Source organism: Williamsia sp. R60 (assembly GCF_054063855.1).
On record NZ_JBSSGR010000002.1, the window covers coordinates 1,078,877 to 1,134,912 of the forward strand.

58 protein-coding genes, 1 tRNA gene and 1 pseudogene (2 of these 60 running past the window's edge) are annotated in these 56,036 nt (G+C 65.3%); 32 read left to right on the forward strand and 28 right to left on the reverse strand.

Features of this window, described 5'->3' with window-relative positions; all coding sequences use genetic code 11:
* From ACVWY6_RS11930 to ACVWY6_RS11975, 10 genes are all read left to right on the forward strand, one after another.
* On the forward strand, window positions 1-468 hold the 3' portion of the coding sequence (locus ACVWY6_RS11930) for a transglycosylase family protein (RefSeq protein WP_457538219.1). It extends 654 nt beyond the left edge of the window; 468 of the gene's 1,122 nt are visible here — the last part of the coding sequence; its start codon lies off the left edge, out of view; its stop codon occupies window positions 466-468.
* A 31-nt stretch (window positions 469-499) separates the two neighbouring features.
* Window positions 500-1,363: a 16S rRNA (adenine(1518)-N(6)/adenine(1519)-N(6))-dimethyltransferase RsmA gene (gene rsmA, locus ACVWY6_RS11935; protein ID WP_031333552.1), complete on the forward strand. Its 864-nt coding sequence runs from the start codon at window positions 500-502 to the stop codon at window positions 1,361-1,363.
* A gap of 24 nt (window positions 1,364-1,387) precedes the next feature.
* A complete protein-coding gene (locus ACVWY6_RS11940; RefSeq protein WP_457538221.1) occupies window positions 1,388-2,326 on the forward strand; it encodes a 4-(cytidine 5'-diphospho)-2-C-methyl-D-erythritol kinase in 939 nt (312 codons plus the stop codon).
* Window positions 2,323-4,137, forward strand: coding sequence for an ABC-F family ATP-binding cassette domain-containing protein (locus tag ACVWY6_RS11945; RefSeq protein WP_062800548.1), 1,815 nt, complete (start codon window positions 2,323-2,325; stop codon window positions 4,135-4,137). The genes ACVWY6_RS11940 and ACVWY6_RS11945 overlap by 4 nt, the downstream gene beginning before the upstream one ends.
* A 13-nt stretch (window positions 4,138-4,150) precedes the next feature.
* The gene (locus ACVWY6_RS11950; protein WP_457538222.1) at window positions 4,151-5,152 is read left to right on the forward strand and encodes an enoyl-CoA hydratase/isomerase family protein; all 1,002 of its coding nucleotides are present in this window, start codon (window positions 4,151-4,153) and stop codon (window positions 5,150-5,152) included.
* A gap of 178 nt (window positions 5,153-5,330) precedes the next feature.
* Complete coding sequence (locus ACVWY6_RS11955; RefSeq protein WP_457538224.1) at window positions 5,331-5,999, forward strand: TetR/AcrR family transcriptional regulator; 669 nt, start codon at window positions 5,331-5,333, stop codon at window positions 5,997-5,999.
* Window positions 5,996-7,249, forward strand: a complete 1,254-nt coding sequence (locus ACVWY6_RS11960; RefSeq protein ID WP_457538226.1) for an MFS transporter — start codon at window positions 5,996-5,998, stop codon at window positions 7,247-7,249. The genes ACVWY6_RS11955 and ACVWY6_RS11960 overlap by 4 nt, the downstream gene beginning before the upstream one ends.
* Window positions 7,246-8,505: an alanine racemase gene (locus tag ACVWY6_RS11965; RefSeq protein WP_457538227.1), complete on the forward strand. Its 1,260-nt coding sequence runs from the start codon at window positions 7,246-7,248 to the stop codon at window positions 8,503-8,505. The genes ACVWY6_RS11960 and ACVWY6_RS11965 overlap by 4 nt, the downstream gene beginning before the upstream one ends.
* Complete coding sequence (locus ACVWY6_RS11970; RefSeq protein WP_457538229.1) at window positions 8,493-9,803, forward strand: D-arabinono-1,4-lactone oxidase; 1,311 nt, start codon at window positions 8,493-8,495, stop codon at window positions 9,801-9,803. The genes ACVWY6_RS11965 and ACVWY6_RS11970 overlap by 13 nt, the downstream gene beginning before the upstream one ends.
* Window positions 9,804-9,821: 18 nt before the next feature.
* The gene (locus ACVWY6_RS11975) at window positions 9,822-11,867 is read left to right on the forward strand and encodes a neutral/alkaline ceramidase (RefSeq protein WP_457538231.1); all 2,046 of its coding nucleotides are present in this window, start codon (window positions 9,822-9,824) and stop codon (window positions 11,865-11,867) included.
* On the opposite strand, the gene ACVWY6_RS11980 is transcribed toward ACVWY6_RS11975, so the two are convergent.
* From ACVWY6_RS11980 to ACVWY6_RS12000, 5 genes are all read right to left on the reverse strand, one after another.
* Entirely contained in the window at window positions 11,864-12,415 is a 552-nt protein-coding gene (locus tag ACVWY6_RS11980) for a hypothetical protein (protein WP_457538232.1), read from the reverse strand. The two genes, ACVWY6_RS11975 and ACVWY6_RS11980, sit on opposite strands and share 4 nt — an antisense overlap.
* Window positions 12,416-12,510: 95 nt before the next feature.
* On the reverse strand, window positions 12,511-14,112 hold the full coding sequence (locus ACVWY6_RS11985) for a peptide chain release factor 3 (RefSeq protein WP_033335613.1): 1,602 nt from the start codon (window positions 14,110-14,112) through the stop codon (window positions 12,511-12,513).
* Window positions 14,113-14,240: 128 nt separating this feature from the next.
* Window positions 14,241-15,257, reverse strand: coding sequence for a beta-ketoacyl-ACP synthase III (locus ACVWY6_RS11990; protein ID WP_023962911.1), 1,017 nt, complete (start codon window positions 15,255-15,257; stop codon window positions 14,241-14,243).
* A gap of 119 nt (window positions 15,258-15,376) precedes the next feature.
* Window positions 15,377-15,967, reverse strand: a complete 591-nt coding sequence (pth, locus tag ACVWY6_RS11995; protein WP_030170753.1) for an aminoacyl-tRNA hydrolase — start codon at window positions 15,965-15,967, stop codon at window positions 15,377-15,379.
* Between the two features lie 25 nt (window positions 15,968-15,992).
* Complete coding sequence (locus ACVWY6_RS12000) at window positions 15,993-16,598, reverse strand: TetR/AcrR family transcriptional regulator (protein WP_062800561.1); 606 nt, start codon at window positions 16,596-16,598, stop codon at window positions 15,993-15,995.
* Window positions 16,599-16,662: 64 nt separating this feature from the next.
* On the opposite strand from ACVWY6_RS12000, the gene ACVWY6_RS12005 reads away from it, so the two are divergent.
* On the forward strand, window positions 16,663-17,601 hold the full coding sequence (locus tag ACVWY6_RS12005; RefSeq protein ID WP_457538235.1) for a DMT family transporter: 939 nt from the start codon (window positions 16,663-16,665) through the stop codon (window positions 17,599-17,601).
* On the opposite strand, the gene ACVWY6_RS12010 is transcribed toward ACVWY6_RS12005, so the two are convergent.
* Window positions 17,602-18,237 (reverse strand): 50S ribosomal protein L25/general stress protein Ctc, encoded by a 636-nt coding sequence (locus ACVWY6_RS12010; RefSeq protein WP_457538237.1) that lies wholly within the window; start codon window positions 18,235-18,237, stop codon window positions 17,602-17,604.
* A 255-nt stretch (window positions 18,238-18,492) separates the two neighbouring features.
* Here ACVWY6_RS12010 and ACVWY6_RS12015 point away from each other — a divergent pair, with 255 nt between their 5' ends.
* Complete coding sequence (locus ACVWY6_RS12015; RefSeq protein WP_457538239.1) at window positions 18,493-18,972, forward strand: limonene-1,2-epoxide hydrolase family protein; 480 nt, start codon at window positions 18,493-18,495, stop codon at window positions 18,970-18,972.
* A 16-nt stretch (window positions 18,973-18,988) separates the two neighbouring features.
* Here the strand turns inward: ACVWY6_RS12015 and arsC are convergent, their stop codons facing one another.
* Genes arsC through glmU form a run of 3 tightly spaced genes read right to left on the reverse strand, consistent with a single transcriptional unit; the run spans window position 18,989 to window position 21,815 of the window.
* On the reverse strand, window positions 18,989-19,327 hold the full coding sequence (gene arsC / locus ACVWY6_RS12020; RefSeq protein WP_062800567.1) for an arsenate reductase (glutaredoxin): 339 nt from the start codon (window positions 19,325-19,327) through the stop codon (window positions 18,989-18,991).
* 8 nt (window positions 19,328-19,335) lie between these two features.
* On the reverse strand, window positions 19,336-20,316 hold the full coding sequence (locus tag ACVWY6_RS12025) for a ribose-phosphate diphosphokinase (protein WP_023962927.1): 981 nt from the start codon (window positions 20,314-20,316) through the stop codon (window positions 19,336-19,338).
* A complete protein-coding gene (gene glmU, locus ACVWY6_RS12030) occupies window positions 20,313-21,815 on the reverse strand; it encodes a bifunctional UDP-N-acetylglucosamine diphosphorylase/glucosamine-1-phosphate N-acetyltransferase GlmU (protein ID WP_457538241.1) in 1,503 nt (500 codons plus the stop codon). Before glmU ends, ACVWY6_RS12025 begins: the two co-directional genes overlap by 4 nt.
* 100 nt (window positions 21,816-21,915) lie before the next feature.
* On the opposite strand from glmU, the gene ACVWY6_RS12035 reads away from it, so the two are divergent.
* The 3 genes from ACVWY6_RS12035 (at window position 21,916) to ACVWY6_RS12045 (ending at window position 23,556) form a co-directional block, all read left to right on the forward strand.
* On the forward strand, window positions 21,916-22,725 hold the full coding sequence (locus ACVWY6_RS12035; RefSeq protein ID WP_457538598.1) for an SDR family oxidoreductase: 810 nt from the start codon (window positions 21,916-21,918) through the stop codon (window positions 22,723-22,725).
* A 63-nt stretch (window positions 22,726-22,788) separates the two neighbouring features.
* A tRNA-Gln gene (locus ACVWY6_RS12040) sits at window positions 22,789-22,860 on the forward strand.
* Window positions 22,861-22,884: 24 nt separating this feature from the next.
* Window positions 22,885-23,556: a TetR family transcriptional regulator gene (locus ACVWY6_RS12045; protein WP_457538600.1), complete on the forward strand. Its 672-nt coding sequence runs from the start codon at window positions 22,885-22,887 to the stop codon at window positions 23,554-23,556.
* A gap of 28 nt (window positions 23,557-23,584) precedes the next feature.
* Here ACVWY6_RS12045 and ACVWY6_RS12050 read toward each other — a convergent pair whose 3' ends face one another.
* From ACVWY6_RS12050 to ACVWY6_RS12060, 3 genes are read right to left on the reverse strand one after another with little or no spacing between them, the layout of a single operon-like run.
* Window positions 23,585-24,367, reverse strand: coding sequence for a dioxygenase family protein (locus tag ACVWY6_RS12050; protein ID WP_317713105.1), 783 nt, complete (start codon window positions 24,365-24,367; stop codon window positions 23,585-23,587).
* A gap of 48 nt (window positions 24,368-24,415) precedes the next feature.
* A complete protein-coding gene (locus tag ACVWY6_RS12055; protein WP_116915877.1) occupies window positions 24,416-24,940 on the reverse strand; it encodes a GNAT family N-acetyltransferase in 525 nt (174 codons plus the stop codon).
* Window positions 24,937-25,830, reverse strand: coding sequence for an oxidoreductase (locus ACVWY6_RS12060; protein ID WP_317713103.1), 894 nt, complete (start codon window positions 25,828-25,830; stop codon window positions 24,937-24,939). Before ACVWY6_RS12060 ends, ACVWY6_RS12055 begins: the two co-directional genes overlap by 4 nt.
* 181 nt (window positions 25,831-26,011) lie before the next feature.
* Here ACVWY6_RS12060 and mfd point away from each other — a divergent pair, with 181 nt between their 5' ends.
* On the forward strand, window positions 26,012-29,605 hold the full coding sequence (gene mfd, locus ACVWY6_RS12065; protein WP_457538602.1) for a transcription-repair coupling factor: 3,594 nt from the start codon (window positions 26,012-26,014) through the stop codon (window positions 29,603-29,605).
* On the forward strand, window positions 29,602-30,252 hold the full coding sequence (locus ACVWY6_RS12070; protein WP_457538242.1) for a MazG family protein: 651 nt from the start codon (window positions 29,602-29,604) through the stop codon (window positions 30,250-30,252). Before mfd ends, ACVWY6_RS12070 begins: the two co-directional genes overlap by 4 nt.
* Window positions 30,253-30,328: 76 nt before the next feature.
* Here ACVWY6_RS12070 and efeB read toward each other — a convergent pair whose 3' ends face one another.
* The 3 genes from efeB to efeU form a co-directional block, all read right to left on the reverse strand.
* Window positions 30,329-31,675 carry an iron uptake transporter deferrochelatase/peroxidase subunit gene (gene efeB / locus ACVWY6_RS12075; protein ID WP_457538243.1) on the reverse strand — a complete coding sequence of 449 codons (1,347 nt, stop codon included), beginning with the start codon at window positions 31,673-31,675 and terminating at the stop codon, window positions 30,329-30,331.
* On the reverse strand, window positions 31,675-32,856 hold the full coding sequence (gene efeO / locus ACVWY6_RS12080; RefSeq protein ID WP_023962951.1) for an iron uptake system protein EfeO: 1,182 nt from the start codon (window positions 32,854-32,856) through the stop codon (window positions 31,675-31,677). The genes efeB and efeO overlap by 1 nt, the downstream gene beginning before the upstream one ends.
* Before the next feature lie 84 nt (window positions 32,857-32,940).
* Window positions 32,941-33,834 carry an iron uptake transporter permease EfeU gene (efeU, locus tag ACVWY6_RS12085; RefSeq protein ID WP_116915874.1) on the reverse strand — a complete coding sequence of 298 codons (894 nt, stop codon included), beginning with the start codon at window positions 33,832-33,834 and terminating at the stop codon, window positions 32,941-32,943.
* Between the two features lie 351 nt (window positions 33,835-34,185).
* Here efeU and ACVWY6_RS12090 point away from each other — a divergent pair, with 351 nt between their 5' ends.
* The 5 genes from ACVWY6_RS12090 (at window position 34,186) to ACVWY6_RS12110 (ending at window position 38,430) form a co-directional block, all read left to right on the forward strand.
* Window positions 34,186-34,875 carry a lytic transglycosylase domain-containing protein gene (locus ACVWY6_RS12090; protein WP_235189686.1) on the forward strand — a complete coding sequence of 230 codons (690 nt, stop codon included), beginning with the start codon at window positions 34,186-34,188 and terminating at the stop codon, window positions 34,873-34,875.
* Between the two features lie 153 nt (window positions 34,876-35,028).
* Window positions 35,029-36,315, forward strand: a complete 1,287-nt coding sequence (gene eno / locus ACVWY6_RS12095) for a phosphopyruvate hydratase (protein WP_457538245.1) — start codon at window positions 35,029-35,031, stop codon at window positions 36,313-36,315.
* A gap of 107 nt (window positions 36,316-36,422) precedes the next feature.
* Window positions 36,423-36,929 carry an FtsB family cell division protein gene (locus ACVWY6_RS12100; RefSeq protein ID WP_457538247.1) on the forward strand — a complete coding sequence of 169 codons (507 nt, stop codon included), beginning with the start codon at window positions 36,423-36,425 and terminating at the stop codon, window positions 36,927-36,929.
* Window positions 36,929-37,480, forward strand: a complete 552-nt coding sequence (locus ACVWY6_RS12105; protein WP_457538249.1) for a DUF501 domain-containing protein — start codon at window positions 36,929-36,931, stop codon at window positions 37,478-37,480. Before ACVWY6_RS12100 ends, ACVWY6_RS12105 begins: the two co-directional genes overlap by 1 nt.
* Window positions 37,477-38,430, forward strand: a complete 954-nt coding sequence (locus ACVWY6_RS12110) for a Ppx/GppA phosphatase family protein (RefSeq protein ID WP_457538251.1) — start codon at window positions 37,477-37,479, stop codon at window positions 38,428-38,430. The genes ACVWY6_RS12105 and ACVWY6_RS12110 overlap by 4 nt, the downstream gene beginning before the upstream one ends.
* Here the strand turns inward: ACVWY6_RS12110 and ACVWY6_RS12115 are convergent.
* From ACVWY6_RS12115 to ACVWY6_RS12135, 5 genes are all read right to left on the reverse strand, one after another.
* Complete coding sequence (locus tag ACVWY6_RS12115) at window positions 38,420-38,914, reverse strand: DUF4395 domain-containing protein (protein WP_457538253.1); 495 nt, start codon at window positions 38,912-38,914, stop codon at window positions 38,420-38,422. The two genes, ACVWY6_RS12110 and ACVWY6_RS12115, sit on opposite strands and share 11 nt — an antisense overlap.
* Window positions 38,915-39,036: 122 nt before the next feature.
* Window positions 39,037-40,506 carry an MFS transporter gene (locus ACVWY6_RS12120; RefSeq protein WP_062800593.1) on the reverse strand — a complete coding sequence of 490 codons (1,470 nt, stop codon included), beginning with the start codon at window positions 40,504-40,506 and terminating at the stop codon, window positions 39,037-39,039.
* Window positions 40,487-40,684: a hypothetical protein gene (locus ACVWY6_RS12125; protein ID WP_023962967.1), complete on the reverse strand. Its 198-nt coding sequence runs from the start codon at window positions 40,682-40,684 to the stop codon at window positions 40,487-40,489. Before ACVWY6_RS12125 ends, ACVWY6_RS12120 begins: the two co-directional genes overlap by 20 nt.
* 51 nt (window positions 40,685-40,735) lie before the next feature.
* Entirely contained in the window at window positions 40,736-41,851 is a 1,116-nt protein-coding gene (locus ACVWY6_RS12130) for a fatty acid desaturase family protein (RefSeq protein ID WP_033335513.1), read from the reverse strand.
* A 42-nt stretch (window positions 41,852-41,893) separates the two neighbouring features.
* Window positions 41,894-42,988 (reverse strand): ferredoxin reductase, encoded by a 1,095-nt coding sequence (locus tag ACVWY6_RS12135; protein ID WP_457538257.1) that lies wholly within the window; start codon window positions 42,986-42,988, stop codon window positions 41,894-41,896.
* 170 nt (window positions 42,989-43,158) lie between these two features.
* On the opposite strand from ACVWY6_RS12135, the gene ACVWY6_RS12140 reads away from it, so the two are divergent.
* The 4 genes and pseudogenes from ACVWY6_RS12140 (at window position 43,159) to ACVWY6_RS12155 (ending at window position 45,467) form a co-directional block, all read left to right on the forward strand.
* Complete coding sequence (locus ACVWY6_RS12140; RefSeq protein WP_457538259.1) at window positions 43,159-43,971, forward strand: TetR family transcriptional regulator; 813 nt, start codon at window positions 43,159-43,161, stop codon at window positions 43,969-43,971.
* A 139-nt stretch (window positions 43,972-44,110) separates the two neighbouring features.
* Window positions 44,111-44,476 (forward strand): annotated as a pseudogene (locus ACVWY6_RS12145) (protein kinase domain-containing protein); the annotation flags it as partial.
* Between the two features lie 38 nt (window positions 44,477-44,514).
* On the forward strand, window positions 44,515-44,751 hold the full coding sequence (locus tag ACVWY6_RS12150) for a hypothetical protein (RefSeq protein WP_457538261.1): 237 nt from the start codon (window positions 44,515-44,517) through the stop codon (window positions 44,749-44,751).
* Window positions 44,730-45,467 carry an SIMPL domain-containing protein gene (locus tag ACVWY6_RS12155; protein WP_457538263.1) on the forward strand — a complete coding sequence of 246 codons (738 nt, stop codon included), beginning with the start codon at window positions 44,730-44,732 and terminating at the stop codon, window positions 45,465-45,467. The genes ACVWY6_RS12150 and ACVWY6_RS12155 overlap by 22 nt, the downstream gene beginning before the upstream one ends.
* Window positions 45,468-45,486: 19 nt before the next feature.
* Here the strand turns inward: ACVWY6_RS12155 and ACVWY6_RS12160 are convergent, their stop codons facing one another.
* The 5 genes from ACVWY6_RS12160 to ACVWY6_RS12180 form a co-directional block, all read right to left on the reverse strand.
* Window positions 45,487-46,896 carry a carotenoid oxygenase family protein gene (locus ACVWY6_RS12160; protein ID WP_457538265.1) on the reverse strand — a complete coding sequence of 470 codons (1,410 nt, stop codon included), beginning with the start codon at window positions 46,894-46,896 and terminating at the stop codon, window positions 45,487-45,489.
* Entirely contained in the window at window positions 46,893-47,201 is a 309-nt protein-coding gene (locus ACVWY6_RS12165) for a hypothetical protein (protein ID WP_400726098.1), read from the reverse strand. The genes ACVWY6_RS12160 and ACVWY6_RS12165 overlap by 4 nt, the downstream gene beginning before the upstream one ends.
* Before the next feature lie 129 nt (window positions 47,202-47,330).
* Window positions 47,331-47,753: an organic hydroperoxide resistance protein gene (locus ACVWY6_RS12170; RefSeq protein WP_023962981.1), complete on the reverse strand. Its 423-nt coding sequence runs from the start codon at window positions 47,751-47,753 to the stop codon at window positions 47,331-47,333.
* A complete protein-coding gene (locus tag ACVWY6_RS12175; RefSeq protein WP_400726101.1) occupies window positions 47,750-48,229 on the reverse strand; it encodes a MarR family winged helix-turn-helix transcriptional regulator in 480 nt (159 codons plus the stop codon). Before ACVWY6_RS12175 ends, ACVWY6_RS12170 begins: the two co-directional genes overlap by 4 nt.
* Window positions 48,230-48,274: 45 nt before the next feature.
* Entirely contained in the window at window positions 48,275-48,793 is a 519-nt protein-coding gene (locus ACVWY6_RS12180; RefSeq protein ID WP_031333571.1) for a mycothiol transferase, read from the reverse strand.
* A gap of 131 nt (window positions 48,794-48,924) precedes the next feature.
* Here ACVWY6_RS12180 and ACVWY6_RS12185 point away from each other — a divergent pair, with 131 nt between their 5' ends.
* Together ACVWY6_RS12185 and ACVWY6_RS12190 are read left to right on the forward strand one after the other, a co-directional pair.
* Window positions 48,925-50,607: a DUF7800 domain-containing protein gene (locus tag ACVWY6_RS12185; protein WP_457538268.1), complete on the forward strand. Its 1,683-nt coding sequence runs from the start codon at window positions 48,925-48,927 to the stop codon at window positions 50,605-50,607.
* A gap of 53 nt (window positions 50,608-50,660) precedes the next feature.
* The gene (locus tag ACVWY6_RS12190; RefSeq protein ID WP_116915863.1) at window positions 50,661-50,864 is read left to right on the forward strand and encodes a hypervirulence associated TUDOR domain-containing protein; all 204 of its coding nucleotides are present in this window, start codon (window positions 50,661-50,663) and stop codon (window positions 50,862-50,864) included.
* Window positions 50,865-51,026: 162 nt separating this feature from the next.
* On the opposite strand, the gene ACVWY6_RS12195 is transcribed toward ACVWY6_RS12190, so the two are convergent.
* The 3 genes from ACVWY6_RS12195 to ACVWY6_RS12205 all read right to left on the reverse strand — a co-directional run bounded on the left by ACVWY6_RS12195 (window position 51,027) and on the right by ACVWY6_RS12205 (window position 52,148).
* On the reverse strand, window positions 51,027-51,230 hold the full coding sequence (locus tag ACVWY6_RS12195; protein ID WP_020108824.1) for a cold-shock protein: 204 nt from the start codon (window positions 51,228-51,230) through the stop codon (window positions 51,027-51,029).
* A gap of 156 nt (window positions 51,231-51,386) precedes the next feature.
* Complete coding sequence (locus ACVWY6_RS12200) at window positions 51,387-51,590, reverse strand: DUF3072 domain-containing protein (RefSeq protein WP_030170844.1); 204 nt, start codon at window positions 51,588-51,590, stop codon at window positions 51,387-51,389.
* A 78-nt stretch (window positions 51,591-51,668) separates the two neighbouring features.
* Window positions 51,669-52,148: a carboxymuconolactone decarboxylase family protein gene (locus ACVWY6_RS12205; protein WP_457538270.1), complete on the reverse strand. Its 480-nt coding sequence runs from the start codon at window positions 52,146-52,148 to the stop codon at window positions 51,669-51,671.
* A gap of 340 nt (window positions 52,149-52,488) precedes the next feature.
* Between ACVWY6_RS12205 and ACVWY6_RS12210 the strand changes: the two genes are divergently transcribed.
* The 4 genes in view from ACVWY6_RS12210 to ACVWY6_RS12225 are tightly spaced (at most 47 nt apart) and all read left to right on the forward strand, a layout consistent with a single transcriptional unit that may run on beyond the window.
* Window positions 52,489-53,136 (forward strand): ABC transporter permease, encoded by a 648-nt coding sequence (locus tag ACVWY6_RS12210; RefSeq protein WP_023962993.1) that lies wholly within the window; start codon window positions 52,489-52,491, stop codon window positions 53,134-53,136.
* A 47-nt stretch (window positions 53,137-53,183) separates the two neighbouring features.
* The gene (locus tag ACVWY6_RS12215; RefSeq protein ID WP_457538604.1) at window positions 53,184-54,386 is read left to right on the forward strand and encodes an ABC transporter ATP-binding protein; all 1,203 of its coding nucleotides are present in this window, start codon (window positions 53,184-53,186) and stop codon (window positions 54,384-54,386) included.
* Window positions 54,383-55,153, forward strand: coding sequence for an ABC transporter permease (locus ACVWY6_RS12220; RefSeq protein ID WP_023962997.1), 771 nt, complete (start codon window positions 54,383-54,385; stop codon window positions 55,151-55,153). The genes ACVWY6_RS12215 and ACVWY6_RS12220 overlap by 4 nt, the downstream gene beginning before the upstream one ends.
* On the forward strand, window positions 55,150-56,036 hold the 5' portion of the coding sequence (locus tag ACVWY6_RS12225; protein ID WP_457538272.1) for a glycine betaine ABC transporter substrate-binding protein. 121 nt of this gene lie beyond the right edge of the window; 887 of the gene's 1,008 nt are visible here — the first part of the coding sequence; the start codon lies at window positions 55,150-55,152; its stop codon lies beyond the right edge, outside the window. The genes ACVWY6_RS12220 and ACVWY6_RS12225 overlap by 4 nt, the downstream gene beginning before the upstream one ends.

The window sequence follows — 56,036 nt, forward strand, 5'->3', positions numbered from 1 at the left end:
GTCGCGCCGCCCGAGAACAAGGTCGACGACCCGAACCTCGTCAAGGACCGCAAGGTCGTGAAGAAGCCGGGTACCCCCGGTTCGCAAGAGGTCACCTATGAGGTGACGACGGTCAACGGCAAGGAGACCGCGAAGAAGCAGGTCGATGCCGAGGTCAAGGTCGAACCGGTTGCCGCAGAAGTTGCCGTGGGCACCAAACCGGGTGCGCCGTACGTGCCGCCGGGCTCGGTGTGGGATGCGTTGGCGCAGTGCGAGGCCACCGGTAACTGGGCGATCAACACCGGCAACGGCTTTTACGGTGGCGTGCAGTTCGACCAGAACACCTGGGACCGCTGGGGTGGCCAGGAATACGCCCCACGTGCCGACCTCGCGACCCGTGAAGAACAGATCGCAATTGCCACCAAGACCCAGGCCGCGCAAGGATGGGGCGCGTGGCCCTCTTGTTCCTCGAAACTCGGCTTGCGCTGACCGCGCATGCACCCGTTGATCGGGCAGCGCTCTGACGAACTCGCCCGCGTTGCTCGGCCCCGTCGAAATTCGGGAACTCGCAGCCGCTCTCGACATCCGGCCCACCAAGACGCTGGGGCAGAACTTCGTTCACGACGCGAACACCGTGCGGCGGATCGTCGCGGCGTCAGGAGTCGGAGGCGATGACGTCGCCCTGGAGGTCGGCCCGGGGCTCGGCTCGCTGACCCTGGGGTTGCTCGGCGCGGCACGATCGGTGCTCGCCGTCGAGATCGACCCTCGCCTTGCCGGTCGTCTGCCCGGCACTGTTGCCGACCGCGCGCCCGATCAGGCAGGTGAACTCACCGTTGTCACCGCCGACGCACTGCGGGTCACGGCAGCCGATCTCCCGCAGGCGCCCACCGCGCTGGTCGCCAACCTCCCGTACAACGTCGCGGTGCCGGTTCTGCTGCACCTGATGTCGGAGTTCCCGAGCATCACCTCGGCCCTGGTGATGGTGCAACTCGAAGTGGCCCAACGTCTCGCCGCGGGGCCAGGCGGCCGCGTCTACGGGGTCCCCAGCGTCAAGGCGCGCTTCTTCGGAGAGGTCGGGCAGGCCGGAACCGTGGGGCGCAGCGTGTTCTGGCCCGAACCCAAGGTGGAATCGGGACTCGTGCGGATCCGCCGATACGCCCAGGCGCCGTGGCCGATCGACGAAGTACATCGACGTCGGGTGTTCTCGGTGATCGATGCGGCTTTCGCCCAGCGACGCAAGACATTACGTGCCGCCCTCTCGGGACTCGCCGGCTCTGCCGCACAGGCAGAGAGCATGCTGGTCGCCGCCGGGATCGACCCAGGTCTGCGCGGTGAGCGGCTGGCCATCGAGGACTACGTCGCGCTCGCCGCGCAACTCGATTAGTAGGGCCGCATAGACTTGAACACCGTGTTGTCTGTCGTCCCACGCCCCGTCACCGTTCGGGTGCCTGCCAAGGTGAATCTGCACCTGGGGGTGGGTTTGCCGCGTCGTGACGGCTATCACGAATTGACCACCGTCTTCCAGGCGCTGTCGCTGTCGGACACCATCTCGGTGGTCCCGGCCGACGACCTGGCGATCACCGTCACCGGCGACAGCGCCGGCGCGGTACCGCTCGATGCAACCAATCTCGCCTGGCGCGCGGCGGAGCTGATGGCCCGGGTGGCCGGTCGCGAGCCCGCTGTCGCCATCAGCATCACCAAGGGGATTCCCGTCGCCGGCGGGATGGCCGGGGGAAGCGCCGATGCCGCCGGGACACTGGTGGCCTTGGCACGGTTGTGGCGACTGGACATCGGTCGCGACAAGATGCGCGACCTCGCGGCCGAACTGGGCAGCGACGTCCCGTTTGCGGTGCGGGGCGGTACCGCGCTCGGCACGGGGCGTGGCGAGAAATTGACCACCGTGCTCTCACGCGGCGAGTACCACTGGGTGCTGGCCGTGGCCAAGGAAGGACTCAGTACCGCCGCCGTGTACCGCGAACTCGATCAACTCCGAAAGTCGTATTCCTCAGAAGAGGACACCGGCACCTACACCGAATCGCCCGACGAACTCTTGCAGGCGCTGGCGTCGGGAGACCCCGTGCGCGTGGCAGCCTTGCTGCACAACGACATGCAACCGGCCGCGCTGTCGATGCGACCGGCGCTACGCAGGACACTGCGCGCTGGCGTCGACGCCGGGGCGCTGGCCGGGATCGTGTCCGGGTCCGGACCGACCTGCGCGTTCCTGTGTACCGATGAGACGTCCGCCGTGACCACCGCCGCCGAGTTGTCGGGAGCCGGGGTGTGCCGCGCAGTCCGGACCGCATCCGGACCGGTTGCCGGCGCCCGCCTGATCGAAGGGGCCGCATGACCACCGCAGCACGAAAGACGAACGGCGCGAACCTCATCAGCGTCGAGAACATCAGCAAGTCGTTCGGGGTGAAGCCGCTGCTCGAGAAGGTGAGCCTCGGTGTGCAGGAAGGCGACCGGATCGGGGTCGTCGGCCTCAACGGTGGTGGCAAGACCACGATGTTGGAGATCCTGGCCGGTATCGAACCCCCCGACGAAGGCCGTGTCGCCAGGGGTACCGGTCTGCGGATGGCGGTGGTGACCCAGCGCGGACATCTGCCGCCGGAGGAAACCATCGGCCAGGTTGTGCTCGGACCCCTCGATGTGGCCGAACACGAATGGGCCGGCGACGCCCGGATCCGTTCGGTGCTGGCCGGAATCGGCATCGGCGCACTGGGTCTGGACACTCTGGTGACCGACCTCTCGGGTGGACAGCGGCGCCGGGTCGCGCTGGCAGCCGCACTGGTCCAGGACCTCGACCTGTTGATCCTCGACGAGCCCACCAACCACCTCGACCTCGAGGGCATTGCCTGGCTCGCAGACCATCTGGTCTCGCGGCGCAGTGCACTCGTGGTGGTCACGCACGATAGGTGGTTCCTCGACCGCGTCGCCACCCAGACATGGGAGGTGCAGAACGGCAACGTCGAGAGTTACGAAGGCGGTTACAACGACTGGGTGTATGCCCGCGCGGAACGGTCGCGGTTGTCCGACGCTGCCGAGGAACGCCGGCAGAACCTGGCCCGGAAAGAACTCGCCTGGCTGCGGCGCGGCCCCCCGGCTCGCACGTCGAAGCCGAAGTATCGGATCCAGGCCGCGGAAAAGCTGATCGCCGATGTGCCGCCACCGCGAGATTCGGTGGCACTGGCCAGTTTTGCCAAACGGCGACTCGGCAAGGTTGTCATCGAACTCGAAGATGCACGCCTGACGACCCCGGACGGACGCGTCCTGCTCGACGACCTCACCTGGCGCCTGGCGCCGGGGGAGCGGATCGGACTCGTCGGTATCAACGGCTCGGGTAAGACAACCCTGCTCCGCACACTGGCCGGTGAGACACCGCCTGCCGCGGGCAAGAGGATCGAAGGTCAGACCGTCTCGATCGGCTGGCTGCGCCAGGAACTCGACGACCTGCCCGTCGACATGCGCGTGATCGAGGCGGTCGAAGATGTGGCGGGCCGGATCACCCTGGGTGACAAGGAGATATCGGCCGGGCAGTTGGCCGAACGGTTGGGCTTTACCCCGGCCAAGCAGCGCACGCCGGTCGGTGATCTCTCCGGTGGGGAGCGTCGCCGACTGCAGTTGACCCGAGTCTTGATGGCGCAGCCCAATGTGTTGCTGCTGGACGAGCCCACCAACGACCTCGACATCGACACGTTGCAGCAACTGGAAGATCTGCTCGACAACTGGGCGGGCACGCTCGTGGTCATCAGTCACGACCGGTTCTTGATAGAGCGGATCTGCGAGAGCACCTGGGCACTGTTCGGTGACGGCCGACTGACCAACCTGCCGGGCGGTATCGAGCAGTACCTCAAGAAGCTCGCGGCCGGGCCGGCGCCGACCTCGGCGGCCCCGTCACGCCCCGGCACGACCCCGGCAACGGGTGCCGGTGCGGCAAAGGGCTCCGGCAGCGAGCGGGACATGCAGAAGTCGCTCAAACGCCTGGAGAAGCAGGTGGTGCGGTTGGTCGACCGCGAGAAGCAACTGCACGAACTGCTGGCCGCGGCCGCAACCGATGCAGACCAGTTGATGAAGCTCAATGCCGAGCTCAAAGACGTTGTCGCAGAGCGGGAAGCGGCCGAGGAGTCATGGATGGAACTCGCCGACCAGGTCGGCTGAGAAGGAGGAATCGATGTCGTTCATCCGTACACAGGTCTCAGGTGGGGTCGGCGAGATCATCCTCGACCGCCCCAAGGCGCTCAATGCCCTGGACCAGACGATGGTGGACGACATGTTTCCCGTCCTCACGGCATGGGCTGACGATCCGGCCATCGAACTCGTGCTGGTCACCTCGGCCAGCGACCGGGCATTTTGCGCGGGTGGCGACATCCGTGCGATCCGGGACGCCGCCGTTGCCGGCGACCACGCTTCTGTCACAAGGTATTTCAGCGCAGAATACGAGCTGGACCAGCTGATCGCCGAGTACCCCAAGCCTTATGTCGCGCTGATCGACGGTGCTGCGATGGGTGGCGGACTCGGCATCAGCGTGCACGGTGAGGTTCGCGTGGTCAGTGAAAAGGCCATGATCGCAATGCCCGAGACGGCAATCGGGTTCATCCCGGACATCGGATCCACCTACTTCTTGCCGCGACTGCCTGCCGGCGTCGGGCTCTGGCTGGGCCTCACCGGCGCGCGGGTGCGTGGCGCGGACGCGGTGGCGCTCGGCCTGGCCACCCACTTCGTGCCGAGCGATCTTTTCGAGGGCCTGGCGGACGACATCCGCTCGGGAGTGCCGCTGGGACAGGCGTTGTCGGGACGCGCGGAGCCCGTCACCGGGACCGAGTTGCCGCTGGCGAAGATCGCCGAGTACTTCAGCGACGACCCGATCGAGGCGATCGTCGGCGGGTTGCGCGGCGCCGTGGTCGACGAATGGGCCACCGAGATGGTTGCCCTGCTCGACAAGGCGTCACCCACCAGCCTTGCCGTGACGGCTGCCATGATCGACCTCGGTGGCCGCTCAACACTTGATCAGTGCCTCGAACGAGAGCTCAACGCCGCCGAACAGATCACCCGCACTCACGACTTCGCCGAAGGGGTTCGGGCCGTGCTGGTGGACAAGGATCGAAACCCGCGGTTCGACCCGGCCGACCTCGCCGATGTGGATCCAGCAGTGGTTGCCCGCATCGTCGGCTAGCGGTCACCTGACCGGAGGTCGAGTCCGACCCCGCGGCGGTGGGTTGTGCGTGACCATGCTGATTCTGGTCGACCTGGCCATTCGTACAGCGCGGTGACTTCCGGTGCCATACTCTCGACACCACGAGTGGGTCATCTGACCCACTCACTCGGTGGCGAAAGGGTGGTCCGTGGCGAGGATGTCCGTGGAGACCCGCAGGGATCTGCTGGTCCAGGCCGCATTCCGGGTGATCGCCGAGCACGGGGTCGAAGCCGCTACCACCCGGCGGATCAGTGCTGCTGCCTCGATGTCACTCGCCAGTTTCCACTACGCGTTCGAATCGCGCGACGAACTACTCGCCGAGTTGGTGGCGCGTGGAACCTCTGACGAACTAGCCACCTTCATCGCGCCCTTGAGTCTTCCGTCGCCGAGTCCCGGGCCGGCCGATTCTGAGCGTCGCACCGAAGGTGCTAGGACCGAACAAGCAGCCGAATGGGTTCTGCCGGCCGACATCGGCGACCTTCTCAAAGCCGGGCTGATGTCGTATCTGGAGAGCATCATCGCCGACCCGGGGCGTGAATCGGCGATGATCACACTGGCTCAATATGCCAGGCGGACAAAAGGACTCGAGCACTTCGCGCAGCGCCTCTACGACCGGTACTACGAAATAGCGCAGACGACGCTGGAAGCGGCGGCCGAAGCGATGCATGTCCAATGGGCCACCCCGCCCAGCCATCTCGCACCGCTGGTGGTCGCGGCCACCGACGGTCTGACGTTGGCGTACCTCAGCACCGGCAACCGTGAGATCGCAGAGCGGATCATCGATGCCACCGTGACCATGTTGCGTTCACATCTGGTGTCGCCGTGACCATCACGACGCAGCCCAGGGTGTCGAGACGGTGGGTGGCGTTGTTCGCGCTGGCCTGGGTGGGTATCTGGATGGCGCAGCTGGCGCCGTTCCAGTTGGCGCTGCCCGAACAGATCAATGACTGGCTGGGCGTGGGAGACGTACTGCAGCAGAGCAACTGGGAACGCAGCGTCACCACATTCGGAACGATCTCGGGGATGTCGGCGGTGTGCGCTCTGGTGGCGTTCCCGCTCGCCGGCGCCCTGAGTGACCGGACCACCGGACGATTCGGCCGCAGGCGCCCCTGGATCCTCGCCGGCACGGCGGTCTTCGCGGCCGCGCTTGTCATGCTGGGCCCGCAGCACACCTACTGGGGGCTGGCCCTCTTCTGGTGCCTGGCGCTGACCGGCTTCAGCATGGCCGCAGCGGCACTGACCGCACTCATCAGCGACCACGTGCCCGTCGAGCAACGCGGGGTGGTGTCGAGCTGGGTGTCGGCGCCGCAGGCGATCGGCACCATCGCCGGTATCGCTGTGCTCACCGCGGTGGGCGCACACTACGCCGCCGGGTATGCCTTGCTGGCGCTTTTGCTTGTCATATTCGTTGTGCCCTTTGCCCTTTGGGTTCCTGACCCTCCCGTGCAATCGGTCGCGACACGGCGCCTGAGTGTGGGCGCGCTGTTCGCCGAGCTGTGGATCTCGCCGCGAGAACAACCGGACTTCGGCTGGACACTGCTGGGACGGGTGCTCGTCAACATCGGCAATGCGCTCGGGACATCGCTGTTGTTCTTCTACCTCCAGTTCGGGCTCGAGGTGTCCGAGCCCGAAGAGTCACTGCTGGCTCTCACCGCGGTCTACATGGTGTTCGTCATCGCGTTCGCGGTCGGATCCGGCGCCCTGAGTGACCGGATCGGGAGGCGCAAGCCGTTTGTTCTCGTTGCCGGTGCGCTCCAAGGCGCTGCTGCACTCGTGATCGCGGTGGTTCCGGGCCTCGCCACAACGATCGTCGCGGCCGCGTTGTTGGGTGCGGGATTCGGGTGTTTCCTCGCCGTCGACCAAGCGCTGGCCACGGAAGTGCTGCCCGACGCCGACCACTACGGAAAGGATCTGGGGATCATGAACATAGCGATGGCCGTGCCCCAAGCGCTGGGCCCACTGCTCGGGGCCTTCATCGTCCACCTCACGTCCGGGTTCACCGGGCTGTTCGTCGCGTCGGCGTTCTTCGGGATACTTGGCGGTCTGTCGGTGCTCCGGGTCAGGAGTGTGCGATGACCGAGCTCGGACTGGACGGAGCCGTGATGCGACCGGAGTGGCCGTGGGCAGCAGAACCTGAAAGATACTGGCGTGCCATCGATCAGGCAGTGCGCGACCACGGTGCGCCCGACGGGCCGGTGGCAGTACTCGAACTGACGGCGCTGCGGCACAACGTGGCAGACCTGCGTGCGCGAGCCGGCGGAGTGCCGATTCGGATCGCCTCCAAATCGTTGCGGGTGCGTTCGGTGATCAGTGAGATCCTGGCCACCGATGGCTTCGCCGGTGTACTGGCCTACGACGTCGCCGAAGCCCACTGGCTCGCCACCGAGGCGGCTGTGACCGACGTACTGGTGGGTTATCCGACAGCCAATGCGCACGCGATCGCAAAACTCTCGACGGACCCGGTGGCGGCCGAGAGGGTCACCCTCCTGGTCGATTCGGTGGACCACCTCGACCTCATCGCGCGTGCAGTGCCACCGGGCGCTGCTGACGTCAGGGTCGCCATCGACCTCGACGCGTCCTACTCCTCCCGACTGCTCGGCCACATCGGTGTTCGGCGATCGCCGATTCGCACGGCGGCGCAAGCCAAACGGCTCGCGCACGAGGTGGCTGCGCGGCCTGGTGTGAGGTTGGTCGGAGTGATGTCGTACGAGGCCCAGGTGGCCGGTGTGGGCGATGCAATTCCGCGCAAGCGCTTGCGTAACAAGATGATCACCGAGATGCAGCGGCGGTCGATGGCCGAGTTGATCGATCGGCGGGGGCGGGTGGTCGATGCCCTGCGCACGATCGCGGACCTCGAGTTCGTCAACGCCGGGGGGACCGGTTCGATCGAGGTCACCGCCACCGACCCGTCCATCACGGACATCGCTGCAGGTAGCGGTTTCTTCGGCGGCCACCTGTTCGACAACTATGCCTATTTCAAGCCGGCCCCGGCCATGTCGTTCGGCTTGTCGGTTGTTCGCGTCCCGGCACGGGGCATCGTCACGTGCCTGGGCGGTGGGTGGGTGGCGTCCGGACCGCCGGCCCGGGACCGGTTGCCGCTGCCGGTGTGGCCGGCAGGACTCGACTACCTGCCGCGCGAGGCGGCCGGGGAAGTGCAGACGCCACTGACCGGCAAGGCCGCACAACAGATGCAGGTCGGCGACCGGGTGTGGATGCGGCACACCAAGTCCGGCGAACTGAGTGAACACGTCAACTCGATCCTCGTGGTCGACGGCGGCAGGGTGGTCGGTGAACTGCCGACCTATCGCGGCGAAGGGAAGTGCTTTCTGTGACGGCGGTGTGGCGGAATTGGGGCCGGACGGAATCGGTGAACCCGGCCGAGGTGGTGACGCCACGAGACTCCGATGAAGTTGCCGATGTGGTGGCGAGAGCTCGTACCCACGGTGTGACCGTCAAGGCCGTGGGGTCGGGGCACAGCTTCAGTGCCATTGCGATTGCTCCCGAGATTCAGCTGGACATGTCAGGTCAACGCGGACTCGTCGCCGTCGACACGGCCACGGGCCGGGCGACACTGCGAGCTGGTACCACCTTGCGCGAGATCCCCGGTCTTCTCGCGCCGTACGGGTTGGCCATGGCGAACCTCGGCGACGTGGATGCCCAGACGATCTCAGGTGCAACATCGACGGGGACTCATGGCACCGGCCTGCGCCACGGTGGGATCAGCACACAGATCACCGCAGTGCAGTTGGTCACGGGCAAGGGCGACGTCCGCACAGTGGACACCTCCGAGCCCCAACTGCTTTCGGCCGCCGCGCTTGGGCTCGGTGCACTCGGTGTGATCACCGAGGTCACACTGCAGTGTGTACCCGCATTCACCCTGCGCGCCCAGGAAGGTCCGGAGCAGGTGGACGACGTCATCGACTCGTTCCTCGAGAAGGTCGCGCTCCACGACCACTACGAGTTCTACTGGTTCCCGCACACCGGCTTTGCGCTGACGAAGACCAACACCCGGCTTCCCCCTGACACACCCAGGTCCGGCCCGGGCGTGGTCCGGCGGTTGATCGACGACGAGGTCGTGAGCAACGGGCTGTTTCGCGCCACCTGTGAGGTCGGGGCCCGCTTTCCTGCGGCGGTTCCGAGGATCAATTCACTGGCCGGGAACGCTTTGTCGGCTCGGACGTACACGGATACATCGACCAAGGTCTTCGTCTCACCTCGTCGAGTTCGATTCCGGGAGATGGAATACGCGATCCCGCTGGACCGGGTACCGCAGGCGCTGAACGAGGTACGCGACATGATCAACCGGCGAGGGTTCAGGGTCAGTTTCCCGATCGAGGTTCGTGCGGCGGCCGCAGACGACCTCATGCTGTCGACGGCGAGTGGGCGGGACAGTGGGTACGTTGCCGTCCACCGGTATCACGCAGACCCGGTGGACGGTTACTTCGACGAGGTCGAACGGATCATGGCCGACCACGGTGGGCGCCCCCATTGGGGGAAGATGCACACCCGCGACGCTCGGCACCTCCGGTCGGTGTATCCGCGGTTCGGTGAATTTCTCAGTGTGCGTGAAGATCTCGATCCCGATCGCGTTTTTGTCAACCCCTACCTCGCCTCGGTACTCGGCGACTGAACAAACGGATCGGTGACCATGAAGTTCGACGGACCAGAAGTCTCCCGACGCCGCGTTCTCGGCGGCGCCGCCGCGACCACCGTGGCGGTCGGTGCCTCCCGAGTACTCGGTTCCGCACAAGCGGGGGCCGCGCCGGCGCAGACCGGCTATCTCGTGGGAGCCGGACGTGCCGACATGACGGGCGCGGTGGCAGGCCAAGGAATGATGGGCTACTCCCAGCCCCAGCAGGTCGCCGCGGGATTGCACATGCGTTATCACGCAAGGGCATACATCATCGCAGACAGCGCCTCGGGTCAGCGGGTGGTCTTCGTGACGGCTGACTCCTCGTGCGTGTTCGAATCGATCCACATCGGAGTGCTGGCCAAGCTGCGGGCACGGTACGGCGATCTGTACACCGAGAAGAACGTCAACCTCAACGCCACCCACAACCACAACTCGTGTGGTGGTACCGCCTGGGACTACGCGTATACGTTGGCCGCGTTCGGCTTCAAGAAGAATTCCTACGACGCCGAGGTCAACGGGATATTCGCGGCGATCTGCCGCGCACACGACTCTCTTGCACCCGGCACGGTGAAGCTGGGGCGAACCGAGCTGCACAATGCGAGCGCGCAGCGCTCGAGAGTCGCCTTCGATCTGAACCCGCTCCAAGACAAGAATGCGTTCCCCGACGCCATCGACCCAGCAGTGACCGTGCTCCGGCTGGCGCAGGCAGGCAAGGACATCGGCGTGATCACCTGGTTCTCCACGCACGGAACCTCGATCGCCGACCACAATCGCCTGATCACGGTGGACAACAAGGGTTATGCCAGCCACCGATGGGAGAGTGATGAGCCGGGCGTGATCGCGGCGTTCCCGCAGACCAACGCCGGAGACATGACCCCGAACCTCGATCTGGTGCCGTTCAGTCCATCTGGACCCACGGCCGACAACCGGGCCAACTGCGCCATCATCGGTGAGCGTCAATATCAGGCGGGCCGTGAGGCATCCCGCTCTGCCTCGCCGATGACTCGCAGCGGGGTGGAATCTGTGGTGCACTACGTCGACTTCTCCGACGTCGCCATCGACGGTACGTACACCCCAGATGGAAAGCCCGCGCGCACCAGCCCGGCGATGATGGGCGCCGGCGCGGTGGCAACCAGCTCGGAGGACAACTTCGAACAGCCCTTGCCGTTCTTCTATGAGGGACAGGTCAATCCCTTGGTGGCCGCGGTGGGTGGGCTCGACGCCGAGGTGTCGCCATGGGTGCGAGACGTGCAGGCTCCCAAGCTCATCGCGTTTCCGTTGGGGCTGCTGCCACCGTGGCCATGGATACCTCAGATCATGCCGGTCCAGATCATCCGGATAGGCGATCTCGTGCTTGCGGCTGCCCCTGCCGAGTTCACCATCGTCTCAGGGCTCCGGGTGCGGCAAGTCGTGGCACACGCCTTGCAGATCTCGGCGGACAACGTACTGCTGCAGGGCTTCGCCAACGGATACAGCCAGTACGTCACCACCCCGGAAGAGTATGTGTCACAGCAGTACGAGGGCGGGGAGACGCAGTTCGGCCGGTGGACACTGTCGGCGTATATGCAGAGTTTCGACGCCCTCGCCGGGGCCATGGCGAGGGGTTCCGATCTCGGACGGGGACCGGCGCCCCTGAACAAATCCGGCATCCAACCGGATCTCGTGCCGCCTCCACCTCCGGACGTCCCGATCGCGGGGCACCGTTTCGGAGACGTACTGAGGGGTCCTGAGCCTCGTCATCGAGGCGGGAGCACGGTGGCCGTGGAGTTCGTCGGTGCCCATCCCAACAACAATCTGCGTACGTCGGATACCTACGTCGAAGTGCAACAGTGGACGGACGGCACGTGGGACCGGGTCTACGACGACAACGCATGGTCGACCGAGATGCATTGGGCGCGACCGGCCAACAGTACCGACACCTCGGTGATCACCGTCCTGTGGAACATTCCTGCCGGGACGTCCGGCAGGTTCCGCATCCGCTACTTCGGCGACTCGAAGAATCCGGCGGGCACGATCACCGGCTTCACCGGTACATCGGCGGCTTTCGACGTCTCGCGCTAGCCCGCGTCCGGAGCGACGGTGAACCAACCCGACACCGCGACCGTCGGCAAGGGTGACGACTGGCTCGGTTCGGGCTCGGTGTCGTCGAGCGGAGCAAAAGGGTTGCCGAAGATGCGAGTTGCGGTCGGGCAGTTGAACTCACCGGCGACGGCGGTGCTGGACAGGGCGGTCACCGTCGTCGCACAGGTGTCGGCACCGTAGGCGGTCCCGTCGACGACAACCGTGATCCGCGCATTGAGTGCAGTGCGGGTGGTCAGGTCGCCGACGAGCATGTCGATGGTGACGCCGTCGGAGCCTTCGTCTTTGAACAGGAACAGCAGACTGTCGATCGGGACCGCCGGATCGGCATTGCCCCACCGCGCGAAGCGATAGCAGCCTTGTTGTGGTTCGGCACCCGTGATCGCGACCGTGGCCTGGCCGGTGGCGAACGAGAGATTCTGCAGACTGTGATCGATCGGGCCGGTCGGCGGTGTCGATCGGCACTGGTCATCGGCGACTCTGGCGTTCTGCGGGGCCGTCGGCGTCGGCGCGACCGTCGATGAACTCACGGGGTCCTCGGACGAGTTCGACTGGCCACCGCATCCGGCCGTCACCAGAGCGCATGCGGCGACCGCCATTGCGACCCGGTGGAACCGTGACCGCATCAATCTGCCGCCGCCACCAGGGGTTCGAGAGTCAGGTCGCCGTGTTCCTTCTCGATGTACTGCAGCCGCCACTTGTCGCTGACGAGAGCCAGGAGTGCCCCGTCACTGCGGGTGAACACCTCCACCCCTCGCTGCCGGTTCAGTTCGTCCACGCTCTCGGCGTCGGTCCGACGGGCCAACTGGTAAGGCAGGCCCTGGAAGCTCGTCTCGACCCCGAACTCGGTCTTCATCCGCGCCGTCACGACCTCGAACTGCATCGGACCGACAGCGGCGAGCACCGGGGAGGCATCGCCGCGAATATCGTTGCGCAGCACCTGCACAACACCTTCGGAGTCGAGCTGGTCGATGGCCTTGCGGAACTGCTTGTACTTGCCTGCCGATTCGGCACGGCACACCGAGAAGTGTTCGGGGGCAAAGGAGGGGATGGGCGGGAATTGAACCTTCGGACCCGAGTAGAGGGTGTCGCCGGGGGCCAGCGCCATGGCATTGACCAAACCCACCACGTCGCCGGGGTAAGCGGTGTCCACCGTCGAGCGGTCTCGGCCGAACACGGCTTGGGCGTACTTGGTGGCAAACGGTTTCCCGGTTTGAGCGTGGGTGACCACCATGCCCCGCTCGAACTCTCCAGAGACGATGCGCATGTAGGCCAGTCGATCTCGATGCGAGGAATCCATGCCCGCCTGCACCTTGAAGACCACGGCGCTGAACGCGTCGGTGACCTCGCGGACCGTGTGATCGATCGCCTCGCGGCCCGTGGGCGGCGGTGCCAACTCGATCAGGGCCTGAAGCAGTTGGCGTACACCGAAATTGAGCACAGCGGAGGCGAAGATCATCGGCGACGTCTGGCCGGCCAGGAACATCTCCTGGTCATGGTCCTGGCCCATCTCCGAGAGCAGTTCGCTCTCCTCGACCGCGGTGGTCCAGTCGTCCTCCTCGCGAGCGAGTGCATCCTCGGGTTCGATGAGCTCTTCGGGTGCGATCGTCGCGCCACCGGCGGTGCGGGTGAAGTGGATGTACTTGCCGGTCCGCCGGTCGAGCAATCCGCGGAAGTCTCCGGCGATGCCGACGGGGAAGTACAGGGGGGTGGGGGTCAGGCCGATGCGGTCGCTGATCTCGTCGATCAGCTCCAGGGGAGTGCGTCCCGGCCGGTCCCACTTGTTGACGATGGTGATGATGGGAATGCCGCGGTGGCGACACACCTGGAACAGCTTGAGGGTCTGTGGCTCGAGTCCCTTGGCCGCATCGATGAGCATCACGGCGGCATCGACGGCCGTGAGCACCCGGTAGGTGTCCTCGGAGAAGTCGGCGTGACCGGGCGTGTCGACGAGGTTGATCACATTGACCTCGTCGACACCGCTGCTGGTCTTGTCGAGGCGGTAGTTGAACTGCAACGCGGTCGAGCTCACGGAGATACCGCGAGCCTTCTCCATCTCCATCCAGTCCGACACGGTCGAGCGCCTGCCGGCTTTGCCGTGGATGGCGCCCGCTTCGCTGATCATCCGCGCATGCAGGGCCAGCGCCTCGGTCATCGTCGACTTACCGGCATCCGGGTGCGAGATGATCGCGAATGTGCGACGGCGGGCCACCTCGCGGGCCACCACGGCCTTGTTGGCGGTAGGGGTTTCGGCAGGTGTAGCGGTCGGGTCGGAACTCACTCAGAAAAGGCTACAGACCAGCGCGTTCGGGTACCAATCGCCGCCACCGCCAAGCGGCCCGCTCGGTGGAGGTGCTACTCGAACGGGACCGGCGGGAGGGTGACGACCTGCGCGGCGTAGCTGAGGCCGGCGCCGTAACCGAGCAGCAGTGCGGTATCGCCTGGCTTGGCCTTGCCGTTGGACAGCAGGTCCTCCATGGCCAGCGGGATCGAGGCGGCAGAGGTGTTGCCGGTGGTCTCGATGTCGCCGGCGACAACAGCGTCGTCGCGGAGTTTGAGGCCGCGGGCCAGCAGGTCGTTGATCCGTGCGTTCGCCTGGTGTGGGACGAAGACGTCGAGTTCCTGCGCGTCGATCTTTGCGGCGTCCAGCGCCCGCTGAGCTGCCTTGCCCATCTCGAATGCCGCCCAGCGGAAGACGCTGGTGCCCTCCATCCGCAGGTAGGGGCGCTGTTTGCGGTCGCCTTCGATGAACTCGAGCCAGTCGATGTCCTGGCGGATCGCGTCGTACTGCGAACCGTCGCTGCCCCAGATGACCGGGCCGACGCCCTGGGTTTCGGTGGCTCCGAGGACAACGGCGCCGGCGCCGTCACCGAAGATGAAGCAGTTGCCGCGATCGGTCATGTCGAGCGCGATCGACAGCTGCTCGGATCCGATGACAAGAACGTTGGTGGCACTGCCTCCGCGGATCATGTCGGCGCCGATCCCCATCGCGTAGCCGAATCCGGCGCATCCGACGGTGACGTCGAAAGCGGGCACCCCGTTGGCGCCGAGCGCGGTGGCGACCGCGGTGCCGGCACCGGGGGTGAGCAGCAGGTGGGTGTTGGTGGCGACGATGACGGCGTCGATGTCCGAACCGCTCAGCAGCGCATTGGCAATGGCCTTGCGTCCGGAATCGATGGCCATCGTGGTGACGTTCTCGTCCGGCCCGCAGAACCGCCGGGTCTTGATTCCGGTGCGGGTGTAGATCCATTCATCGCTGGAGTCGATCTTCTCGCAGATCTCTGCGTTGGTGACCACGCGATCCGGCCGATAGGCGCCGATGCCGAGAATCCCGACGTTGTTGATCCCGGTTTTGTCAGCGATGACAGGCATGCGTTCCTCTTTTCATTGCGGCTTCTTCGATGTATCGGTCGGCCGGCGAAGCTTGTAACAGGCTAGCGAGTGCCACCTCACAAATCGAGCTTCTCCGGCGCGACGGCGCGGTTGTCAGCTCACCACGCGTGCACGCGGTTCTGAGCGTCTTCCAGGGTGTTCGAGATCAGCAATTCGATCGCGTCGGACGCGTTCTCCAGCAGCAGTGGCACCTCGGTGCGTTCGGACGTCGAGAACGGCTTGAGGACGAAGTCGGCGGGATCCTGACGACCGGGAGGTCGGCCCACTCCGAGCCGGACCCGGAGGTAGTCCTTGCTGCCCACGGCCTGCGAGATGGAGCGAAGGCCGTTGTGGCCCCCTTCGCCGCCACCCTGCTTCAGGCGGACCGCTCCGAAGTCGATGTCCAATTCGTCGTGGACCACCACGAGTGTGTGTGGTCCCGAGAACTGCGGACCTGCGGAATAGAACGACGCCAACGGCCCGACCTGGCGGCCCGATTCGTTCATGAAACACGTCGGGACGGCCAGGACAACGGGAGTGCCTGCCAACCGTCCGACCGCGATCTGGGCCCCGGACTTCTTGTGTACCTTGAACTTTTCGCCGAGCTTGTGCGCGAGGTGTTGTACCGCCATCGCCCCGACGTTGTGGCGGGTCTTCTCGTAGCGGGTGCCCGGATTGCCCAGGCCGACAATCACGATGCTCTCGGTCACGCGCTCATTCTGTCATCCGTGCCCATCACGACGGTTCGCCCACCGGAGCGTCCAGCAGCACCTGCGCGGTCAGCTTCGCAACCCGTGATGCATCGTCCTGTGCCCCCGCGGTCCGGGCGACGATGCTGCCCTCGTGCAAGAGCGTCAACTGCCCGGCGAGGAAATCGGGCTGCGGATAGCCGGCTGCGGTACATGTGTGCGCGAACAGGTCACGCACCCACGCCTTCTCCTCGACGATGATCTCGACGCCGGGATGGTCGGTTCCGCCGAGTTCGGCGTACGCATTGATGAAGCCGCAGCCGCGCACCCACGACGCCATCCATTCGTCGGTGGCGTCGAACACGGCCAGGGCCTGTGCGCGCCCCACCGGAAGGGGACGGATGAAGTCGAGCACGAGGCTGCGCCACCGCAGACTTCGGCGATGTAGATAAGCGACGATCAGCCCGTCCTTGGATCCGAACCGGTCGTAGATCGTCTTCTTGGTGGTGCCGGCGGCCTCGGCGATCGAGTCGACACCGACCGCTCGGATGCCGTGGGTGTAGAACAAGGTCCCCGCGGCGTCGAGGATTCGCTCGGCTGCCGGGGTCATGGGCGCCTCGGTCGGTACGTCGAGGACAGCGGGAACGGTCATGGATCTCCTCGGTCGGTGGCTCGGTACACTGCAAGTATACCGACCGGTGTGTTTACCTGTCGCCATGATCAAAGCCTCGACGGTTCTGGTGCTCACATGGAGCTCGGGTTATCTCGGAGCAGAGCTCGCCGCCCGCTATTCCTCCTGGCACATGCTGCTCAGCTGCCGGTTCGCGGTTGCTGCCATCCTGCTGATCGGATTCTGTGTGGTGAGGCGGCTGCGCATCACCCGCGCAGGCGTGATGCGACAGGTGGGCCTGGCGATCGTGATGCAGGGTCTGTACCTGGGGGCAATCAGCGCCTCGGTGGGCGCGGGGCTGAGTCCCGGCATCACCGCATTGATCTGTTCACTGCAGCCGTTGGTGGTGGCGGCGTGTGCGGTGCCCGTGCTCGGTCAGCGGATAGGAGCCCGTGAGTGGCTGGGCCTGGCCGTCGGCATCGCGGGTGTCGGACTTGTGGTCGGGGGCAAGATGCACGCCGGCGGCGTTCCCTGGTGGGCTTACCTGCTGTGCACGTTCGGGATGCTCGCCCTGGTCGCGGCCACACTCACCGAGCGGCGACTGCGGCCGCCCGAGCCGATGGCGGCCGCCCTGGCCGTGCAGTGCGTTGTGGGTGCGGTCATCTTCTGGGCTGTGAATGTGGCTGTCGGGGAGGTGATTCCGCCGATGACGTTCGACTTCGCGTGGTCGCTGGGATGGGCCGTTGTCTTTGCGACGTTCGGCGGCTGGGGTGCCTACCTGTGGGTCAATCGAGAGGCCGGACCGATGCACCTGAGCACCCTGCTGCTGCTCGTGCCGCCCACCACCATGGTGATCGCCTGGCCGATGTTCGGCGATCAGCTCGGGGTGTGGGAGGTGGCCGGCGTCGTGGTCAGCGCGGCGGGAGTGACCATCAAGCTGCTGGGAACGTCGGCAGGCGCGTCGTCGAGACCGGCGCCGCAGACGACTCCGGCCCGCGACACCGAAGTGCGCGGGCCGGAGACGGCGGAATCCTTGCGGCGCTGACTACTCGCCGGCGGAGTCGCCCTCGGCGGCGGAATCGGTCTCGGCCGGCTCGGAAGCGTCGGTGTCCGATTCGGTCTCGGCCTTCTGAGCCTCGTTGACGGCGATGATCAGCGTCTCGGGATCGGAGATCAGCGTGACGCCCTCGGGCAGGTCGAGCTCGGCCGCGCTGATCGAGTATCCGGCTTCCTTGCCCTCGACCGACACGACGATCTGCTCGGGGATCGACAGCACGTCGGCCTCGATCTCGATGACACTGGCGTCCTGGGTGACCAGGTTGCCGGGGGCGGCGTCGCCCTCGACAACGATCGCGACCTCGACGGTGACCTTCTCGCCGCGGTTGATCACGACGAGGTCGGCGTGCTCGATGTAGTTGCGGATCGGGTGCACGTCGACCTGCTTGGTCAGTGCCAGCTGGGTCTCGCCCTCGATGTCGAGGTCGATGACGGCATTGAGACCGTTGTTACGCAGGATCGCGGCGAACTCACGGGCCGGGATGGTGAGGTGCCTGGGCTCGGTGCCGTGGCCGTAGAGCACGGCGGGCACGTTGCCTGCGCGACGGGTACGACGGGCTGCGCCCTTGCCGCTCTCGGTGCGGATCGAAACGCTCAGATTGCTGGCCTGATTGGCAGTGGCCATGATGGGTGTTCTCCTCGGTGTTACGGGTGGTGGGTCTGTGGGTCACGACAACATCGACAGACAGCCACAGTGCACCCGTAGGGGAGAACCACGCCGCGCCGATCACGGTGACAATCGAGATCACCCTCGCCGAGACAACGGGTCAGACTATACCGCACCCGTGCCGTGGCTCCGATTCGCGCTGATGGGCGGCGCTGTGACCGGCTCGCCGACTTCGGCGACCACGCCGCGCCACCGGCGGGTAGCGTCGCCGGTATGACAGACGATTTCGACACAGAGACCGACAGATCTGAGGCGGAGATCGCCCGGTCGTTCCTCGAACTGCTCGCCCTCGGCGACCTCGGCGCCGCGATGGAGCTGGTTCACCCCGACATCGACTACACCAACGTGGGCGTCTCGACGGTCCGCGGCAAGTCCCGCGTCGCCAAGCTCTTCAAGGTGATGGAGAACCCTCGCGCGGGCTTCGGCGTGCAGTTCATCAACGTCACCACCGACGGTCCCGTGGTGCTGACCGAACGCATCGACGAACTCACCTTCGGCAGGTTCTCGATGCAGTTCTGGGTCTGTGGCCGGTTCGAGATCGCGGATGGCCTGATCACCGTCTGGCGCGACTACTTCGACTTCTTCGACATGACAAAGGGCGTACTTCGCGGCCTGGCCGCCATCGCCGTGCCGCGTGTGCAGCGACCGCTGCCGAAGCCCACCCTGACCGCCATCGCGCCGTTCGGCGGTTAGGCGGCCGGCCCTCTTCTCAGAGGATGTCGTCGATCGATTCGACCGGACGCGCGAGTCGCGTGCCCTTGTCGGTCACCACGAACGGCCGCTCGATGAGGATCGGGTTGGTGGCCATCGCGTCGAGCAACTCGTCGTCGGTCGCGTCGGCGAGATCGAGTTCGGTGTACAGGGACTCGCGCTTGCGAACTGCCTGACGGACCTCGATGCCGGCGTCGGCGATCATCTTCTCCAGGGCGACACGGCTCGGCGGTGTCTCCAGATATTTGACGATCGTCGGCTCGACCCCGCCGTCGCGCATCCGCTGCAATGCCTTGCGCGACGTCGAGCACTTGGGGTTGTGGTAGATGGTCGCCACCGGAGTGCCTATGCGCTTCCGTTGAACAGGCTTGTCACCGAACCGTTTTCGAACACCTCACGGATGGTGCGGCCCAGCAGCGGCGCGATCGACAGCACGGTGAGGCTGTCGAACTGCTTTTCCGGCCCGATCGGCAACGTGTCGGTGGCGATGACCTCACGGGCTCCGCAGTTGGCGAGTCGCTCGGCAGCGGGGTCGGAGAAGACGCCGTGTGTGGTCGCGATGATCACGTCGCCTGCGCCGGCGTCCTTGAGGACCTGGACCGCGCCGGCGATGGTGCCGCCGGTGTCGATCATGTCGTCGATCAGCACGCAGGTGCGTCCCGAGACGTCACCGACCACACGGTTGGACTTCACCTGGTTGGGCACCAGGGGGTCGCGTGTCTTGTGGATGAAGGCCAGCGGCGCACCGTCGAGCGAGTCGGCCCACTTCTCGGCGACGCGGACACGTCCGGAGTCGGGGGAGACCACCGTGATGTGTTTGGTGCCGTACTTGTTCTTGACGTACTCCGACAGCTGACCCTGCGCGTGCATGTGGTCGACCGGTCCGTCGAAGAACCCTTGGATCTGGTCGGTGTGCAGGTCGACCGTGATGATGCGGTCGGCGCCCGCGGTCTTCAGCAGATCGGCCACCAGACGAGCCGAAATGGGTTCGCGCCCACGATGTTTCTTGTCCTGACGCGCATACGGGTAGAACGGCAGGATGGCGGTGATGCGCTTGGCCGACCCACGCTTGAGGGCGTCGATCATGATCAGCTGTTCCATCAGGTGCTTGTTCAGGGGATACGGGCAGCTCTGGAGCACAAAAGCATCTGAGCCACGGACCGACTCCTCGAAACGCACGAAGATCTCACCGTTGGCGAAGTCTCTGGCGGTTTGCGGGGTGACCTTGATGTCGAGTTCCCGGGCGACCGCGTCGGCCAGCTCGGGATGTGCACGACCAGAGAACAGCATGAGGCTCTTCTGGTTGTCTGTGGTGGTCCAGGTCACTGATCTTCACTTTCTTGTTGCACGTGATCGGCGACGGTGAGTGCGTCGGCAGCCGCCCGGGCTGCGGGCGTGCCGGGCCGTTTGGCTTGCACCCAACCGTCGATGTTTCGTTGTTTGCCACCGGAGATCGCCAAGGCGCCCGCGGGCACATCCTGCGTCAAGACGGTACCCGCTCCGGTGTAGGCGCCATCACCGACGTTGACCGGTGCGACGAACATCGTGTCGGACCCGGTGCGGCAGTGTGAGCCGACGACAGTCCGGTTCTTGTTCACACCGTCGTAGTTCACGAAGACGCTCGAGGCGCCGATGTTGGTGCCCTCGCCGATGGTGGCGTCGCCCACATAGGTCAGGTGGGGCACCTTGGCGCCGGGCCCGATGTCGGCGTTCTTGGTCTCGACAAAGGTCCCGATCTTGCCGCCGTCGCCCAGCACGCTGCCGGGTCGCAGGTAGGCGAAGGGACCGACCTGGGTGTCGGCGCCCACCACCGCGTCGGTCGCGTGGGTTCGGACGATCGAGGCGCCGGCCCCCACGGTGACGTTCGCAAGGGTGCTGTCGGGCCCGATCTGCGCCCCGGTCGCGACGTCGGTGGTTCCGAGCAGTTGGGTGCCGGGCGCGATGGTGACGTCGGGCTCGATCGTCACATCGACGTCGATCCAGGTGGTGCCCGGATCGATGATCGTGACGCCGGCCAGCATGTGGCGGGCGAGGACCCGGCGATTGAGTTCGGCGCCCAGGGTGGACAGTTGCAGCCTGTCGTTGCAGCCGGCGACCAGGGCGGCGTCGTCGATGTGCTTGGCGCGCACCACTTTCGAGTGCCGGTTGGCGATCTCGATGACATCGGTGAGGTACAGCTCGTGCTGTGCGTTGTCGGGCGACAACTCGGCCAGGGCCCCCATCAGGGTCTGCGCGTCGAACGCGTAGACGCCCGAGTTGACCTCGGTGATCTCCCGTTGCTGCTCCGTGGCGTCCTTCTGTTCGACGATCGCCGTGACCGCACCGTCCTGGGTTCGCAGAACCCGGCCGTACCCGGTGGGGTCTTCGGCTGTGGACGTGAGCACTGTCACCGCGGCACGGGGCGACGCGGTGTGGTCGCTGATCAGCGCATGAAGTGTCGGTCCGTCGAGCAGGGGGACATCCGCCGCGGTCACCAGCACGGTGCCGTCGAAGCCGTCGGGCAACGCCGACAGACCGGCGCGCACGGCGTCACCGGTGCCGTTCTGCTGCTCCTGCACCGCCGTCACCACCTGGCGGCCCAACGTGGTGGCGATCTCCGAGCACGCGGTCTCGACCCGGGCGCGGTCGTGGCCGACGACGACCACCAGGTGGTCGGGAGCGATGTCGTCTGCGGCGTGCAGCGCGTGGGACAGCAGCGTGCGGCCGGCGATGGTGTGCAGGACTTTCGGGGTCGCGGACTTCATCCGGGTGCCTGCGCCTGCGGCGAGAACCAGAACTGCGGTCGGTCCGGACGACGAAGGCGCGGATGCGGGGGCCGCGGACATAGAACTCCCATGCGGTTGGAAGCGGGGGAACGGCCCGATCCTACGCACCTTCGGAGGGGTCTTGATACAACTGGGTGAGTATCGACCGGGCAGCGCAGTGATGGTTCGGGCCGGCCGGGTGGACGAATCAGGTTTCTTCGACAAGGAGTTGTTTGTGAGCGAACAGAGAACGGCGATCGTGACCGGAGCGGCCCGCGGCATCGGCGCGGCGGTGGCCAAGCGTCTGGCCTCCGACGGCCTGGCGGTGGCAGTGCTGGACCTCGACGAGGGCAGTTGTGCCGACACCGTCAAGGCGATCACCGACGCCGGTGGCAAAGCGCTGGCCGTGGGCGCCGATGTCTCCGACGAGGACTCGGTGGCCGCCGCGGTCGAACGAGTCGCGAACGAACTCGGTGCCCCGACCGTCCTGATCAACAACGCCGGCATCACCCGTGACAACCTGCTCTTCAAGATGCCCGTCTCGGACTGGGACGCGGTCATGAACGTGCACTTGCGCGGTGCTTTCCTGATGTCGCGTGCGGTGCAGCAGCACATGGTCGGCGCCAAGTTCGGCCGGATCGTGAACCTCTCGAGCACCTCGGCCCAAGGCAACCGTGGCCAGGTCAACTACTCGGCCGCCAAGGCAGGCATGCAGGGCTTCACCAAGACCCTGGCCATCGAGCTGGGCAAGTTCGGCGTCACCGCCAATGCCATCGCCCCCGGATTCATCGAGACCGAGATGACCGCGGCCACGGCCGAACGCGTCGGCGTTCCCTTCGAGGACTTCAAGAAGGCCGCTGCTTCGCAGATCCCGGTCGCGCGGACGGGTGTGCCCGATGACATCGCCCACACGGCCTCGTTCTTCGTCAGCGAAGGTGCCGGTTTCGTGTCCGGACAGGTGATCTACGTCGCAGGCGGCCCCAAGGACTGAGCTGTGCGCAGTCCGGACCTGTTGCGCTCGGGGTCCGGACGCGTGGCACAATCGTGAGCGCAATCCGCCATGGTGTAATCGGCAACACTCCTGATTTTGGTTCAGGCATTCTAGGTTCGAGTCCTGGTGGCGGAGCAACGAGTGACAGGAGGGACCGAGGTGACTGTCGACCGTCCCACCGCACACGAAGAGAAGGTGCAACGCGCCCCGCGAGCCCGCATGACGGGAACACAGCGGCGCCACCAGCTGATCGAGGTGGCCCGTGGGCTGTTCGCCGAGCGCGGTTTCGACTCGACCTCTGTCGAGGAGATCGCTCAGCGCGCAGGCGTCTCCAAACCTGTTGTGTATGAACATTTCGGCGGCAAAGAGGGTCTCTACGCCGTGGTGGTGGACCGCGAGATGGAAACCCTGTTGGGGATGATCACGTCCTCGCTCACCCAGAACCGGTCGAGGTTCCGGATCCAGCAGGTGGCCTTGGCCTTGCTGACCTATATGGAAGACCGCACCGAGGGGTTCCGGATCCTGGTGCGCGGTACCCCCACAGCGGGCGAGACCGGTAAGTACTCGAGCTTGCTGACCGACGCCATCAGCCAGGTCGAACACCTTCTGGCCAGTGATTTTCAGCGCCGCGACCGCGACCCGGCACTGGCGCCGCTGTACGCACAGGCCCTCGTGGGAATGGTGACCGTGACCGCTCAGTGGTGGCTCGACGTCCGTGAGCCGTCCAAGGAGGTGGTGGCCGCCCACCTGGTGAACCTCTGCTGGAACGGGTTGTCGCACTTGGAATCCGACCCACATCTCGTCGGTCCGGACTACACCGACAAGGGGTAGCCCCAGGCTGCTGTCGAGGACCGACTCGTCAGCTCAGCTGCAGGCTCCGTTTGCTCAGGCCCATCCAGAATCCGTCGATGATCTGCTGACCCTGCTGCTCCGGGTCGTCGCTCGCGCCCAGTGCCACGAACAGCGGCGACCAGTGCTCGACCGTCGGATGGGCGTACGGCATGCCCGGCGCCTCGGTCCGAAAACGCACCAGTGACTCCACGTCTCCCGCGGCGAATCGTTCTGCGGCCCAACTGTCGTACTCCTTCGACCAGGTGGGTGCAGGGGCGTCGGGGCGTGGGTCACGCAGGAACGGCAGCCCGTGTGTGGTGAACCCGGACCCGATGATGAGGACGCCCTGGTCGCGCAACGGGCGCAGTCGCCGGCCGAGGTCGAGCAACTTCTCGGGGTCGAGTGTCGGCAGCGACACCTGCAAGACCGGGATCTGCGCCTCCGGGTACATCACGGTCAACGGCACATAGGCGCCGTGGTCGAGTCGGCGGTCAGTGTCGTGGTGGACTGCTTGTCCGTCGGGCATCAACGCGGCGACCTGGGCGGCGAGGTCGACGGCCCCGGGTGCGTCGTAGCGCGCGCGGTAGTAGCGCTCGGGGAAACCGCCGAAGTCGTAGGTCAGCGGCACGGTGGGATCGGTCGAACCGATGGTCAGCGGAGCGGACTCCCAGTGCGCCGAGACGATCAGGATCGCCGACGGCCGGGGCAGATCGCCGGACCACGCACGGAGTTCGGAGACCCATCGGGTGTCATCCACCAACGGCGGCGCACCGTGGCTGAGGAACAAGGCGGGCATGCGCGACACAGACATGACACTATCAACGCGGACCGCGGTCCGTTTAATCCCGGTGCTGGGTATTCAGGTAGGCGGATCGTCCGATTCGTTCACGTCCAGCTGCATCTGCACGCAATCGACCCACGCGCCGTGTTTGTAGCCGATCCGCCGCAACCTGCCGACGTCGTAGAAACCGGCCTTGGTGTGCAGTGCGATGGAGCCCGTACCGGGCACGTCGGCGATCACCGCGACGATCCGTCGGATCGACGTCGATCGCACCGCGTCGAGAAGCCCGTTCATCAACGCGGTTCCATAGCCCTTCCCGGTGTGGTCGGGGCTGAGATAGATGGTGTTCTCCACCGTCCAGGCGTATGCCTGTTTGACGCGATACTGCGCCACGTACGCGAACCCGACCACCGCGCCGGTCTCGTCCGAGGCGACGACAAACGGCATCCGCTGGGCGTTCAGATCCGCACGCTTGGCCTTCCAGTCGGCTGCGGACGGCGAGTCGTAGTCGAACGTGATCACCGTGTTCTCGACGTAGTGGCGGTAGATGTCGGCCACCGCAACACAATCCGGCGCGGTGGCCGGTCGGATCAACACACTCACAGACCGAACTCCGTGCCGGTCTCGCGCTCTGCGAACTCCCACAGCAGGCCGGCTGTCCGGAAGTCGCAGGCCTTCGGGGTGCGCCCGACCAGAACCGGATCGCCGCGCAGGCCGAATCGACCGTCGGGTCCGACATACGCCCCCGAGGGCACATCGGGATTCATCGCGTACAGCGTGACGGCCGCGCCCTGTTCTGGCGTATTGGCGAGCACAGCGCCGGCGGCCTCGATCACCTTGTCCAGAGGTGCGATCCCGGTGACCCCGAGGATGCCGGTGGTGGCCCACCCCGGGTGAGCAATGGCAGTGGTGATCGTCGAACCAGCCTTGCGCAATCGACGATCGAGTTCGAGCGCCCACAACATGTCGGCCAATTTGGACTGGGAGTACGACGTGGGGCGTGTCCACGTGCGGCGCTCGAAATGTGGGTCGTCCAGGTTGATCTCACCGGTCTTGTGCGACGTGGATCCGACGATCACGACGCGCTCGGCGATCTGGGGCAGCAAGAGGTTGGTGAACGCGAACGGTCCGAGGAAGTTGGTTCCGAGCGCCATCTCGAACCCGTCGACGGTGGTCCGCCGCTCCGACGCCATCACGCCCGCATTGTTGACGAGGATGTCGAGCGGTCCGAGACCGTCAGCGCATCGACGAACGGAGGACAGATCGGCGACATCGAGTTCGACGACCTCGGTGCGGGCGCCGCTGGTCTCGTCGGCGATCTGCTCGGCACGCTCCTTGCCGCGATCGAGATCGCGTACCGCCAGCACCACATGGGCCCCGACACGCGCCAGTCCACGCGCGGTTTCCCATCCGATGCCGTTCGTGGCACCGGTGACGACAACACGCTTGCCGTCCATACGTGGCAGGTTGGCCACCGACCAGCGGGTTTTCATGCGGCCTAGCGTAACTGCCCGGTCTCCGGCGACGAGGCTGTTGCCCGGGTTTCGTTCCGGTCCACGACGGTCCCGGCCCGGCGGCCCTTGTTCGCACCCGTAAACTGTTCGTGTGACTGGGCCCTCTGCTGCATTTTTCACGGGACAGCTGTCGGGTTTGGCGCAGATCGCGGCGTCGGACGTGGCCCTGACCGGAGTGGTGGCCCAGCTGGGAGCCCCGGAATTGGAGCTGGTGGGCCCACCCGCCGCCCGGCCGTTCCTGATCTCGGCCATGGCCGCGGCCTCCCCGGATCCCGTGCTCGTCGTCGCGGCGACCGGACGCGAAGCCGATGAGCTCACGGCCCAGCTGCGGGACATGATCGGCAAGAGGGTCAGCAACTTCCCGTCGTGGGAGACGCTGCCGCATGAGCGGTTGTCGCCGTCGGCTGACACGGTCGGCCAGCGGCTGCGAGTGCTGCATCGCCTCCGGCATCCCGAGGACAGCAGCTACGGCCCCCCGCTGAGCGTGGTGGTCACCACCGTGCGTTCGCTGGTGCAACCGATGGCCCCGGGACTCGGCGACCTCGACGCGATCACCCTGCGTGAGGGAGCGGAGGTCGACTTCGATGCATTGATCGAGAAACTGGCCGAACTCGCCTACGCCCGTGTCGACATGGTCGGCAAACGAGGCGAGTTCGCGGTGCGCGGCGGCATTCTGGACGTGTTCCCGACCACCACCGATTACCCGGTGCGCGTGGAGTTCTGGGGCGACGAGATCACCGAGCAGCGTGCCTTCTCGGTTGCCGACCAGCGCAGTCAGCCCGAGGTGGACATGAAGCTCGTCCACATCCATCCGTGCCGGGAACTGCTGCTGACCACCGGGGTCCGGACTCGTGCGGCAGAGCTGGCAGGCGAGATAGCCGGGACCGGCAACGATGTCGAGCGTAGTTCGACCGGTCCGCTGGTGGAGATGCTCACCAAGCTCTCCGACGGGATCGCGACCGAGGGCATGGAAGCGCTGATCCCCGCACTTGTCCCAGGGCAGATGCAACTGCTCACCGAGGTGATGCCGGCGGGCACGCACGTGTTGGTCCTGGATCCCGAGAAGGTTCGTACCCGCGCCTCGGATCTCGCCCGCACCGGCGCCGAGTTCCTCGAGGCGTCGTGGACTGCTGCCGGTGGCGGGGCCGACGCCCCGATCGACCTGGGAGGCATCCTGCACCTGGAGGCCAGCGCATACCGGTCACTCGGTGAGGTCCACACGCAAACCGTCGAGGCCGAACGGCCGTGGTGGACGTTGAGTCCGATGGGAATGGGCACCGAACTCGCGGTCACGCCCGGGCCCGCACCGCGCGGAGACCGCGACGAACTCACGAAAACCTTTGCCTCCCTGCGTCTACACATCGGCGCAGGTAACCGCGCCGCTGTGGTCGCCGCCGGCGCCGGAACAGCCGAGCGCCTGGTGGAACGACTGGGCGAGGCCGAGGTGGCGGCGCGGCTGGCCGAACCCGGCTCCGTTCCCGAGCCCGGCGTGGTGTCGGTGCTGCGAGGCGCGCTGACCTCGGGACTGGTGCTGCCCGATGCGGGCCTGGTGGTCGCCACCGAAGCCGACCTCACCGGTGCGCGGGTGACCGGCGCCCAGGACGGGCGACGACTTCCGGCCAAGCGCCGCAACCAGGTCGACCCACTGGCATTGAACGCCGGCGACATGGTGGTGCACGATCAGCACGGCATCGGCAAGTTCGTCGAGATGATCGAGCGAACGATCGGCGGCGCGCGCCGCGAATACCTGGTCATCGAATACGCACCGAGCAAGCGTGGTCATCCCGGCGACAGACTGTTCGTCCCGATGGACTCGCTCGATCAGCTGTCGCGGTACGTCGGCGGTGAGGCGCCCTCGCTCTCGAAGCTCGGTGGGTCGGACTGGCAGAACACCAAACGCAAGGCGCGCAAAGCTGTTCGCGAGATCGCCGGCGAACTGGTGCAGCTGTATGCCGCCCGGCACGCCGCGCCCGGATACGCGTTTGCACCCGACACCCCGTGGCAGCGGGAGATGGAAGACGCCTTCGGGTTCACCGAGACCATCGATCAGCTCACCGTGATCGGCGAGGTCAAAGGCGACATGGAGCGGCCCGTCCCGATGGACCGTGTGGTGGTCGGTGACGTGGGCTACGGCAAGACCGAGATCGCGGTCCGCGCGGCGTTCAAGGCCGTGCAGAGTGGCAAGCAGGTTGCGGTGCTGGTGCCCACAACCATTCTCGCGCAACAACATCTGCAGACGTTCACCGAACGCATGTCCGGGTTCCCGGTCACGGTGGCCGGCTTGTCGCGTTTCACCGACACCCGCGAATCGCGCAAGGTCACCGACGGACTGGCCGATGGCAGCATCGACATCGTGGTCGGCACCCACCGATTGCTGGCCTCCGGTGTGCGGTGGAAGGACCTCGGCCTGGTCGTGGTCGACGAAGAACAGCGCTTCGGCGTCGAGCACAAGGAACACATCAAGGCGCTGCGTACCCACGTGGACGTGCTGACCATGTCGGCCACGCCGATTCCGCGAACGCTGGAGATGTCGATGGCCGGTATCCGCGAGATGTCGACCATCCTGACCCCGCCCGAGGAACGGCACCCGGTTCTCACGTATGTCGGTGCCTATCAAGCGAAGCAGGTTGCGGCCGCGATCCGGCGTGAGTTGCTGCGTGATGGTCAGGTGTTCTACGTGCACAACCGGGTGAGCACCATCGACAAGACCGCGGCGTCCATCAAGGAGATGGTGCCTGAGGCGAGGGTCGTGGTGGCACACGGCCAGATGGGCGAGGACCTTCTCGAGCGCACGGTCACGGGTTTCTGGGACCGCGAATACGACGTCCTGGTGTGTACCACCATCATCGAGACCGGTCTCGACATCTCGAATGCGAACACCCTCATCGTCGACCGCGCGGAAGTGCTCGGACTGTCGCAGCTGCACCAGTTGCGTGGCCGCGTCGGTCGCAGCCGCGAACGCGGTTACGCGTATTTCCTGTACAACGGCGACAAGCCGCTCACCGAGACTGCCTACGAGCGGTTGTCGACCATCGCGCAGAACAACGAATTGGGCGCCGGCATGGCCGTCGCCCTCAAGGACCTCGAATTGCGTGGCGCCGGAAACGTTTTGGGTGCCGAACAGTCCGGCCACGTCGCGGGGGTCGGGTTCGACCTCTACGTGCGACTCGTCGGCGAGGCGGTGGAGGCCTACCGTGCGGCCGCGGACGGCCGGCCGATCGCGACCGAGGAAGACCGCGAGGTGCGAATCGATCTGCCGGTGGATGCGCACATCCCGGTCGATTACGTCGATTCGGACCGGTTGCGCCTGGAGGCATACCGCAAGTTCGCCGCCGCGGACTCGGCCGAGGAGATCGGCGGGGTGGTGGACGAACTGGTCGACCGTTACGGTCCGCTACCCGAAGAGGTCGCACGGCTGGTGTCGGTGGCCAAGTTGCGGATGCTGGCGCGCGAACTCGGGGTCAAAGAGGTGGGTGTGGCCGGCAGCCAGATCAAGATCGCGCCGCTCAAACTCATGGATTCTCAACAGGTCCGACTAAAGCGGATCTACCCGAGCGTGGTCTATCGCGCGACCACCGGCGTGGTCGGCCTGCCCATCCCACGTACCGGCGGCATCGGCAGCGACCGGGTCCGCGACGTCGAGTTGGTGCAGGTGGTCGCAGACCTCCTGCTGGTTGTCGACGGTCGCACCCCGGGCTCGGTCAACATGCGTGCGGCCGTTCCTTCGGCGGCTGGCACGGCAGGTGGCACGTGACCGAACGGCCCAGCGGCTGGGAACTTCTCGCGGCCGTCGAGCTGATGGACCGACTGCGTCGCGACGGCCCGTGGGAGCGGGAGCAGACGCATGAGTCGCTGCGCCGGTACCTCGTCGAAGAGACCTACGAACTGCTCGACGCCATCGATTCCGGCGACCGCGACCACCTGCTCGAGGAATTGGGCGACATCCTGCTGCAGGTGCTCTTCCACGCCCGGATCGCGGCCGACCGGTCCGGTGACCCCTTCGACATCGATGATGTGGCACGAGCTTTCACCACGAAGATCTCGGCTCGCACCCAGGGTGTGCTCAGCGGGAGCGACATCGACCTGCAGACCCAACTCGAGGAATGGGAGACCCGGAAGGCGGCGGAGAAGGCCAGGGGATCGGTACTCGACGGCATCGCCACCGGTCAGCCGGCCCTGGCGTTGGCGCAGAAGGTACTCGAACGTCTTGCCGCTGCCGGTTTTCCGGACGACCTCGTTCCCGACGCAGTACGTTCTGTCCGGGTGGTTGCCGACGGGCCGAGTGTCGAGGACGCCCTGCGCGCAGCGGTTCTGCAGTTCATGGCCGACATCCGCGTTGCCGAGGCCGCAGGGCCCGGGCCGAGAACACCGGAGTTCTGGCGCACCAACCTCCCCCGATAGCCCGATTTTGGTGGGTTAGGGTGAGCCCGACCTGCGGATTCACTCGCCCGAACCCACCATTTCCGGAGGGGCTGGGTTATTCGAAGAGGCTCTGACCCCAGTATTCGCCCTCGTTGACCCCGGGTGGGCAGGCGAACAGTGCACTGCCGGTGTGCATCAGATACTCCATCATCGCGTCCTTGGTGGAGAGCGCACGCTGCATGGGGACGAACTGCTTGTGCGCGTCGCGGCAGTAGGCGATGAAGAACAGACCGGCGTCGAGGTGTCCGAAACCGTCTGAACCGTCGGTGAAGTTGTAGCCGCGGCGCAGGATCCGCACGCCGTCCAGGTTGTTCGGATGTGCCAGGCGCACATGGGCATTGCGGGCGATGAGCGGTCCGGTGCCGTCGCCGATAGCGAAGTCGGGTTCGTCGAACTCGTCTACTTTGCCCAGAGGGGCGCCGTTGCCTTTGAAGCGTCCGACGATCTGTTCCTGTTCCAGGAGCATCGCCCGGTCCCACGGTTCGATGTCCATCCGGATGCGCCGGGCCACCAGGTACGACCCGCCGGTCATCCACTGTGCGCCGGCGGGGTTGTCGCTCTCGGCCACCCAGACGTGCTCGTCGAGCGCCTTGGTGTCGGTGGCCTTGATGTTGGCTGTTCCGTCCTTGAAACCGAACATGTTCCGCGGTGTCGCCTGCGATGTGGTGGTCGACGACGTGCGACCGAACCCGAGCTGCGACCACCGCACACTGACCACGCCGAACCCCATCCTCGCCAGGTTCCGGATTGCGTGTACCGCCACCTGTGGATCGTTCGAGCAGGCCTGCACTGCGATGTCGCCGAAGCTGCGAGTGCGCTCGATGGCATCGGCGACAAAGGGTGGGAGGTCAACCAGCGCAGCGGGTTTGCGGTCGGCGATGCCGAAGCGGTCCACCCCGGCGGGATTGGACGCGCTCGGTCCGAACAGTCCGGGCCCGAAGCCGATGGTGAGCGTCAACGATGCAGCGGACAGGCCGATGGCCTCGCCGGTGTCGGCCGGGGGTGTGTAGTCGCCCATGTCGAGTGCACCGCCTTCGACGGTGTCGAGACCTCGGGTCATCCGCTCGGCCGCGGTGGTCCAGCGCCGCAGCATGTCCACGAGCTCTTCTCGGGAGTCGGTGATCACGTCGAACGAGGCGAAGTGCAGGCGGTCCTGGGCCTCGGTGATGATGCCGGCCTGCCGTTCGCCGTAGAACGGGACGATGTGGGCGTTGGCGTCGGCCTGCGATTCGGCTGCGGTGGACCGTCCCACCGCAGCGCCGCCGACGGCCGCAGCTGCGACCGCACCCACGCCGGCAGCACCCAGCACCACCCGGCGGGTCACGCCGGAATGGTGTCGGGGCTGCTCGGACGGGGTGTCGGCCGGCTTGTCGGCGGCCCGCTTGTCGTCGGGTCCGTCCACTACTGACCCATCACAAGCCCCGGAACCAGGCTCAGGCTCTGCGACAGCGCATCGATCTGGTCGGAGAACGCCTTGCGCGCTTCTTCGGGCACTTGGTCGTACGACTTGTATCCGTCACCTTCGCGGTACTGCTCCACGGACTGCCGGACGGTGGCGAACTGTGCCGTGATCTTGTCCATCAGTTCGGGATTCTTGGCGGCGATGATGGGCTGCATCGCAGCGATCAACGTCTCGGAACCATCGACGTTGGCTGCGAAATCCCACAGGTCGGTATGGCTGTAACGATCTTCCTCGCCCCCGACCTTCGTGGCCGCGACCTCATCGATGAGCGCTTGCGGACCCTTGACGAAAGAGCCTGTCTCGAAGGTGAAGTCGGGCTTGTCGACCTCGGTCTTGAGCTCGTTCACGTTTGCCAGCAGTTCGTCCGCGGCCTTGTCTGCCTCGGTCTTGTTGTCTGTCTTCTGGGCGTTGTCGAAGTCGGCCTGGGTCACATCGCCGGGGTTCTCGCCCACATCGGACTGCTGCGGCGGCCACAGGAAACGCTCGAGACGGTGGAAACCGGTGAACGGCTGGGCGCCGTCTTCGGTGTCATCCCACCGCATGTCGATTGCGGGGTCGAGGTCGGGGAACGACTCGGCAACCGGCTCGATCCGCTCGAAGAATGTGCGGGTGAGGCCGAACTGCGCCTTCGCGGCCTCCAGGTCACCGGACTTCACGGCCTCGACGAAGGTGGCGGTCTGCGCGGCGAATCCGTTGACCTGCCCGCGCACGTAGTCGAGGTAGCTGGCCTTGGCCTGTTCGACGTCGGCCGGGGCCTTGGCCTTTTCCTTCGTCTCCCCGGTGACCTCGAGTTGCTTGCGGATACCGGTGCCCACCATGCCCGGTTTGCATGCCGTCTCGTACGTGCCGGGTTCGACGATCTCGACCGTCAGCTTTCCGGTCAGACCGGGACCGATGTTCTCGACCTCGCCGAGCACCCGATTGTTGTTGCCGTACACGTAGAACTCGGTGATCTTGTTGCCGTTGTTCGTCACGTTGAACGACACGTCGCCGGTCTGGGCGTCGGTGGCCGCGAGGTCGCAGCTCTCATCGGTGGAGGTCACCGCGATGTCACCTTCGGACGGCTCCGACTTGTCGGTGCATGCCGCGAGGAACACGGGGCCGGCGACAGCCGCGCACATGAGTGCAACGACTTTCGTGGCTCGGGTGGGATTCTTCAAGGGGGTGCTGCCTTTCTTGGGTGGCGCGAGGAGGCCGGGCGTCGATCAGACGGTGGCCGAGGTGGGGGTCGGTGCCGGGGGAGTGGCGGGATCCTTGCGCCTTGTCGGCCACAGGAACGCGGTCATGACGATGACGAGGTAGGCCGCCCAGCCGACCACCTGGAGCACGGTGGGATCGGGCCGGAAGTTGAAGATGCCGGCCAGAACCGTGCCGTACCAGGACGTCTGGTCGTAGTGGTCGGTGATGTCGAAGGCGATGTTCGACAATCCCGGGATCCAGTTGACGGTTTGCAGTGCACGGATCGCATAGGCGAGCATCCCGGCGGCCACGAACACCAGGAACGCGCCGGTGTAGGTGAAGAACTTCTGGAAGTTGATCCGGACGGTGCCCTGGTACAGGAGGACGGTCAGCGCCACCGCCCCGACCACGCCGATGATCAGGCCGATCAGGGGCCAGTTGCTTCCCGATGTGTTCTCCGCGTACCCGACCATCAGGAGGGCGGTCTCGACGCCCTCGCGACCGACGGCCAGGAACGACAGCAGGACAACCGCGCCGGCCCCCACTTCGAGGGCCCGGGTCATCGACTGCCTGAGTTCACCGGAGATCGACGCCGCGGCCTTCTTCATCCACAGCACCATGAACGTCACGATGACCACTGCGGCCAGTGACGTCACTCCCGCGATCGCTTCAGCGGTGAGTCCGGTGAGGGTGGAGGTGCCGTAGTGGATGGCCGCGAAGATGATCAGCACCATGGCGACCGCGGCGCCCACCCCGAGCCACACCCATTTCAGGGCGTCGCGGCGGTCGGACTTCACGAGGAACGCGACGAGGATCATCACGACGATCCCGGCTTCGAGGCCCTCACGTAGACCGATCAGCCCACTGCCGAACAGCTGTGTCCCCACCGATGGTGCCGAGCCGGTGTCAGCCAGGTTCACGGTGCGGACTCCTCGTGCGTCAGATTAGGGTCGCGTTGCCTAATTCGGCGATCGTACAGCCAGATTGCAGGAACTCCGAGCGGCTCCCGAGAGTTGGTTGGCTGGGTGTCCATGCGCGTTACCTGCGAATACGGACATATCGGGCATAGTGGCCGGGGCGGGTGCCGGGGCATCGGCGATTCGTTGCCCTGTCGCCGGAGATGTGTCGGGCACAGTGGGTGAGTGACCGGTGAGCGGTTGACGAGGACGGAAGTGAGGATGACGGTGGTGCCTTCGCGGCGGCGAGGATTCCGAATCGGTGTGCGGTCGACTGCCGGACGGACAGTGGCTGTCACGGCCATCGCCTCGGCGATGTTCCTGACCGCGGGCTGCCTCGATCTGCCGTCGAAATCGAAGGTCGCCATCCCGGAGGGCATCCCGCCCAATCCGGGTGCGCCCGTTCCCTACATCGACATTAACACCCCTGGACGCACGGCAGAACTGCTGCGCGACTGGGCGACTCCCATCTCCGAGCAGACCCGGATCCCGTTGGTGGCACTGGAGGCGTACGGCAATGCCGCGGAGATCCAGCGCCAGCAACACCCCGAGTGCGGCATCACCTGGACCACTCTCGCCGGGATCGCCGGGGTCGAGAGCAAACACGGGCGCTATCGCGGAGCCGACATCGCCGCGAACGGGGACGTGTCCCCGGAGATCCGTGGTGTTCCTCTCGACGGGACGCAGGGCAACGCGACCATCAACGACACCGACGGCGGCGTGCTCGACGGAGACGACCAGCTCGACCGCGCGATGGGGCCTTTCCAGTTCATCCCCACCACGTGGGAACGCTTCGGGGTCGACGCCAACGGTGATGGGCGTGCCGACATGGACAACATCGACGACGCCGCGCTGTCTGCGGCGCGCTACCTCTGCGTGTCCGGCGGCGACATGACCACGCCCGAGGGTTGGGAGAACGCGGTCAAGGTCTACAACAACTCGATGCAGTACGTACTCGATGTCCGCGACCACGCCAACGCCTATTCGGTCAACGTCGCCTACTGATTCCCCGCCGTCTCGATTTCCAACCCTCCCGGTCGGTGAGTCAAGTCGGTATGGCGAGGGGTTGGGCACTAGTCTTTGTAGCGATACTCGCCGCACCCGCGATGGTGCGTGCGCTGAACGTGGAGTGACATCCCAACTCGAAGGAGATATGCCGTGGCCAGCATCGATCAGGTCGGAGCGCGCGAGATTCTCGACTCGCGGGGCAATCCCACAGTCGAGGTGGAGGTGGTACTGGACGACGGCACCTTCACCCGCGCTGCGGTGCCTTCCGGCGCATCGACCGGTGAGCACGAGGCAGTCGAGCTGCGCGACGGCGGCGACCGCTACGGCGGCAAGGGTGTCACCAAAGCGGTCGAGGCCGTCCTCGGGGAGATCGCTCCCGCTGTGATCGGCATCGAGGCAGACGATCAGCGTCTCGTCGACCAGGCGCTGCTGGACCTGGACGGCACGCCGGACAAGTCGCGACTGGGCGCCAACGCGTTGCTCGGAGTGTCGCTTGCCGTGGCCAAGGGCGCCGCCGAGTCTGCCGGTCTGCCGCTGTTCCGCTACCTCGGCGGACCGAACGCCCACATCCTCCCCGTGCCGATGATGAACATCCTCAACGGCGGCGCACACGCCGACACCGGCGTCGATGTTCAGGAATTCATGGTCGCGCCTATCGGTGCAGCGACGTTCAAGGAGTCGCTGCGCTGGGGCGCCGAGGTGTACCACTCCCTCAAGTCCGTGCTCAAGGCCAAGGGCCTTGCCACCGGGCTGGGCGACGAGGGCGGCTTCGCCCCCGACGTGGCCGGAACCCGCGCGGCTCTGGAGCTCATCAGCGAGGCCATCGGCAATACGGGCCTCAAGCTCGGCACCGATGTGGCTCTGGCCCTGGACGTGGCGGCCACCGAGTTCCACACCGAGGGAACGGGTTACGCCTTCGAGGGCAAGACCCACACTGCTGCCGAGATGGCCGACTTTTATGCGGCACTGATCACCGAGTTCCCGATGGTCTCCATCGAGGACCCCCTGTCCGAGGATGACTGGGACGGCTGGGTCGCCCTCACCGAATCGATCGGCGACAAGGTCCAGTTGGTCGGCGACGACCTCTTCGTCACCAACCCCGAGCGCCTCGAAGACGGCATCAACCGCGGCGCGGCCAACGCACTGCTGGTGAAGGTGAACCAGATCGGCACCCTGACCGAGACCCTCGACGCTGTCGCGCTGGCACACAACAACGGCTACAAGTCGATGATGAGCCACCGTTCCGGCGAGACCGAGGACACCACCATCGCGGATCTGGCAGTGGCGTGCAGCTGTGGCCAGATCAAGACCGGCGCTCCCGCCCGCAGCGAGCGCGTCGCGAAATACAACCAGCTGCTCCGCATCGAAGAAGGCCTCGGCGACGCCGCCCGGTACGCCGGTGACCTCGCCTTCCCGCGGTTCTCCTTCGAAGGCTGATCGGTACAAAACGGGTTGATGGATCGATGATGATGGCCGAGAGACGAAACCGGAGGCGGGGCGGCTCCGATGCACCCCGCGGGAACCGGAGACGGACCTCGGCCGACGTGAAGCACGGGCCGTCGCGCTCCGGGTCACGAGCTGCGCCCAGTCCTGGGCCCGCCCGTTCCCGGAGCGCGAATAGGCAATCCGCGGCATCGTCGACGGCATTCCCTCGTACCGCGTCGGCACTCTCCTCGCGTTGGGAGAACATCAACCCGAAGCGGGCAGTGGTACTCGCGGCGGTTCTGAGTCTTCTGGCGCTGACCTTGGCGGTGCCCATGCGGACGTATTTCTCGCAGCAGACCGAGTTCGACGAACTCCGCGCCAGCAACGCTCAGCTGCAGGTGCAGGTGCAGGAGTACGAAGAGAAGGTGGCCGAGCAGAACGACCCGGCCTACATCGAAGCGCAAGCCCGCGAGCGTTTGCAGTTCGTGATGCCGGGGGAGAAGCCGCTGCTGATGCAGTACCCGGTTCCTCCGGAGAAGACAGACGAAGAACGTGAAGCCGAGCGGGTGGCGGCCAACCCTTGGTACACGAGCCTGTACAACTCGATCTCGGGTGCCGAAAATTGATGGCCGAGTCCGAACAGGGGCCAGAAGCGGATTCGGCTGTCTCGCAGGAGGATCTGGGCGCCGTTGCCGAGCAGCTCGGCCGCGTGCCGCGCGGGGTGCTGGAGATCAGCTACCGCACCCCCGACGGCCGGCCCGCCGTGGTCAAGACGGCGCCGCGACTGCCCGACGGCACGCCGTTCCCCACGCTGTACTACCTCACCGACCCGCGGCTCACAGCCGAGGCCAGCCGTCAGGAGTCGGCCGGGGTGATGCGTGACATGACCACGCGTCTCGCCGAGGATCCGGAGTTGGCCGAGCACTACCGGCGAGCGCACGAGTCCTATCTCGCCGAGCGTGATGCCATCGAACCGCTCGGCACAGACTTCACCGGCGGCGGGATGCCGCAGCGCGTCAAATGCCTGCACGTCCTCATCGCGCACTCGCTCGCGAAGGGTCCGGGGGTGAACCCTCTCGGCGACGAGGCGGTCTCCCTTGCCGCAGACGCCGGCCTGCGAGGCACCGCAGTACCGGCGGATTGGCCGCGGACGCCGGCAGGGGACACCCCGGGATGACCCAGGTTGTCGCCGCGGTCGACTGCGGCACCAATTCCATCCGCCTGCTGGTGGCGCGCGGCGGCGATGGCGGTCTCGTGGACCTCTACCGCGAGATGCGTGTTGTCCGTCTGGGCCAAGGGGTCGACGCGACGGGCTCATTCGCCGCCGAAGCCATCGAGCGCACGCGGCAGGCTCTGGCCGAGTACGTGGATGTGATGAAGGCGCATGGCGTGAGCGCTGTGCGGATGGTCGCCACCTCGGCCACGCGTGACGCGGCGAACCGGGATGACTTCTTCGCGATGACCCGGGAACTGCTCGGCGAGGTGGTTCCGGGCGGTGTGGCCGAGGTGATCACGGGCGACGAGGAAGCCCGATTGTCGTTCGCAGGGGCTGTGGGCGATCTCGATCCGGCACAGGGTCCATTTGTTGTCGTCGACCTCGGTGGCGGTTCCACCGAGGTGGTCGTCGGCGACGAGCAGGGAGTGCATGCCGCGTACTCGGCGAACGTCGGTTGCGTGCGGTTGACCGAACGGTGCCTGCACAGCGACCCGCCCACGAAATCCGAGATCGACGAGGCCCAGAAGGTCATCAAAGAGCTTCTGGCAGAAGCGTTTACGCACGTATCGGTGGCCGGTGCGCGCACCTTCGTCGGTGTCGCGGGCACGATGACCACCCTTGCCGCCCTGGCTTCGGGTTTGCCCGAGTACAACCCGGAGATCATCCATCTGTCCCGAGTGGGCTTCGACGACCTCGCCCGTGTCTGCTGGGATCTGATCGGGATGCCGCGCGCCGAGCGGGCCGCTCTGGGGCCGATGCACGAGGGCCGGGTCGACGTCATCGGTGGCGGGTCACTGGTGACACTGGAACTGGCCCGGGTGATCGCCGAACAGAGCCCGATCCGGGAGATGGTCGTCTCCGAGCACGACATCCTCGACGGAATCGCGTTGTCGCTCCTCGCTAAGAGCTGACCTGTTCACCGGCGGGTCGCCGGAGCGAGATGTTGTTGCACGCCTCGCAGACACTCTCGGGGATGACGCCGCGGCGTTGCAGGAAGCCGAAGATGGTGCATCCGAGGCAGAATCCGAGCGCCGATTCGAGCAGGGCTGCGACGATGAGAATGCCGGTGACGATCTGCGCGGCAAGCCCGAGTCCGAGAAGCGACAGGATCAACGCCGCGCCGCTGACGACAAGCCCGATGGTCTGGGCGAATCGTTTGGGTGGCCCGGGGACCAGCTTTGTCCTCTTGATCAGATACGGCACGATCACCCGCACGGACAACTGACCGAACGGTGACAGAGTCGGGCCGGACGCGACACGTAAGGCGAACCCGATCGCCAACAGCGCGTAGACGACGGGGTTGTTCACCGCGACGGCGACGACGGCCAGGACCACGACCAGCCCAGCGGTGGATCGGGCAGCGTAGTCATTGACCGGATTGGGAAAAGTCAGCACAGAGAACAGGCTACGGACCCATCACCCGATCGCCCACCATTGGACTCACCCCGCCCGAAACCCCGAATTGGTGGGTTCTGGTGGGCGTGACCTGGTCAGACGCCCGCCCGAACCCACCATCATCATCGGGCTTCGGCGGCGAGCCGGGCTTCCTCGAGCTCAGCGATACGCTCCTGCTCTTCGGCATGCTTGCGCACCGCACCCAGCCCGGGCAGCAGGAAGCTCGCCGCGGCACACAATGCGTAGCCGCAGATGGGAACCCAGGCAGCAATCGACAACGCGTGCAACAACTCTGGCTGTGAGTAGCGTCCAGCCTCCCCGAAGAACAGCACACCGGTGACGGCGACGCCGACTGCGCCGCCGATCTGCGCGAACGTGTTGAGAGTGCCTGACGCCGCTCCCGAGTCCTCCACGTCGACAGTCGACAGCGCGATGTCGAGCAGGGGAACCAGCATGATGGTCAGGCCCAGCCCGGCCAGACCCATCGGGATCACGGTGTCCCAGCTCGAGAAGCCCTCGTCCGCGGACCGGATCGTGGCGATGGTCCAGGCGGTTCCCGAGCTCATCATCAGCCCCCCGATCAGCGGAAGGTTCCGGCCGAGACGGGTGGTCAGTGCGGCTGCGACACCGGCGGCCAACACCGCCCCGATGCTGAAGGGCAGTGTCATCGCGCCTGCCGCGATGGCCTCGAATCCGAGACCCACCTGCACGTAGAGGGCGAGGATCAGGAAGAACGAGGTGATCGACCCCTGGAAGAGGAACTGGATGGCCGATCCGCCCACGAACCCGCGGTTACCGAACAGGCGTAGGGGGATCAGCGCGTCGGTGATCGTCCGCCGCTTCTGCTGGAAGACGAACGCGGTCAGCACCACAGGCGACAACGCCATCAGAACGAATGACCAGGCGGGCCAACCGAGCTGGCGGCCCTCGACGAGCGGGTAGACGAGCAGCAGCACGCCGCCCACCGCCAGCACCACACCCACGATGTCGAGGTCGCGGACTTCCTCGGATTTGGTGTTGGGGACCAGGAAGTACCCGGCGATCGCGATGACGATGCCGATCGGCAGGTTGATGAAGAAGATGGAGCGCCACTCGCCGCCGATGGGGTTGTTGGTGACCAGCCAGCCGCCGAGGACCGGCCCGATCACCGCTGCCATGGCCGTGATGGTTCCCAGGATGGCGAAGATCGGTGCCCGCTCTTTGGGGCGGTACAGCGCCTGCACGCTGGCGAGCACCTGAGGAACCATCAATCCGGCGAAGAATCCCTGCAGTACACGCGAGGCGACCAGGATGCTGCCGGTCTGGGCGGTGGAGGCCAGGACAGACGCGAGGGTGAATCCGATGATTCCGATGAGGAAGATCCGTTGGCGGCCGTAGCGGTCGCCGAGCCGGCCGGCGGTGATCAGAACGCCCGCGAACGCCAGGACGTACCCGCCGACGAGCCACTCGATCTGTGCCGGGCTGGCCCCGAGATCGTCCCGGATGGACGGAATGGCGACATTGACGATCGTGACGTCCATCAGATCCATGAACATCGCGAAGGTCAATATCGCCATCGCGAGATTGCGGCGTTTATACGTCGGGTTTGTCATCCCGAGCTTTCTTCGCCGCTTCCCGCATCTCGATACCGTCGGAGATCAGGTCGCCGATCTCCCGTGTCACATCGATGACCGCCCCGGTGATGATCGAGGCGATCCGTCCCACCCGGTGGGCGGTCGACTCGATCATCTCCTGGGCTGTGTCTTTGTTTCGCTCGAATCGCGAGACCATGGGACCCTTCCGTGTCTGCGCTGACAGCGGCCCAGCCCCTGGTGACGGGTGCTAAGCGGCGACTTTGGACTCGACCTTAACACTGAACTGGGCGTCATCTGCCACCAGGAAATTCGGAAGGGACAGACGCGCGATCTTGCGCCAGGTCGAGCCGATCTGGTGGCTGAAACTGCCGGTGTTGTAAGGCAATCCGTATCGTTCGCACAGTTCCTTGACCTCGCCTGCGATCTGCGGGTACCGGTTGGCCGGGATATCCGGGAACAGGTGGTGCTCGATCTGGTGCGACAGGTTGCCGCTCATGATGTGGAACAGGGGTGTGCCGGTGATGTTGGCCGACCCAAGCATCTGCCGCAGGTACCACTGGCCGCGGGTCTCGTTCTCGGTCTCTTCCTGGGTGAAAGTCTGTACGCCCGAAGGGAAGTGGCCGCAGAAGATGATCGAGAAGGTCCACAGGTTACGGATGAGGTTGGCGCTGACGTTGCCGACCAGCGTGGTGACGAAGAACGGTCCGGTGAGCGCCGGGTAGACCACGTAGTCCTTGAGGACCTGGCGGCGGGCTTTGCGCCACATTCCCTTGGCGAGACCCTTGATGTCGGTCCACTTGCGCTTGCCCTGGACGATGTTCTCCACCTCGAGGTCGTGCAGCATCACACCCCACTCGAACAGGACCATCAGGGCGCTGGCCCAGATCAGGTTGCCCAGGTAGTAGGGGTTCCAGTTCTGGTCGCGGTCCATGCGCAGGATGCCGTAGCCGATGTCGCGGTCCTGGCCGACGATGTTGGTGAAGGTGTGGTGCATGTAGTTGTGGCTGTGGCGCCACTGGTCGGCGGGACAGACTGTGTCCCACTCGAATTCGCGCGAGTTCAGGCTCTGCTCGCGCATCCAGTCGTACTGGCCGTGCATCACGTTGTGGCCGATCTCCATGTTGTCGAGGATCTTCGACACGCTCAGTGCCCCGACTCCGGCGAGCCAGGCCGGCGGGATGAACGGGAAGTACATGAGTGCGCGGCCGGCGACCTCGAGGGTGCGCTGAGCCTTGATGATCGAGTAGATGTATTCGCGGTCGGCTTCGCCGAGGTCGGCGACGACCCGTGCTTTGAGGGCGTCGAGCTCGCGACCGAGCTCGTCGACCTGATCGTCCGTGAGAACCAGTTGAGTACTTGTCATGAGGACTCCTGAATGTGGTGGGTGGGCGTTGGCGGGCGGGCGTCAGATGTCGATGACGCAGTCGCCGACCGGCGCGCTGATGCAGAGCTGGATGTGCTTGTCGGTTTCGCTGTCGGTCTCACCGGTGAGGATGTTCTTCGTCAGCCCGGACTTCTTGACCGCACTGCAGGAGAAGCAGATCCCCATCCGGCAGCCGAACTCGGGTGACAGACCGGTGTTCTCTGCCTGCTCGAGAATCGACGAGCCGTCGTTGTCGGTCTCTTTGCCGCTTCCGGCGAATTGCAGCCGACCGTGCGCCGGAGCGCCGTCGTCGGCTGCCGGGGTCACCAGTACGAACTGCTCGGTGTGCAGCCGTTCCTCGGCGCCGTTGGCACCGAGGTGATCGGTGACGGACTCGTGCAGTGCCGGAGGCCCGCAGAGGAACACCTCGGTGGTGGCGAGATCCACAGCGGAGAGGTGTTCGGCGCAGAAGTACGTGCGCGCCGAACCCGCGGCCGACTGCTCGTCGCCGGGTCGGGTGAAGTGGGTGGTGATCGTCCAGTCGGGGCGGGCAGTGGCGATCGAAGCCAGCGCGTCGGCGTACGGGTGGTCCTGCGGACTGCGCGCATAGTGGACGAACGTGACGTTGCCCTGGTGCTTTTCGTCAACAAGTGTTCTCAACATTGAGAGCACGGGTGTAATGCCGCTCCCGCCGCTGATGAACAGCATCGAATCGGGACGATCCGACGGCATCGTGAACGTCCCGGTGGCCGGCTGGAGGCCGAGGACCTGGCCCGCCTGCGCGTTGTCGCGCAGGTGCTTGGAGACGAATCCGTCGTCGTGCGCGGTCAGGGTCAGCTCGATGACATCCTGGCGTTTCGCGCTGCTGGCGGGTGAGTAGCAACGGCTGTGCCGAACACCATTGATCACGGTGCTGAGCTGCACGAATTGCCCCGGTTCAAAGCCCGTCCACTGACGGGTCGGCCTGAGGGTGAGGGTTACCGATCGCGGTGAGCGGCGATCGACCCGTAGTACTTCGGCCCGAAGATCACTCCAGGTGATGCGAGGGTCGAACAGTTCGAGATAGCGGTCCACAGGGTGGGGCGTCAGGGCTACTTCGAGCACCGAGCCGAGAATTCCGGAGAGTGACTTCGGCATCCGCACTTCCTTCCGTTCAGTGAACAACTGTACACAAACAGTGTCGCATCCCAGGGGTCGGCGAAGTCAAGGGTTCTCGGTGTAACCGCCATCACCTTCTGCAGGTCTTTCGCAGCGCGGGCCGGACGCGGTATCCGAATCGGCCGGTGCACGGACGTACACTGACCTGCGTGTCGCGGAGTTCGAAACACCACAGTTCGAGTAGCCGAAGTGCTGCACGTCGTGACTCGGCCTCCACCGAACGAATTGCCGACGCGACGCGGACGCGAGCCGAACAAAAGAGCCGCACTCGACAGGCATTGCTCGATCAGACCCTGGAGTTGGTGGGAGAACGCAGCTTCTCCTCGATCAGCCTGCGTGAGGTCACCAAACGTGCGGGCATCGTTCCGACTGCGTTCTATCGCCACTTCGCGTCGATGGAAGAGGTCGGTGTCACGCTCGTCGAAGACGCGATGCGGACCTTGCGCAGGATGTTGCGAGAAGGACGTCGTGACCTCGCAGCTCGAGCAGCGGTGCCGACGGCGAAGGAGTCGCTGGCGGTGCTGGTCCGGCAGGCGCACGCCAACGAAGCACAGTTCCGGTTTCTGGTCCGCGAACAATACGGCGGTATCAGTGAGGTCCGCCGCGCCATCGACACCGAACTCAAGTTGTTCTCGCGCGAGCTCGCCATCGATCTCTCGCGCATCCCGGAGCTGTCCGAGTGGCCCGCCGACGATCTCGAGCTCGCCGGCGACCTGATCGTGACGGTGATGCTGCACGCGGTTGCCGAATTGGTCGAACTCGATCGCCGCAACACCCAAGAAGAGGCCGACCTCATCGAGCGGACCGAGAAGCAGATCGTGATGATCTTCTTGGGGATGGGGAGTTGGCGGCCCGCGGAGACGGAGCGGAGCGGAGCTCGACCGTTGGAGGAGCTCGGCGAAGCTGGGCCGTCGGCAGAGGCGGAAACCGACCGGGACGAACCAGCGACTGCTGATTCGTAGCAACGGACCGTTACCAACGCCCGCCCCAGCCATATGTGGCACGTTCGGACCACAATCCTGTTTTTTGGCCACGACGCCGAACTAGGATGATGGTTTTCAGTGGTCGCGGGGGATCGCACCTGGTAATCGGAGGCGAACAATGACCGAGGGCACTCGGACAGGCACACAGTTCGGGGTCTACCGGCTTGACGCTTTGATTGGTCGGGGCGGAATGGGCGAGGTCTATCGGGCGTACGACACGGTGAAAGACCGTACGGTCGCGGTGAAGCTCCTCAATCCCGAACTTGCTCAAGACCCGACGTATCAGGAGAGATTTCGGCGCGAGTCGCACGCTGCTGCCCGGCTGCAGGAGCCACATGTCGTCCCTATTCACGACTGGGGCGAGATCGACGGGGTTCTGTACATCGATATGAGATTGGTCGCCGGCGCCGACCTACGTGCCGTGCTTCGTGGCGGCGGCGCGATGAATCCTTCCCGTGCAGTCTCGATCGTCGAGCAGGTGGCCGGCGGGAAGTCGCAGGTAACCAACAGTGGGGTATGCACATGGTTGAGGGCGCTGCCGTCAAGGGCGGTTGGGGGCCGGGTGTCGGCAGTGGTTACCTCGTACGGCAGCTTGCGATCGTGCCGACAGCCAACGGCGACGTTGCGATCGCGATGGCCACCACTGCCGATTCCGGCACTTTCGAGGCCGGAACGGCGATCCTCGATACTGTCAGCGCATGGCTGTCCACTCGTCTCGACCAACTTCCCGCCGGCGTATGCGATCAGGCCGTCCAATAGCGCGAGTTGGCTGTGCCCTGACCAGCGCCGCTCTGGTGCTCGCGGTCGCTGTGGGATGTGGCAGCGACGAACCGTCCGATCCCGGGAACCAGAGGTCGGTGACGGTTGTCGGCAACGGCGAGGTGAAGGGCGCGCCGGATACCCTGCGTGCCGATCTCGGGGTGGAGGCAACGGGCGACGACGTGTCCGGTGCCATCAACGCGGCCAACGCGAGCATTCAGGCACTGACCGACGCGGTGGTCAACGCCGGTGTACCGCGGGAGGACGTACAGACCCAGCAGGTCACCCTCACCCCGGACTACTCGACGCCCTCTCCAGGCGGTTCCAGTGCGATCACGGGCTACCGGGCCACCAACTCACTTCGAGTCGAGATCCATGATCTGGCAAAAGCTTCCGACGTGTTGACGGCAGCGGTCAATGCCGGAGGTGATGCAACCAGGATCAGCAACGTGTCGTTTGTGATCGACGACGACTCAGAGCTCGTGACCAACGCGAGAGAGCAGGCGTTCAACGACGCGCGAGAACGCGCTCAACAGTACGCCGGGTTGTCCGCAGACGAGCTGGGCAAGGTGTTGACCATCGACGAAACCACGAGTGGCCAAGAGGTTTCGGCCTCCGATCAGATGCGGTCGGCGATGGTCGACACTGCAGTGCCGCTGGAACCCGGACAGCAAACAGTCAGCTTCACCGTCACGGTGAAGTGGCAACTGAAATAGCCGTTACCCCTGCGATGCCCTATCTGGGCGAGCCCGGAACCCAGCATCCGTGCAGGCCCGCGGGCACGCGGATGGGAAGGTCGATGGTGCAGAGCGGACCGGTCTCCGGACTGTCTTCGGGGAAGATGTAGAAGGCAGACATCATCGTTTCGATGTCGGTACCGATGGTCCCCCAGTAGTTGTTGCTGTCCCCGGACATGAAGATCGGTTCGCCGACGCTGACCGATCCGGAGTCCCAGAACGTCTGGCCACCCGACGTCAGGTTGTCGAAGAACACAGTGTTGATGCCGTCGGCCGCACCCGGCAGCTGTCCGGCGGTGGCGATGGCGCCGTGTGGGCGGGTCAACAAACGGTCGTCGACCCTGGGGAACTCGACATCGGAGTCGCTCAAGATGGTGTGCGTGCACCGCCCCTTCGCCGGGTCGAGCACTGTGCGCGTGATGTTACCGACGGATGGATCGTTCGTGATGCCAAGGGCTTCCGGCTGATTCCACCAGACGTAGTCGATGACCACCTCTCCGGTGGGGGTGTCGTAGGCGTTCGCGAAGTGCCACACCCAGAATGCCTCTGTCTCGATCCATTTCACCGCTGAACCGTCCCGGGGAACAAGCGCTATCCGGGTGCCGTGTTCGGGCTGCCATTCCAGTGGCGACCCTCCGGTGGCGAATGCCCCGAAGATGTCGAACTTCAGCGGGCAGACGAAGATGACCGCGTACTTCTCGGTCAATGCCATGTCGTGAATCATCATCGGTGCGTTCACGCCGTCGATGGCTGTGGGCGGGCGGGTGCATGTGCCGTCTGCGGACACCACCGACCAGGTGAGGTAGGGGGCCTCGAACGCGTAGTTGAAGAGGACCATCTCGCCGTTGGACGGATCGATCTTCGGATGAGCTGTGCTGCCGACAAGCATTGCGCCATCGCATGTCTCGCGGCCGATCGTGCTGAGGTCGCCAGGGTCGAGTGCATACGGCGGAGCGGTCTCGGCCATGGCCAGCAACCGACCCCCGTGTTTGACGACGTTGATGTCGGGGAGATCGCGCCCGGTGTTCGCAACGCCCGGACCGAGGTCGTCGGCGGTGGGGGAATAGGGGTCGAAGATCCCGGACCAGAGGGCGCGGCCGGCCTTCTCCTCAGCGATCACCGCCGGGGTTCGGACGAAACGGTTCCGGTATCCCGCTGTGGTGCCGTCGAAGTCGACCTGATGGACCATCGCGTCGCCGTCAAGCGGGTAGTTGTAACTCCCGATCGGATCGAAGCGAGGGTTGGGCCCGTTGCGGAGATAGCTCCCCACCAGGTCCGAGGGGAGCTCACCGGTGATGGGGAGACCGGTGACGTCGACTTCTCGGCGCTGCGGGGCAAACACTCCCGACAGGTACGGGTGGTTCGCCATGTCGACCACCGCGGGCCGGGGAACGTGGGGCGAGGTCATTGCGTCGGCGGCTGGCTGCGATCACGGGCAGCTGCGAGGCCGGCGAGTAGTGCGTCGACCTTGTCGCGATTCGCCGCCTGTGTCATCAAGCCGACAAAGGGAGGGCGATCGAAGGTCAACGTGATCTGGATGAGCTGTTCCCGATCTCCGCCGAACAGCTTCTTACGGCGATCGATCTCTTTCACTTCGGCGGATACGAAGGACCCCGCCGGGAGTCGCGTCTTGGACGTGCCTCCCCGAAGTTTCTCGAACCATTCGCCGTCGAGTACCACTGTCTCGTTGGACAAACCACGAACCTCGATCATCGGTCGCCTTTCTGCAGCCCGGTCGATGGGCGCAGAACCGATGAGCGAACACCACGACGGCCGCGCCGCGTGAATTGTAATACGCGGACACGGCCGTTCGGGGGCTATCGATCATGCATCGGGCACAGTTCAGTCGTCGGTGACAACCAGGTTCACGTCGATGTTTCCGCGGGTGGCGTTCGAGTAGGGGCACACTTCGTGAGCCTTCTCGGTCAGTTTCTGCGCGGTGTCGTGGTCGACGTTCGGCAATGTCACCTCTAATTCGACGGCGAGCCCGAAGCCGCCGTTGTCGAGGCTGCCGATGGAGACCCGTGCGCCCACGGCCGAGTCAGACACATCCGCCTTCTCCTTGCCGGCCACCAACCGCAGGGCGGAGTGGAAGCATGCGGCGTATCCGGCTGCGAAGAGCTGTTCGGGGTTGGTGCCGACGCCGTTCCCGCCCATTTCCTTGGGGATCGAGAGTTCGAGGTCGACTTTGCCGTCCGAGGTGCGGGCGCGGCCGTCGCGACCTTCTCCGGTGGCGAGTGCCTCCGCGGTGTAAAGAGCTTTCATCTCAATGCCTTTCGTTGTCGGTTGTTCTGATTGCCGGCTTGAGCGGCGCCGGCCTGTCGTAACGCGGCGGTCAGCATCTGAGCCGCGTCACGCAAGTTCGTCAGTTCGAGCTCTGTCAGATCGGTTGCCGCGAAGAGATTTTCAGGTATGCACTCCGCGCGGCGTTCGAGGTCGCGGCCCTTGTCGGTCAACGTGATCTCGACCGATCGCTCATCGGCGGGTGTCCGTTGACGCACCAGGAGGCCGGCGGACTCGAGGCGTTTGAGCAATGGGGACAGGGTTCCTGAATCCAGTTGGAGCCGTTCACCGAGCCGTCGGACCGTGATGGGTTCGTCCTCCCACAGGACCAGGAGGACCAGGTACTGGGGATAGGTCAGACCGAGCTCATCGAGAATCGGCCGGTAGGCGGCCGTTGTTGCCCGCGACGCCGAATACAGCGCGAAGCAGAGTTGCTGATCAAGCCGAAGTGCGGACATGCCGAAATGGTAGACCACAATTCAGTTGTGCACAACCAAGCCATGTCAGGAAGTGGTCGAAGCCCGGTCGAACAATCCGGCGATGTACGCGGCCTGCCCGGCGTGCTGCAGGTCATCTGAGATGACGCTGATGAGACGCACCGCGAGCGTGACCGGCGGATCCCAGTGATCGTCCACGATCCGGTCGAGATCGTCGGAGCCGATGGTCTGCAGATACGACAGCGTGCTCGCATGCACTGCATCGTGATAGCCCAGAAGGTCTTGTGCGCTCGCGACGACCCGCCCGACCTCGTCTGACGTCTGCCCGTATCCGATGGCGCCGGTGTCGAAGGGCAGCGCGAACCGCGCCTCCCACCCGTCGCCGGTCCACACCTGTTCGGTCCCGGCAACTTCGGCGACGTGGTCGTCCTGCACCCGGGTGAGGTGCCAGATCAACCAGGCGATCGAGTTCGCCTCCGGATCGGGCCGATAGGTGAGGGCTGACTCCGGCAGATCCTGGAGTGTCTCGTGGACGATTTCCTTGATCCGGTCGAACGCGTCGGTCAGGAGTGCAGATTCGTTCACGGTGTTCCTTCCGTCAAGTTCTGATGGGCGTACTCCACATCTACCCCGCGAAACCGTCTTCATGGGCACCGGCGTGAGCGCGTGACCTCAGAAATGGTGCACATCGGACCAATCGGTGGAACCGTGTGGGTGTGAGCAATGAAATGCCGACCCTCGTTCTCGGACCCATCCTTCGCTACGTGGACAACACGCGGGCCACAATCTGGGTGGAGACCGATCGTGAGTGCACTGTGGAGGTGCGGACCTCGACCGGCCAGAGCGGTGCCGAGAACACGTGGTCCGTACACGAGCACCACTTCGCCATCGTGCAGTTGGTCGATCTGCCGTCCGGCACTGTTGTCGACTATTCGGTGACGTTGCGATCGTCTGCGGATCCGGTGGTGGAAGCCTCTCCCACGGTGGCCGCAGGCGGTACCTTGCGGACCGCGGCCGAGGACGACGCCCTGACGGTTGCGTTCGGCTCGTGCCGGCGCGGCGATACATACGACGAGGACCGGCTCAAGGCGATTGGGGCCGACGGGCTCGCCGGTCTGGCCGCACGGGTGAAGGATCAAGACGCCGAGCAGTGGCCGCAGTTGCTTCTCCTTCTCGGGGATCAGGTGTATGCCGACGACCCGTCCCCTGAGATCAAAGAGCGACTACGGACTCGTCGCGAGACCCAGAAGGACCCGGAACTGGGAGAGGAAGTGCTCGAGGAGATCTGCGATTTCGAGGAATACACTTGGCTGTATCGGGAGTCGTGGGGTGCCGAGCAGGTCACCGGGTTGATGGCGACCATCCCGAGCTGCATGATCCTCGACGACCACGATCTGCGCGACGACTGGAACTCGTCGCTCGACTGGCGAAAAGACATCGAGCAGAAGCCGTGGTGGCACCGGAGAGTGGTCGGGGCATTCTCGTCCTACTGGATCTACCAGCACCTCGGCAATCTCTCCCCGGACGAGCTGCAGAACGACGAGCTCTACCTGGCCGTGCGCGGGGCGGCCACGGCCGAAGACCGTGAAAAGCTGCTGTCCGACTTCTCGCTCCGCGCCGACAGCGAGCCGACATCGGCGCGGTGGAGTTATGTCCGCGATCTCGGGAACACCCGGATCATCATGATCGACTCGCGCTGCTCACGTGATCTGACCCCCGAACGGCGTGCAATGCTCGACGAAGCCGAGTGGAAGTGGTTGCGCGAGCAGGCACTTGGGACCGATGCACGCCACATCGTCTTCGGGACGTCTCTGCCCTACCTGATGTTGCCTGCGCTCCATCACCTCGAGCAGTGGAATGAAGCCGTCGCGCAGGGCGCGTGGGGTAAACGCTGGGGCAAGGTGGGGGAGAAGCTGCGGCTCGCTCTGGACCTCGAGCACTGGGCCGCCTTTGGCAAGTCGTTCGAAGACATGGTCGGCCTGGTCGAAGAGATCGTCGATCGTCCCAATCCGCCCGCGAGTGCGTTGTGGTTGTCCGGCGATGTGCACTGTTCCTATGTCGCCGAGGCCGAGCTGACACGCACCTCGACCGACTCGACGGTGCTCTACCAACTGACCATGTCGCCGTTCCGGAATCCCCTTGACCTGCCCATTCGCGTGGTGAACCGTCTCGCGATCCGGAAGCCGATGGTCCGGTTCCTGCGATTCCTCGCCCACCGGGCCGGGCTGGAGGACCATCCGATCACCTGGCAGGCCGAGGCGGGGCCCTGGTTCGACAACGGCGTGATGTCGCTGCGGCTCGAGGGTGACACCGCATCTGTGCGGGTCGACCACGCGCAGACCGGCCCGGGAGGGTCGCAGAAGCTGGTGCAAACCCACCAGATGCAGCTCACGACCTGATCGCTCGGCCGGACGGAGTTGTCGTCCGGCTGCGCATCGCTACCCTCGGATACATGAGCATCAGTAAGAACGACTCAGTGGCATGGAATACCCCGCAAGGCGAGACAGAAGGGAAAGCCGTCGAGAAGAGAACAAAACCTTTTACTTTTTCAGGTCAGAAATTCAATGCAAGCGATGACGAACCCTATTGGATAGTGGAGTCCGCAAAGAGCGGTTCGAAGGCCGCCCACAAAGAATCGTCATTGAAGAAGAAATGACATACCCATACTCGCTCGCGGTCAAACATCCATGAGGGAGTGTCGACGGCGAAATGCCTTGCCGGAGAGGTCTGCGCGGCCGAGCTCAGCGGCAATGAAGACAAAAAAGTGGGTGACCGGCGATTTCTCGCTGGTCACCCACTCTTTGGAAGTCTGGCGATCTCAGATCGCGGTTACTCCGGTGGCCTGCGGGCCTTTAGCGCCCTGGCCGATCTCGAACTCGACTCGCTGATTCTCTTCGAGGGTGCGGAAGCCGCCGCCCTGGATCTCAGAGTAATGAACGAAGACGTCATCCGAACCGCCGTCGGGGGCGATGAAGCCGAAGCCTTTTTCGCCGTTGAACCATTTCACAGTTCCCTGTGCCATATTAAAGTACTTCTCTCTTTTTTCCTGCAGAACGCATGAACACGCCCCTGCACATAGTGTTGCACGGATTGGGCGAAAGCGATAGCGCAGGGGCGAAAAATGTTTGCGCGTCGTCGCTCGGGCACTGGGCGGGGCTGATGAACGCGGTGTTCGTGGCTATTGGCCGCGGCCGGTCTCGCTCTGCAGCTTGTCGATCATCTCTGAGGCCTGGGCCTTGTTGAGGTCGTCCGGGACCTCTTCGCCGGCTTCCTGGGCGAGGGTTTCGAGGTAGCTCTGTTGCGGTCCGGTGGCGGGCTCATCGCCGGTGACCCAGTCGGAAGGGTCTTTTTCGGGATTCTGCTGGATGTTTGATTCGCTCATGTGTTCGACGGTACCTGTCGGCCGCGGATCGGGCCACCGAAGATTCGAGATCGGGCGCGGTGAATCGCAGTTGGTCGGTCAGTGGTTCGGCAACACGCACGCCGTGTCGATGCCCAGCACGCGGTTGAGGCGACCGAAGGCGAGCCATGAGCCGAGACACATGCTCAGCTCGACTATCTCGGCCTGGCTGTAGGCGGCGGTCATCCTCTTCCAGAAGTCGTCGTCGAGTCCGTGGTGGTCGAGGGCGTATCGCTCGGCATACTCCGCGGCCAGCCGCGTACGGGTGTCGAACGCGTCGGTGGTGCGCCACTCGGTAACTGCCTGGTCGAATGAGTCCTCGACCGTCGTCCCGTCCCGTTCGGTGCGCCAGTCCTGGCAGAACACACATCCGTTGATCTGCGCAATCCGGAGTCGGGCGGCTTCGAACTCGCGGAGTCCCAGGGTGCTGTCGGAGTACACCTTCATCGCAAAGGTGGACGCGGCGACTCCGATGCCGGGCACCATCTCACCCCATACATAGGTAATCGGGTCTTTGTCCTGGGGAACGTCGATGATCATGACGGCGCCATCCTTGCGTTCGTGTCGACCACGGCATCTACCGCGTCGTCCGAAGTCCAGAATAAGGAACACGTTTCAGTTTTCGGCCCGATCGACGTAGCTGGCGTGCTGAAGGTGTTTCACTCATCGTGATTTGAAGGCTTGCTCAGCCGCGCCGGGTGGCCACCACGTGCAGGTTTGCCGCAGCTGCAGTGGAAGCTGAGGGCCCTTTTTCCGAGAAGCGATGTTTGGCGCGGTCGTGGTCGGACAACATAATGACCGAACACGTTGCGGCGGCTCCACGCCGAGACGGCGGCGATGTCGCTTGTTGGCCGAACGACCGAGGGAAGCGGGGCATCGCTTGGACGCGTTGTGGGACTACATCACGTCGCACCAATCGCAATTGGTCTTCGACTCGTATCAACACGTCAGTGCGGTCATGCAGAGCGTTGTCATCGCGACGGTCATCGGAGTGGTGATCGGATTGCTCACCTACCGCAACGACATCGCATCCAACCTCGCAACATCCATCTCCAGCGCCGTGTTGACCGTGCCCTCGTTCGCGCTGTTGGGCCTGCTCATCCCGCTGGTCGGGCTGGGCGTCATCCCGAGCATCACCGCGCTGGTGCTGTATTCGCTGCTGCCCATCATCCGCAACACCATCGTCGGCATGAACAACATCGAGCCTGCGCTCATCGATGCGGCACGGGGCATCGGTATGGGCCGGCTGATCACCCTCGTACGGGTCGAACTCCCGTTGGTCTGGCCGGCGATTCTCGCAGGCATGCGGCTGAGCACGCAGATGGCGATGGGTGTCCTGGCGATCGCGGCGTATGTGAAGGGACCGGGGCTGGGGAACCTGATATTCGCGGGCCTTGCCCGCGTCGGTAGCCCGACCGCGGTTCCGATGGCACTGAGCGGCACCTTGCTGATCGTCATACTCGCCCTCGTTCTCGACGCTCTCTACGTACTTCTCGGACGACTCACAACGTCGAAAGGCATCCGGTGACAGAACATCCAGCGGCCGCACCGCAGTCCGCCACGGCTTCCAAGGCCCTGCGTACCGAGAACCCGACCGGCGTGCAGATCACGCTCGACCATGTCTCCAAGACCTACCCGGGATCCAAAACACCTGCGGTGGACGATGTGTCGCTGCATATCCCGGCCGGTGACGTCGTGGTGTTCGTGGGCCCGTCGGGGTGCGGCAAGACCACCACGATGCGGATGATCAACCGGCTCAGTGAGCCCACGTCTGGGAAGATCACGATCGGCGACAAGGATGCGTTGTCGATCAAACCCACGGAGTTGCGACGTTCGATCGGCTACTCGATCCAGCAGGCCGGTCTCTTCCCGCACATGACGATCCGGCAGAACATCGGCCTCGTTCCAGGACTGCTCAAGTGGGACAAGAAGCGCATCGCCAACCGCGTCGACGAGTTGCTCGACCTGGTCGGACTCGATCCGGCCCAGTACGCGAGCCGGTACCCGCGGCAGTTGTCCGGCGGCCAGCAGCAGCGGGTGGGCGTCGCCCGTGCCCTCGCGGCAGACCCACCCGTCCTTCTCATGGACGAGCCCTTCGGTGCCGTCGACCCGATCACCCGAAGTTCGCTGCAGGACGAACTGCTGCGTCTGCAAAGCGAATTGGGTAAGACGATCGTCTTCGTGACCCACGACTTCAGCGAGGCGGTCAAATTGGGCGACCGCATCGCGGTGCTCGGTCAGCAGTCCAAGATCTTGCAGTACGACACCCCGCAGGCGATCTTGGCCAATCCCGCCGACGACACGGTCGCCGGTTTCGTGGGAACCGGGGCTTCGCTGCGGCAGCTGGGCCTTGTCCGGGTGAAGGACATCGACCTCGAGACCCGGCCCACCGCACACGTCGGGGAGACAGTCGACACGCTGCGATCCGAACTCGCAGCGAGTGAACATGATTGGGCTGTCATCCTCGACAACCGCGAGCGGCCGGTGAGCTGGGTGCGGCAGAACCGTCTCCAGCAGGCCCGCACCGTCGAAGAGTTCGCCGAACCGCTCAACGAGTGGATCAGCATCCAGGCCACCCTGCAGGACGCACTCGAGGCGATGCTCGCCGAGGATCACGCCTCGGCCGTGGTCACCGGAGCAGGCAATCGATACCAGGGGGTGGTGACCCTCGAAACGCTCATCACGACCATCACCAACCTCCGTAAGGCGTCGGCCGATGGCGCGCACACCGACTCGGACGCCCCAGGCGCCGCGGGCTCGTCGGACGCCGCGCGATGACCACTGCCGTCGAGGCGCCGGCGCCCTCCATCAGCGTGGCGGACAAGCTCCGCCTGATCATCCAACCGATCCTCGTGGTCATCGTCGCAGCCGCCGTCATCGTCTGGGCGTTCAGCCGTGACCTGACGGCCACGCAGAAGGTGAACATCAGCGCCGGCAACGTGGCGACACTGGTGTGGCAGCACCTGCTGATCACCATCACCGTCACACTCATCGTGGTCCTGGTGGGGGTTCCGCTGGGGATCGTGGTCACCCGCGGGCGCGCGCGACTGCTTCGTCCGCCGTTCATCGGCGTGGCGAACATCGGACAGGCGGCTCCGGCAGTCGGTCTGCTCGTGCTGCTCTTCCTGTGGACAGGGGAGACCGGGTTCTGGATCGGGGTACTGCCGATCGCGGTGTACTCGCTGCTCCCGGTGTTCAGCAGCACGATCCTCGGCATCGACCAGGTGAACAAATCGCTCATCGACGCGGGTCAGGGACAGGGTATGTCCCCGTCATCGATTCTCTTCCGGGTGGAACTGCCGCTGGCGGTGCCGTACATCCTCGCCGGCCTGCGGACGTCACTGGTGCTGGCCGTCGGAACCGCGACACTCTGTTTCCTCGTCAATGCCGGGGGGCTCGGAGTGCTGATCGACACCGGATACAAACTCCGCGACAACGTCACCCTGATCCTCGGCAGTGTCCTCGCAGTCTGTCTGGCACTCCTCGTCGACTGGCTCGGTGCCTTGGCCGAGCACTACCTCGGACCGAAAGGGGTGCGCGGATGACCACAACGCCTCGTTCGGCGCGTGGGTTTCGCCGTCTCTTTCCCTCGATCGTCTTTGCGCTCGTGTGCGCGGTGGTCCTGGGGGCCTGTGGCCTGTCGTCGGGCGGCGCGGTCCCGCTGAAGGTGGGCCCGGGTTCGATCACGGAGAACGAGGGGCTCAAGGGCGTCAAGATCACCGTGGGATCGAAGGAGTACACCGAGCAGGTCATCCTGGGATACATCCTCGAGTTCACCCTCGTGGCAGCGGGCGCCGACGTGCGGGACATGACCGGCATCGTGGGCTCACGCAGCACGCGCGACGCGCAACTGGCGGGTCAGGTGGACGTGGCGTACGAGTTCACCGGTAACGCATGGATCAATTACCTCGGGCACGAAAAGCCCATCGCCGATACGCGTGAGCAGTTCGAGGCCGTTCGGGACGAGGACCTCGCGGCCAACGACATGATCTGGCTCGAACCCGGGCCGATGGACGACACCTACGCGCTGGCCGCCAGCAGGAAGGTCATCGACGAGACCGGTGTGACGACGCTGTCCGACTACGCCGAGCTCGTCAAACGCGATCCGGCCGCCGCGGCGACGTGTGTCGACACCGAGTTCCGCGCCCGTCAGGACGGCTTCCCGGGGATGGCCGCCGCCTACGGTTTCGACCCGGCTCAGGCTCAGACGCCGATTCTGCAGGTGGGCATCATCTACCAGGCGACGTCGACGGGCAGCCAATGCAAGTTCGGTGAGGTGTTCACCACGGACGGTCGTATCGCCGGTCTGGGCCTGGTTGTTCTCACCGACGACAAGCAGTTCTTCCCGCACTACAACCCGTCGGTGACGATGAAGGAGAGCTTCTTCGAGAAGCATCCCGAGATCGCGCCGGTCACCGCTCCGGTCAC

Coding starts and splice junctions, on each gene's coding strand:
- ACVWY6_RS11945 (WP_062800548.1), top strand. CDS start 2,323: ATGACCACCGCAGCACGAAAGACGAACGGCGCGAACCTCATCAGCGTC.
- ACVWY6_RS11950 (WP_457538222.1), top strand. CDS start 4,151: ATGTCGTTCATCCGTACACAGGTCTCAGGTGGGGTCGGCGAGATCATC.
- ACVWY6_RS11955 (WP_457538224.1), top strand. CDS start 5,331: ATGTCCGTGGAGACCCGCAGGGATCTGCTGGTCCAGGCCGCATTCCGG.
- ACVWY6_RS11965 (WP_457538227.1), top strand. CDS start 7,246: ATGACCGAGCTCGGACTGGACGGAGCCGTGATGCGACCGGAGTGGCCG.
- ACVWY6_RS11975 (WP_457538231.1), top strand. CDS start 9,822: ATGAAGTTCGACGGACCAGAAGTCTCCCGACGCCGCGTTCTCGGCGGC.
- ACVWY6_RS11990 (WP_023962911.1), bottom strand. CDS start 15,257: ATGCCTGTCATCGCTGACAAAACCGGGATCAACAACGTCGGGATTCTC.
- ACVWY6_RS12000 (WP_062800561.1), bottom strand. CDS start 16,598: ATGACCGTTCCCGCTGTCCTCGACGTACCGACCGAGGCGCCCATGACC.
- ACVWY6_RS12005 (WP_457538235.1), top strand. CDS start 16,663: ATGATCAAAGCCTCGACGGTTCTGGTGCTCACATGGAGCTCGGGTTAT.
- ACVWY6_RS12010 (WP_457538237.1), bottom strand. CDS start 18,237: ATGGCCACTGCCAATCAGGCCAGCAATCTGAGCGTTTCGATCCGCACC.
- ACVWY6_RS12015 (WP_457538239.1), top strand. CDS start 18,493: ATGACAGACGATTTCGACACAGAGACCGACAGATCTGAGGCGGAGATC.
- glmU (WP_457538241.1), bottom strand. CDS start 21,815: ATGTCCGCGGCCCCCGCATCCGCGCCTTCGTCGTCCGGACCGACCGCA.
- ACVWY6_RS12035 (WP_457538598.1), top strand. CDS start 21,916: ATGGTTCGGGCCGGCCGGGTGGACGAATCAGGTTTCTTCGACAAGGAG.
- ACVWY6_RS12050 (WP_317713105.1), bottom strand. CDS start 24,367: ATGTCTGTGTCGCGCATGCCCGCCTTGTTCCTCAGCCACGGTGCGCCG.
- ACVWY6_RS12060 (WP_317713103.1), bottom strand. CDS start 25,830: ATGAAAACCCGCTGGTCGGTGGCCAACCTGCCACGTATGGACGGCAAG.
- efeO (WP_023962951.1), bottom strand. CDS start 32,856: ATGTGCGCGGCTGTCGCCGGCCCCGTGTTCCTCGCGGCATGCACCGAC.
- ACVWY6_RS12090 (WP_235189686.1), top strand. CDS start 34,186: ATGTTCCTGACCGCGGGCTGCCTCGATCTGCCGTCGAAATCGAAGGTC.
- ACVWY6_RS12105 (WP_457538249.1), top strand. CDS start 36,929: ATGGCCGAGTCCGAACAGGGGCCAGAAGCGGATTCGGCTGTCTCGCAG.
- ACVWY6_RS12110 (WP_457538251.1), top strand. CDS start 37,477: ATGACCCAGGTTGTCGCCGCGGTCGACTGCGGCACCAATTCCATCCGC.
- ACVWY6_RS12120 (WP_062800593.1), bottom strand. CDS start 40,506: ATGACAAACCCGACGTATAAACGCCGCAATCTCGCGATGGCGATATTG.
- ACVWY6_RS12125 (WP_023962967.1), bottom strand. CDS start 40,684: ATGGTCTCGCGATTCGAGCGAAACAAAGACACAGCCCAGGAGATGATC.
- ACVWY6_RS12130 (WP_033335513.1), bottom strand. CDS start 41,851: ATGACAAGTACTCAACTGGTTCTCACGGACGATCAGGTCGACGAGCTC.
- ACVWY6_RS12135 (WP_457538257.1), bottom strand. CDS start 42,988: ATGCCGAAGTCACTCTCCGGAATTCTCGGCTCGGTGCTCGAAGTAGCC.
- ACVWY6_RS12150 (WP_457538261.1), top strand. CDS start 44,515: ATGGTTGAGGGCGCTGCCGTCAAGGGCGGTTGGGGGCCGGGTGTCGGC.
- ACVWY6_RS12155 (WP_457538263.1), top strand. CDS start 44,730: ATGCGATCAGGCCGTCCAATAGCGCGAGTTGGCTGTGCCCTGACCAGC.
- ACVWY6_RS12160 (WP_457538265.1), bottom strand. CDS start 46,896: ATGACCTCGCCCCACGTTCCCCGGCCCGCGGTGGTCGACATGGCGAAC.
- ACVWY6_RS12165 (WP_400726098.1), bottom strand. CDS start 47,201: ATGATCGAGGTTCGTGGTTTGTCCAACGAGACAGTGGTACTCGACGGC.
- ACVWY6_RS12170 (WP_023962981.1), bottom strand. CDS start 47,753: ATGAAAGCTCTTTACACCGCGGAGGCACTCGCCACCGGAGAAGGTCGC.
- ACVWY6_RS12175 (WP_400726101.1), bottom strand. CDS start 48,229: ATGTCCGCACTTCGGCTTGATCAGCAACTCTGCTTCGCGCTGTATTCG.
- ACVWY6_RS12190 (WP_116915863.1), top strand. CDS start 50,661: ATGAGCATCAGTAAGAACGACTCAGTGGCATGGAATACCCCGCAAGGC.
- ACVWY6_RS12195 (WP_020108824.1), bottom strand. CDS start 51,230: ATGGCACAGGGAACTGTGAAATGGTTCAACGGCGAAAAAGGCTTCGGC.
- ACVWY6_RS12200 (WP_030170844.1), bottom strand. CDS start 51,590: ATGAGCGAATCAAACATCCAGCAGAATCCCGAAAAAGACCCTTCCGAC.
- ACVWY6_RS12205 (WP_457538270.1), bottom strand. CDS start 52,148: ATGATCATCGACGTTCCCCAGGACAAAGACCCGATTACCTATGTATGG.
- ACVWY6_RS12220 (WP_023962997.1), top strand. CDS start 54,383: ATGACCACTGCCGTCGAGGCGCCGGCGCCCTCCATCAGCGTGGCGGAC.